The organism is Psychrobacter sp. JCM 18903, from assembly GCF_000586475.1.
Taxonomy (GTDB): domain Bacteria; phylum Pseudomonadota; class Gammaproteobacteria; order Pseudomonadales; family Moraxellaceae; genus Psychrobacter.
Window position 1 is genome coordinate 1 of record NZ_BAWJ01000007.1, and the last position, 57,671, is coordinate 57,671.

Consider the following 57,671-nt stretch of genomic DNA (forward strand, 5'->3'; position numbering starts at 1 on the left):
CTCCATTTGTGCATTATTATAACGATATAAAATAAAAATGCAACAAAAAAAGCCGCAATCATTAATAATGATTGCGGCTTTCGAATTTGGAGGAGACGGAGAGATTCGAACTCTCGAAGGGCTACAAACCCTTGTCGGTTTTCAAGACCGGTGCATTCAACCACTCTGCCACGTCTCCATTTGTGCGTTATTATAGCGATATAACATGAGAATGCAAGCAATTAATTGCACGAATTTAAATTATTCTGATGCTATCGTTGATTCAGTTTAAAAAAGAGTCAAGGCAACTGAGTCCAAATGTATATGTAATGCTTCAAGCAAGGTTAACGCGGTCACTTTTTTATAGAGAATTGACGATAGGTTTTTTATGAGAAGCCAGATGTAGACACATATCTAGTAGTCTATTGGCATAACCCCATTCGTTGTCATACCATGCAAAAACCTTGTACTGGCTACCCACTTGCATGAGCTGCTGACCATCAATGATCAAAGACTCAGTCTGATGGATAAAATCGCTAGAGACCAGTGGCTCATCCGTATAAGCCATGATGTCAAGCAAATGTGCCTGACTGGCAGATTTGAGTGCCTCGCGGACTGCCTCGACAGACACATCGGGCGTATCAAAAACAAAGGTCACATCAATAGCCGCTACATCAATGGTAGGTACGCGTATCGAATGCCCATTTATCTTGCCTACCATAGCAGGTAGGACACGCTCTGTCGCCGCGATACTGCTAGAGGTGGTTGGAATAATGTTATAACCAGACGCGCGCGCGCGTCTTGGGTCACGGTGGGCTTGATCGAGCACTGTCTGATCAGCGGTAACCGCATGAATCTCTGTCATCATCGCTGACTTTACCCCAAATGCGGTATCAAGCGTCGCAATCAAGGGAACCAAGGCCTGCGTGGTACAAGAAACGCTCGATATAATCGGCAGCTCACGTGTTAGCTCATCAGTATTAACGCCCATAACGATACAAGCATCGACATCATCGAATGGTGCCGCACCGATAATCACCTGCTGCGCGCCAGCCACTATGTGCAGTTGTGCTTGCTCATAAGAGCGAAAATGTCCGGTACACTCTAGTACCACATCGACACCCAGCGCCTGCCAAGCAACTGCGCAGGGTTAGGTTCTGAAAATAAATTGATACAATAGGTATAATTGTTTTTTGTCAGACAAAGCTGTGTGGCGCTATTATTGTTACCGTCATCGCTCGCTTCATCGTTGCTACTTGCCACAATATCAGCACTGACCCCAAGGCGACTTAGGCGACCATGCGTGCTGTCAAACTTTAATAAATGCAGCAAAATATCCGCTGGGGCTAAATCATTAATCGCCACGACATGGATCGCACGGCCTAATACCTCAAAGCGCTCTAGCAATGCCCGCAAAACGTTGCGCCCTATACGTCCAAAACCATTGATAGCAATCCTCAGTGGCTGTGTATGCTCACTAGATGCATGAAACGTCGCTGCTGCTACTGGGTCAGACGTTAATTGATAAATGGCGCTCGAAAAATCAGGCATAAAAAGATATCGCTATAAAGGGATAAAAAATTGAGCACTACAAAGTCAGCGCTACAATGAAACAAAACCAACAAGTTGTTAATCGGCTCTAAGAATTGTTATATAAAAACTAAATGGCTTTGGTGAATGCTTGAACCTGAGTTGTCATACTCAGTATCAAAACGCCATTCAGTATTAGGGCGTTATAAAAATCAGTGCCAAACGAATGGCATTATAATCAATACTTTGCTTAAGATGATCGAATATTGGACGCAATTTAATACTGCCATCATCATTGAAATCATTTGGATTATTGGCGACTTTAATCGCGACGTAGGCATTACCAACGGCCGTCATCACCTCATCCTCTGGACGCAAATGATCACAAGCGAGGCTTGGATCTTGAGATTTTAGGTCAGCAATATGACGCATAATCGTTGATTGTGAAAGCTGACGGGCTTGTGAGATTTCTGCAATCGACAAGCTCTCCTCTAATAATAATCGCGTCGCAAGCAAGGTACTGTCTGACTTATCAGAAACTTGATTGCCCAGTTTCTGTTTTTTGTCTATTTGCGCTTGTTGTTGCTCGCGGCGCTTTTTTTGCAAAGTGGCATAAGCATCAATCACTGATTTACTCAGCGTACCGCCCGATTTTAAAATAAACTTCTCATGTGCCTGCGTCATGCTCTCTTCATCAAGCATCGAATAATTGGCATCAGCTTCATCAGACAATACTAAAAACCGTTTGTCCGCGCCGCGTGCTAGCGGATCAAGCTGCAAACTCATTTCATTCATACCGAGCAACTGTAGACCAGCCAGCGATTTTAACCGTGATAATGCCACATAGCCCTGCCCTAGCTCAAAGGTGCGCGATAAATCAATCTCAGCAGCATCGAGGGTCATGCCTTGTGATTTATGAATGGTAATCGCCCATGCTAGACAAAGCGGTACTTGCTCATAGCTTGCTAGCACGTCACCGGTCTCATCTTCGATGATCCATTCTTCAGGCTCAGCGATGACTTCACGCCCTGAATTGAGCCGAACCACGGGCATTTTTTGCGTCGTTGGCTTTTTGGCTTTGGGTTTCTCTTTTATGGCTTTTTTACTTTTGCCTTTTACATTCTTATCAGTCTCACTTTCAGCACTGTCGTCATCGTCTTCGATTAAATCATTACTGCTGTCTTTGCTATCATCGATTTTAACAGCGGCAAAGCCAATTAGTTCACCCATCGTACCGTTGGACACGCCAAGTTCAGTATTGTTTTTGATAAACATCACCTTGGCACCGACTTTTAATACCAAATCATCTTGGGTACGTACCGTTTTTTTGAGCGTCTCAACCAGCTTACTATCACCAGTAGAGGTGGCTTCAAAACGCATCATCTCACCATCTAGCGCAGCAAGTTCTTTATCATTGATGCTATTAACGTTGAGATTATGGGTATAAAGACGGGTACGTTTGATATCGACATTTTGGTCAAAAGTCGCCTCCAGCGCGGCAATCGATTCAAAAGTGACTTCCTGACGGCGAATTTGGTTGAGAATATCGTCCAAATCGAGCCCACCATTTGCCGCTTCACTAACCTGCCTATGTTGCTCAGACAGATAGCAGATATGAAACTTGGCATCAAGCCACGCTTCCGACATAAAGGCAAATTTTTCACGGTTGGTTTCACCCTTACTACCAATCGGTGGCAGCTGAAAAAAGTCTCCTGCGACGACTACCTGAATACCACCAAACGCCTTGTCATTTTTTCGGACATGCTTGAGTACTTGGCTAACCAAATTGAGCTGCTTAGCATGCAACATCGATATCTCATCAATGACCAATACCGCGGTGTCTTTTAGTCGGTCTGCCAAAAACTGCTTGCGTGATAACGTAGTCAAGTCGCGGTCGCTTAACTCATCTTTGATACCGATGCCGGACCAGCTATGAATCGTTGTGCCATTCATGTGTGTGGCAGCAATACCGGTACTCGCAGTGACGGCGACAGGCACACGGCGCGCGCGCAGGTAGTCGATATATTGATTGAGCGTATAAGTCTTACCTGAACCTGCTGAGCCAGTCAAAAAGACATTTTGACCCGTTTTTAAGATATCAAGAGCAGAAGATTGACGCATATATCTAAACCAATTAAGTTAATAGTAATAAGAAAAACAGCTTAAGAGCAAATAATAAGAGAAAAAGCTGCCAACAATTATAACAGCTACATCTGTTTCGCGGACGACTTTAACCCTGATAAGCCACATAACTTAAAGTTATACGATACGAAATATATCATTATAAAAAGTCATTATCGCTCATCGCTAAAGCTCAGTACGATAGGGTCATAGCTTGGTCAGGATGGCCAAATATTTATGCTTAAGTCGTTTGTTCTTAACTAGCCATAATACACAACAAGGAGTCGTTAATGTTATACGCCTATCCCAATACTGAAAATAGTCCTGTTCAATTCCGCAAAAAATATGACAACTTCATCAATGGTGAGTGGGTCGCGCCAATCGATAGTGAATACTTTGACAACTCAAGTCCAATCGATGGTAAAACCTTCTGTCAGATTGCGCGCTCTAAAGCTGCCGATGTCGAAGCGGCGCTAGATGCGGCTCATGCCGCAAAAGACGCATGGGGCAAAACCAGTGTCACTGATCGCTCTAATATGTTGCTCAAACTTGCTGACGGTATCGAAGCCAATTTAGAGGCAATCGCTATCGCTGAAAGCTATGAAAACGGTAAACCAGTTCGCGAAACTCTCGCCGCTGATATCCCAATCGCCATCGACCATTTGCGTTATTTTGCGGGCGTTATCCGCGCACAAGAAGGCGGCATTAGTCAAATTGATGAAGATACGGTTGCCTATCATTTCCATGAACCTCTAGGCGTAGTCGGTCAAATCATTCCTTGGAACTTCCCTATTCTAATGGCGATTTGGAAAATCGCCCCAGCCCTTGCTGCGGGTAACTGTATCGTCCTCAAGCCTGCCGAGCAAACTCCAGCTTCTGTTTTATACATGCTTGACGTCATAGGCGCGGCGGATATTTTACCTAAAGGCGTATTAAACGTCATTAATGGCTTTGGTGTAGAAGCTGGTAAGCCAATCGCTTCCAACCCGCGTATCGATAAAGTGTCCTTTACGGGTGAGACCACCACTGGTCGCTTAATTATGCAATACGCCAGTGAAAATATCATTCCGGTCACGCTAGAGCTGGGCGGCAAAAGCCCAAATATCTTCTTTGCTGATATCATGGATGAAGACGATGACTTCTTAGATAAAGCGGTTGAAGGTTTGGTCATGTTTGCGCTAAACCAAGGTGAAGTTTGTACTTGCCCATCACGCGCACTCGTACACGAAAGCATCTATGATGAGTTTATGAAACGCTGTATCGCTCGCGTAAAAGCTATCAAAATGGGCAACCCGCTCGATACTGATACTATGATTGGCGCGCAAGCCAGCTCAGATCAGTTAGAAAAAATCCTATCTTATCTTGATATTGGTAAAAAAGAAGGTGCAAAAGTCTTGGTCGGTGGTGAACTTGCCAAGCATGATGGCGATATGGCAAACGGTTATTATGTGCAGCCGACTATCTTTGAAGGCACGAATGATATGCGCGTGTTCCAAGAAGAAATCTTTGGTCCTGTGCTTGCTGTCACCACGTTTAAAGACGATGAAGAAGCGATGGCGCTTGCCAACGATACTTTATACGGTCTTGGTGCTGGTGTCTGGACGCGTAACGGTACTCGTGCTTATCGTTTCGGTCGTGGCATTAAAGCTGGCCGCGTTTGGACGAATTGCTATCACCTTTATCCTGCGCATTCTGCGTTTGGTGGGTATAAGCAATCTGGTATTGGCCGTGAGAACCATCTAATGATGCTCGATCATTATCAGCAGACCAAAAACATGCTGGTCTCTTATAGTCCTAAAGCGATGGGCTTCTTTTAATTCTGTTTTTCAAAGCACTTTATGGCAAAACTGTAAAGTGCGACCTCGATGCTCGCCGAGCATCTTAATGTAAAGAACGATGACAAGGAGTTACAACGTGAGTAATAAAATGAAAGCGGCCGTGCTGCATGAATTCGGACAACCCTTAGAAATTGAAGAAGTAGATATTCCAACCGCAGGTGCTGGTCAAATCGTCGTAAAAATGCAGGCATCAGGTGTCTGTCATACCGATTTGCATGCCATTGAGGGCGATTGGCCAGTCAAACCTAGCCCGCCGTTTATCCCAGGCCACGAAGGCGTTGGTCTTATCACTGCCGTTGGTGAAAATGTCCATCATGTCAAGGAAGGCGACCGAGTCGGTATTCCTTGGCTCTACTCTGCTTGTGGCCACTGTACCCATTGCTTAGGTGGTTGGGAAACCTTATGCGAAAGCCAACAAAACTCTGGTTATTCCGTAAACGGCAGCTTTGCAGAATATGTACTAGCAGATGCCAACTATGTCGGTATCATCCCAGAAAGCGTTGACTCTATTGAAATTGCACCAGTGTTATGTGCAGGTGTCACGGTCTACAAAGGTCTTAAAATGACCGACACCAAGCCAGGCGATTGGGTTGTCATTTCAGGTATCGGTGGACTGGGACATATGGCTGTTCAGTATGCCATTGCGATGGGATTGAACGTTGCTGCTGTGGATATTGATGACGAAAAACTGGCATTCGCTAAAAAATTGGGCGCCAAAGTCACTGTCAATGCGAAAAATACTGACCCTGCTGAATATCTACAAAAAGAAATCGGCGGTGCTCACGGTGCGCTCGTGACAGCAGTATCTTCAAAAGCTTTTGATCAAGCGTTGGGCATGTTACGACGCGGTGGTACTTTGGTCTGTAATGGTCTACCAACGGGCGAATTCCCAGTATCCATTTTTGATACTGTTTTAAACGGTATTACCATTCGTGGCTCAATCGTTGGTACGCGTCTCGACTTGCAAGAGTCGCTAGACATGGCAGCAGCAGGCAAAGTAAAAGCCACCGTTGCCGCTGAGCCACTAGAAAATATCAATGATATCTTCGATCGTATGCGTGATGGCAAAATCGAAGGTCGCATTGTCATTGACTATAGTCTGTAACAACCATTGTCTAGCCACATGTTTTATGACATTTTGAGACTCGTAACACCGTCTCAATGACTGGCTAGAGTAATCATTAGTAATGGGTCGTATCGTTTTCAACCACATATGATAAATGATGTGAGTGAATATGATGCGACCCTTTATATTTTATTTTACTCAGTATGATTATGAAAGATATCTGTTCGGGTCTAACGATAGGGAAATCATTATGAACGTCACAGCGACAGAGTCCTGCAAAGCATTAATCGACTTACTAAAATCTAAGCACGGCGAGCTGATGTTTCATCAATCAGGCGGCTGCTGCGATGGCAGTTCACCCATGTGTTATCCATTGGGCGAATTTAAAGTAGGCGGACAAGACATACTTATCGGTGAGCTGATTGGCTGTCCATTTTATATGGGTAAAGCTCAGTATAAGCTCTGGCAACATACCGATCTAACGATAGATGTGGTCGATGGACGCGGAGCCAGTTTTTCGCTTGAAATACCAGAAGGTAAGCGCTTTATCGTACGTTCAGAGATATGTGCTATATAAGTTTAAATAGCATACACCAGCGGTTTAATGTCCTAGTATTGTTTTGCCATGCCATATGTTGATCGACAAACACCCCTTAGTCATTTTTATTTTATTATTCCAGCAAAATAATAGATACTGTAATGCGTACCCTATTTCAATAAACGCGTTTTAACGAGCACGTTTTACTAAGCATGGATGCTAGAAGGAATGTAAAATGGAATTTGATAAAAAATTTGATTACGTCATCGTTGGTGGTGGTTCAGCTGGCTGCGTACTTGCTAGCCGATTAACAGAAAACCCAGACATTAGTGTCTGTTTATTAGAATATGGTGGTGAAGGCAAAGACCTTGCTGTCCGTGTCCCTGCCGGACTGATTTTGATGGTGCCAGGCAAGCCGCTGAAACTGAATAATTGGTGCTTTCACACCACGCCGCAGACGCACCTGAATGACCGCCGTGGCTTCCAACCACGTGGTCAATGCTTAGGCGGTTCATCCGCTATCAATGCCATGATTTATACGCGTGGTAGTGCGCTCGATTATGAACGTTGGGTAGAACAAGGCTGTACTGGCTGGGGATTTGATGATGTACTGCCCTATTTTATTAAAGCAGAAAATAATATTCATGGGGGTGATAAGCTGCATGGTGATAGCGGACCGCTGCATGTAAGTGACTTACTGAGTCCGCGTGATATCTCCAAAGCATTCGTAGAAGCCGCCATCACCAATGGTTTAGATCATAATCAAGATTTTAATGGCGAAAAGCAAGACGGTACAGGGCTATATCAAGTCACCCATTTCATGGCGAAAAACAAGGTCAACGCTGCTCTGCGGCGGCCGCTTATCTACATCCAGTACAAAACCGATCAAATCTGACCGTCATCACCCACGCCCAAGCCAACCGCGTCATTTTTGAAGACAAACAAGCCGTTGGTGTCGCTTATGAAAAAGATGGCGTCGAGCATGCGGTTATGGCGCGTCATGAAGTGATATTATCTGGGGGCACTTTTGGCTCACCCAAAGTCCTGCTGTTGTCAGGTATTGGACCTGCTGAGCATCTACAATCGCATGGCATCGACGTCGTGGTAGATGCGCCCGATGTTGGTGGTAATCTACAAGATCATTTGGACGTCGTTTTTGATTACGAGGTCAATACCACTGACGTCATCGGTATTGGTATGGCGACGATTTCGACATTGACCAAAAGTATTCGGCAGTGGAGAAAGGATGGTACAGGCCTCTTGTCTACCAACTATGCTGAAGCGGGCGCGTTCTTTAGTGTCGGTGATGATCCAAAAGAGTGGCCAAATACCCAACTGCACTTTGTCATATCCCGCGTGATTGAGCATGGTCGTGATCTCAGACGTGGCTTTGCGGTCTCTTGTCACAGTTGCTACCTACGCCCTGAAAGCCGCGGTACAGTCAGACTGGACTCCGCCGACCCCTCAGACGCGGTATTGATTGATCCAAACTACCTCTCGCACCCAAAAGATGTGGAATATATGATTGCAGGCGCGGAGCGTACGCGCGCCATCATGCAAGAATCACCCATCGCCAAATATATTACTGAAGACTACCCTGCCCCCTATATCGAAAAAGACGGTATGCTCGGCTATATTCGCAACAAGTCAGATACCATTTATCATCCTGTCGGCACTTGCCGTATGGGTTCAGACAGCAATTCAGTCGTCGATTTGCAATTAAAAGTACGCGGCGTAAATGGCTTAAGGGTCATCGATGCCTCAATCATGCCAACTTTAATCAGCGGTAATACCAATGCACCAACGATTATGATTGCTGAAAAACTCGCAGATCTTATCAAAGCAAATCACAGTCATATTGAACGAATCACGCCATAAAATATGGGAAGATATGCGTCTTATAATTAGTATTTTTATTTAAGAAACTTATCTACTAAAACTTTATATTCAATAAAATGAAAATAAGCGAATTATATAAAAGTTTAACCTTTGTTTTTTCGTGGTTATTTTATCAGCATTTCTAAGATAAGGAGAGACTCTAACAAATTCGGCAATAAAGATAGTAAAACAGAACGTTTTCTATCAAATTAGCTTACGGATGTCTTGCATTACCACTGTTGAACAGAGTATATTTAAACCACTTATTTATATCGGTATTTTTTGCAAATCTGAATAATGGTTAATACAACCTGAAATATTTTTTATTTTGCATATCAAAAACACGATATAAACAATTGCTTTAAAGGGAATTAAAAGCACGCTCATTATATTTATAGGTCAAAAACGATCTTATAAATATATTGGTGACTATTTATCATTACATAGGATGTAATAATGCAAAAATCACTCTTCAAACTGACGATGTTGGCGACAGTTATTCTAGGCATCAGTGCCTGTAGCGGCGACAACAAAACCACCGATGAATCTGCTGCCAGCTCAGATGCTAAAGCAGCCAAAACCTTACTTTATTGCTCAGAAGGTAGTCCGGCTGGATTCGATCCAGCACAGTACACTGCAGGTACGGATTTTGATGCGAGCGCCTTTCCCATCTACAACGGCTTAGTAGAGTTCAAAAGAGATGGTACTGAGATTCAGCCAGCCTTAGCCGAAAGTTGGGATATTAGTGAAGACGGCAAGACTTATACCTTTAACCTACGTAAAGGGGTTAAATATGGTAAGACCGATTACTTTACCCCAACCCGTGATTTCAACGCAGATGACATTGTCTTTACTCTAGAGCGTATCACCAATCCAGAGTTTGAATTTAATAAAGCCTATCCTGCTGAGTTCCCTTATTCGGTCGGTATGGGGCTACCTGATATTATCTCCAATATCGAAAAAGTTGATGACAATACCGTCAAAATTACACTCAGCGAGACCAATGCACCATTTTTACAGAACCTAGCGATGCCCTTCGCTTATATCGATTCTGCTGAGTATGCAGAAAAGTTAATGGCTTCTGGTAATGCTGCTGATATCAACACTAAACCCGTTGGTACAGGACCTTTCGTCTTTACTTCTTATCAAAAAGACGCGCAAATTCGTTATACCAAAAATCCAGACTACTGGAACAAAGATGATATTCATATCGATAATCTAGTCTTTGTCATCACCAAAGATTCAGCAGTGCGTGCGCAAAAAGTGCAAGCAGGTGAATGTCATGTGTCCGCTTATCCAAAACCGGCCGAAATTGACTCTGTCAAAAAATCTGGTAAGGCCACCGTTCTCGATCAACCCGGCTTTAACGTCGGTTATGTCGGCTATAACGTTGAAAAACCGAAGCTTAGCGACCTTAAAGTTCGCCAAGCATTAGACATGGCAATTAATAAAGACGCTATTATCAATGCGGTTTATCAAAGCGAAGGATTAAAAGCCACCAATCCTATGCCGCCCACACAATGGGGTTACGACAAATCTATCAAAGATGCGCCTTACGATGTGGAAAAAGCCAAGTCCCTTATAAAAGAAGCAGGCGCGGACAAACTTGCCATTAATCTATGGTATATGCCCGTGCAACGTCCATACAATCCTAATGCCAAACTCATGGCTGAAATGCTACAAGCAGATTGGGCAAAAATTGGTGTCGATACCAAGCTTGTGACGTATGAATGGGGCGAGTATCTAAACCGCGCTGCTAAAGGTGAGCCTGATGTCATTCTAGCGGGCTGGACTGGTGACAATGGGGATCCTGATAACTGGCTTGGTACGCTACTATCTTGTGATGCGGTCGGTGGCAATAACTACTCACGCTGGTGTAATAAAGACTTTGACACTTTGGTGACTAACGCCCGTCAGATTACCAATCAAGATGAGCGCGTCAACGACTATGTACAAGCTCAGCAGATATTCAAAGAGCAATTGCCTTGGACGACAATGGCGCATTCGGTGGTCACGGTATTCACCGCACCAAACGTCGTCGATTATAAAATTAGTCCGCTTGGCTCAATACGCTTCGATGGTGTAAAGGTTGAATAACCTGATCTGATGACATCCGGTAAGACATGCATGATTGTTTAATTTATATTCGGCTGGGTCAGACACTCTGCTCCAGCCGTATTTATATGAGTTAAGCGCCTTATTAAGCATTTTTTAAGCATTTTGTCACCGACTCTCTCATCTCTGCCAACATTCTACTCATCGATCTCAAACGATTGAACCACAACTATTGAATTGAGCAGCCCATGCTACTTTACATTTTGCGTCGCATTGCCATTCTAATTCCTGTCTATCTTGGCTTAACGCTATCGACATTCACCTTAATTCGGCTCGTCCCTGGAGATGCTGTCGAGATTATGATGGGTGAGCGTATGGTAGATCCAGAGCTACATGCTCGCGCGTTAGAAAGACTTGGCTTAGACAAACCCCTCATTGTCCAATATTGGGATTACTTAACCGGAATATTGACCGGTGATTTTGGTCAATCCTTTCGTACTCGTACTCCGGTATTACAAGACTTCTTTGCGCATTTTGTACCAACCTTAGAGCTGGCTTTGTGTGCCATTGTCATTGCCAGTGTTGTCGGTGTGAGCTTAGGTATCTTTGCCGCGCTACGACGTGGTACATGGATTGACTACACTCTAATGTCAGGGGCGCTGGCTGGCTACTCTATGCCCATCTATTTATTGGGACCTATCCTCACGGGTATATTCGCCCATTATCTCGGCCTGTTGCCCGTTGCTGGTGTCATATCTGTCGCGCAGTTTTTAGACGTCAAACCTTTATATGGATCATGGTTATTGGGCTCGTTAACATCAGGAGAACCTGGCGCGTTTTGGGACGTGGTGAAACACTTTATCCTACCGTCTATTGCCTTATCGACCATACCACTCGCAATGATTGCACGCATGACACGCTCGGCGATGCTAGAGGTGTTAGATGAGGACTACGTGCGTACAGCGCGCGCCAAAGGCCTATCGCCGCGCCGCGTGATATTGGTACACGTCATGCGTAATGCCTTAATCACTGTGGTGACTGTGATTGGTTTACAGATGGCGACCTTGCTCGCGGGGGCTATTATCACTGAGACTATCTTTAGTTGGCCAGGTGTTGGTAATTGGCTGCTCGATGGGTTTTTCACTCGTGATTATCCTATCGTGCAAAACGGTATTTTATTGGTCGCCACCGCCCTGATTTTGGTTAGTTTATTTATTGATATTTTGTATGGTCTGATCAATCCGCGTATTCGACATACTTCTTAATTTAACATTGATAAATACTCATATTATAAATAGTGGTTACTGGTGTTTGTATGGTCTTGAGTGAGTTTTAGCACATTTTAAATGATTGCTAGAAATGGAACTCTACATACTTGTAACGCGCTAGCCACTATAGGAACTGCTCATGAAGCCTTCTGTTCTTCCTCTGATGTCAATCTTATGGCCGCCACACCGCCGTCATCTTGGCAGCTATTTTTATCGACGTTTTGCCGAAATAAAGGCGCGGTGCTTGGTTTTATTGTACTGGCATTGATGGTCATTATTGCCATCCTTGCGCCTGCCATTGCGCCCCATGACCCTTACGAGTTATTTACTGGTCAAGAGCAGTTGCCTCCTGCCTTTCTGGATGGTGGCAATACCATGTTTTGGCTAGGCACGGATGATGCTGGCGAGATACATTATCTCGAGTGATGTATGGCGCGCGTTATTCTCTATTTATCGGTCTGAGCGCGACGACTCTTGCCATGTTAGTCGGTGTTTCATTGGGACTTAGTGCTGCATTTTGGCCCAAGGTTTGGGGCAAAGCGGTCATGCTGGTCAATGATATTTTGATGTCTTATCCGAGCTTACTGTTGGCGATCATCATTGCCGCTATCTTAGGTCCTTCTATGACCAACACGATTATTACCATCGCCTTGGTCTGTACGCCACCTTTTATTCGTTTGACTCGTGCTACCGCGATGGTAGAGCTACAACGTGAATACTTTATTGCTTCGCAAGTGATGGGTGCTGGCGTGCTGCGCTTATTGTTTATCACTATTTTGCCCAACTGTATGGCACCGCTCATCGTGCAGGCGACGATGATTTTCTCGTCTGCTATTTTAGAAGCAGGTGCAATTGGTTTCTTAGGCTTTGGTGTACAGCCACCCGATGCAGAATGGGGCGCGATGCTCGGTACAGCACGTCAGTATATTCAGAGTAATGTTTGGCTAGCGATTTGGCCCGGTGTCGCTATTTTCTTAGCCGCATTGTCGATTAACTTGACTGGTGATGGCCTACGCGATGCGCTAGATCCCAAATTAAAGCAGGTGACCTAAGATGACTGAACAATTAATTAAAACGCCTACCACTCACACTTCTATGAATGACGCATCAAAAAAAGAATCACCATTGTTGTTAGATATTGAAAATCTTTCGGTTACTTTCGGGCAAGGTGTGCGCGCTTTTCGTGCAGTCGATGATGTTTCGTTAAAGATTACACAAGGCGAAGTCATCGCAGTCGTGGGTGAATCTGGCTCGGGTAAGTCAGTTACTATGATGGCACTGATGGGGCTACTGCCACCCTCTGCGACTGTCCGTTCCAAGCGTGTTATGTTCGATGATAAAGACATGCTCAGTATGTCAGCCAAAGAAAAACGCGGCATCATTGGCAAAGATATCTCTATGATCTTTCAAAATGCCATGTCTTGCTTAAATCCAAGCTTTACGGTTGAGATGCAACTGGGTGAAGTATTACGTAAGCATCTAGGCTTGCGTGGTTCAGCAGTACAGACACGTATCTTAGAGCTGTTAGAGCTGGTCGAAATGCCCGATGCCAAAAATCGACTCAAGGTTTATCCACATCAGTTATCAGGCGGTATGAGTCAGCGGGTCATGATTGCGATGGCAATTGCTTGTGAGCCAAAACTGCTGATCGCAGATGAGCCAACCACTGCACTCGATGTCACGGTACAAGCGCAAATCATGGACTTGCTAAACCGATTGCAACGCGAAAAACAAATGGCGATGATACTGATTACCCACGACTTGGGTTTGGTCGCGCAAAACTCGCGTGATGTCGCGGTCATGTATGCCGGACAAGTGGTCGAAACCAGTACCGTGCCGGAGATTTTTCAAAAGCCTGCTCACCCTTATACTGAGGCCTTGCTGCAAGCCATCCCAGAGCTGGCTATCGGTCAAGACAGGCTCAACAGCTTACCCGGAGTCGTACCCAGTCAATATGATCGTCCAAGTGGTTGCTTATTGTCTCCTCGCTGCCCGTACAAAGAGCCTGCCTGTGAAGTACCGCCGCCCATATTGGATACTCCTAATGGCAAAGTGCGCTGTATTCATTCTGATCCTTCTTCTCGCAACTCTACCTCTCACACTGCTACCTTGGAGTCACAAGTATGAGTAATAAAGTGGTCCTGAAAGCAGACAATCTACATAAACACTACCCAGTATCGCAAGGGTTGGGTAAAGCAAAAGCTTACGTTAAAGCATTAAATGGTGTGTCGTTTGAGCTTGAGGCTGGCAAGACGCTGGCCGTCGTGGGTGAGTCAGGCTGCGGTAAGTCTACCCTTGCCCGCCAGTTGACACTGATTGAAGAGCCTACTGATGGCGAGCTATTTATCAATGATGAAGCCACCACTGGCTATAGTAGAAAAGCGCTCAAAGAGCTGCGTACCGAGATTCAAATGGTTTTTCAAAACCCTTATGGCAGCTTAAATCCACGCCATACTATCGGTTATCAATTGACTGAACCGTTAGATATCCATACCAAACTGTCCAAAGACGACAAGCGTGACAAAATAAATGAGATGATGAAAAATGTTGGTCTGCGTCCCGAGCATGCTGGCCGTTACCCGCATATGTTTTCTGGAGGTCAGCGCCAACGTATTGCCCTCGCCCGCGCCATGATGCTCAATCCTAAAATTGTCGTCGCTGATGAGCCTACTTCTGCACTCGATGTATCGATTCAAGCGCAAGTCTTGAATCTGTTTATGGACTTACAGGATGAGTATCGTACTGCTTATGTCTTTATCTCACATAACTTATCAGTTGTGCGTCATGTGGCAGATGATGTGATGGTGATGTATTTAGGTCAAGCGGTCGAGCATGGCCCGAAAGAAGCAATCTATAACGCGCCAAAACATCCGTATACTATCGCTCTGTTGGCTGCCGCGCCAACGGTAAATGGTCATAAGAATGATTTGACCCTACAAGGTGAGTTACCAAGCCCGCTTAATCCACCGACTGGCTGCGCCCTGCACAAACGCTGCCCATATGCTAAACAACAATGCAGCGAGATAGAGCCGCAACTGCGCGAATGGGACGGTCGATTGGTGGCTTGTTTACGATTGGAAGAAATATATGGATAAGCGCCATCTGATGTTTAGCGGTACATTAGCTTACACTGTGCTGCTAGCAATGACTGCTGCCCAAGCAAACGACTCTACTGGCTACATAGGTACAGGCGGTGTTGAATATCTTAAAAATAAAAATATCAGCATGCACAGTGAAGACTTATATATCTCCAAAGATAAAATCCGCGTCAATTATGAGTTTAAAAACTTAAGCAATAAGGATATTACCGAAACCGTTTTATTTCCTATGCCAGCTGTCCCCAGCTCTACAGACTCAGATTTTGCTGATATTAATGCCACTTATGACAACTTTGAAGTTTGGATAAATGGTAAGCCTATCATTCCTAATCAGCATGTCCGTACTTTTATGCGGCCAATTGTCGTCAAAGATGGCGATAGAACCTATGCAGACACCTCTATTGATACGACTGAAATATTTAAATCCTGTGGTCTTAACGAGGCTGATATGATGGGACCTTGGACGTATCAAGTTGACACTGAATATGTCAATCAACAGCTTTTAGATTGTAATAATAAGGCACTAGATAGATTCATCTATGATAGAGAAAGTCTTTATATACCTTGGGATTCGCAGGTTATCTATAGTTGGGAGCAAAAATTCAAAGCCAATGCGACGACCAAAATCAAGCATTCATATACACCGCTTGTGGGTGGCTCAGTTCATCTAGGTCAAGAAGGATTCCCAAATTTTTGCGTAGATGCTTCAACTCAAAGAGGATTTCACAAGAATGGTAGTCGCCTTATCATGCCTTAAGCTATATCTTGACCACAGGTGCTAATTGGGCAAAACCTATCGCTAATTTCAAACTTACCGTAGAACGCGATCCTAATGAATTAGTGTCGTTTTGCTGGAAAGGAAAGGGTAAAGTCAAAAAGGTAAGCGCGACGACGTTTGAGATTAAAGAGACTAACTTTATGCCAACGCACGATTTTGATGTCGCTTTTATTATGAAGTAGCCGTTAGTTTGTAAGATACTCCTAGCTCACTGATAAAACTTGTTTCAACAGCAGTCGTGGCAATAAATTTAAGCGTCCTGAGTAATAGTGTTCTAATGAATTATGAGTCTAGCAGACTTTTAGTCAATTTCTGCACCGGATTGGCTATTATCATGACGCAAACAAAGGCGACAGGCGCAGCCAGCATCCAAGCCTTAAACCAGTAATAAACAAACCTATCCACCATACCAAGGTTGATAAAGGTGATATAAATTGTCATCATCCCTGATAATAAGACTGCCATAATTGCAGTATTAACAATGCGGAACTTATAACTCTTTCGCTTCATCTGATTCATCATAGCCTCAAGCAGTTTCAACCTTTCATTTACCTTTTATCTTGAGATTTGCATAGCAGCTTCTAAAGCCGCCGTGTCCTCATGCATGCGGTATAGTTCAATCTCGCCAGCATCATTAAAACAGACAATCATTGACCACAGGCTATTAAATACTTTCCCCGTGTGTTTGACTGTGTGAGCAAGCTTGCCAAATCTGATCACATAATTATCAGCGACGATAGACTCCTCCATTATAAAATCGCCAAACTCGAACATTTTCGCAAGATTTTTAAAAAAATCAACACCTTCATCTTTGCCACTGTGCGTCCCATAAATAGGCACCTGACTGTCTGTATTCTCTCGAAAAACCACGAATTTAACGTTTTCATCACATCGCTGCATGGCTTGCTCATATTCACCCATAAAGATGTGTGCTATAAATTGATCGAGTGTTTGGGTGTTTGATGATGATTGCATACGTCTCTCAATATTTTATAAAGTAGATAACGAGTCTAATATAGTGGCGTAAAGATAAACAGATGATAGATAGGCAATCACTGTGCAAAAATACTCAATGAAGTTTGCTAAACTGAACACTCATACTAAACGGTAGTTTTGAGATGCAGTGGGATGATTTGGCTTACTTTGTTTGCTTGGTGGAAAAACAGACTCTGACTGCTTGCGCTGAAGAGCTGGGGTTACAACACAGTACGGTTGCGAGGCGAATTGATCATCTTGAGCAAACATTATCGGTAAATCTGTTTGATCGGCTAGGCAAACGCTATGCACTGACGCCAGAAGGGTCGACGCTCTACAGCCAAGCCATTGAGGTGAAAAAAGAGATAGCCGTATTTGAGAGAATGGCAATTGATCAGAACGCGATGCAGGGCAAAGTTGTTATATCGGCACCACCTGTCTGGGCAAATGAAGTGCTGATAACGGCTCTGACTGAGTTTCGCCAGCAGTTCCAAGATATATTAGTCGCGTTGAGCGGTGAAGTTGGCTTGAGCAATTTACATCACAGAGAAGCAGACATCGCTATAAGAACGCGTTGTCCCACACAGGAAGATCTGGTTGCTCGTATTATTGGGTCCACAAGATACGGTTTCTTTGCTAATAATGAATACCTCAAAAACACCCATTCTGATCGATGGCAATTAATAGAGTTTCAAGCTAATGCTAGAGTACTGATTTGGTCACAGGCTTTAGTGAAACAGCATGCCTATACGGTTGCATTTAACACTAATGATTTATATATGGCCTGTCATGCTGCTCGTAAAAAAATAGGTATCGCGTTACTGCCAGAGTTTTTGGCTCACCAATACTCAGAGCTAACGGCAGTTGATCCAATTAATCGAGTAGCGCTGACAGCTCGAACGCCACACATATTAGCGAAAAACCACGCTTCATCATTCACATCAGACAATCAGGATTCAATCTCAAATACCAGCATTCCACTCACTCAAGACTACCCTCTCTATCTTGTGATGCATCCAGATGTCAGACGCTCTGCACGAGTGAGAGCAGTTGCTGATTGGTTAATTGCCAGTTGTGCTTAGCTCAAGTAGTTGTATGTAATACGGCTTATATAGAGTATGGATTATATAGAATACCGCTAATCAACATTCACTACGCCCCAACATTTAGGAAATTGACTACAACCAAAAAAGTCTTTCCCTTGGTGCTGGCCTTTTTTTGCAACACGTTTGACCATTGCTGCCTGACATCTTGGACAGGCAGGTACTTGCTCTGTAATAGCTGTATGATTGGTTTGCTCAACAGCTTTAAGATTAATGCTATTAGACGTGACAATCTCACATTCAGCCGTTTTAAAATCATTGTCCGATAACTCAGGCTCCATAACTTCAAACGGTGTAAGGAACACTTTATTAGCAATATCATGCGATATACTGACATATGGTGTGTTTGTCTGCTGAGTATTCAGATTATCAATTAGTAACTCGCTAGATTCAATCTCAGTCTGACCCGACCATCGCAGCACTTCTCGGCTTTTCAGCGTGGCTCGTTTAGCGGTTTCTTTTATTACCGGATCGAGTGTAGGCTTACTGGCAGTTTTAGCAATTGTTTTATCAGTGGAGTTACTGCTAGGCTGTTTGTTTGAGAGGCTATGCTTGTCTTTTAGATAGGCTTTATGCTCTCTATTGGTGCGCCAAGATTTGCTAAATCTGTTGCTATTAATCTGCTCAACGATAGACTTGACCTCGTCTTCAGTCAGTATCTCATCTTGTTTCTTCTTCACATAAGAGACCATCCCACCTGTCAATACGTGTTCGGGCAACTCATCACGGGTTTTCAGCTCACATTCACCGATGAAAGCAATCATCGAATGAAAGTAGCTCAGCTCCAATCCTAATAAATCTGCGAGCGTCTTAATGTGCAGATAATTTTGGCGTAATGGGTTTTGGAATTTATACTTACTTCCATTTGGGAAAGCTTGCGTCCACTGCTTTTGCTTCTCGCTACCATATATCCAGCCTTTATAATTCTTGGTTTCGATGACAAAGATGCCGTATACAGAGACGATAATATGATCGATTTGGGTACTGCACCATTGGCTCTTGGCAAGGTAATACCGTTTAATCGGTGATAGACATCTTTTTCAAGTTTTAGCCACATGGCGACATTGATAACGGTCTCGCCTAGAAAGCCTTTGAAAGTGGATTTGAGGGACATGGTTTTTTTCTTGAAAGTGGTTATGAAAAAATAAATAACGTTCAATATCAATATACTAATTACTTTTGGTTAAAATTACCGATCTACAATTGCTGTTCTGACGATAGTTAAACCAATGACGCCAAGCAACGCCCCTGTAACTTTATCGATGTAATAAGCAACTTGGGTAAATTTAGCGCGTACTTTGCGAGTCGACAATAGAAATATGACGGCAGTGTCCCATGCGAATACCACAACAGTCATCCAAACACCTAAGCCCAATTTGAACACAAAACTTATTTCTGGTGTTAACACTACAGTGAATAAACTGAGATAAAAGAGTAGATTTTTAGGATTAAATATTCCAGACAAAAACCCTGCAGTAAATTCCTTTAAAAAAGTTGTCTTAGGTATATTTGAATGGGCTGATTGGGCTACCTGAAATTGGTCATACGCATCTTTTCGTGCGCGTAACGCCTGTATCCCAAGGTACATTAAAAACAACCCACCAATGATTTTTAGCGTAATCATAATAGGTGCAGAGGCGGCTAAAATTGAGCCAACGCCAATTAGACATAGACCAATGTACACTGCATTAGCAAAGGTGATACCGAGCGCAACCCCTATTGCGTCTTTACTGTCGTTCTTAATCGCACTCTTTACGATCAATACAAAATCCGGTCCAGGACTCAATAGTGCAAGAAAATGCGCCAAGCCGACCGTGATAAAAATACTCAACAAATCCCAGTTCATAATTAGTCCGTACTCTGTTTTTTTTAATTATGGACTAAATACCACTATGAATACACTGATTATTTAGCCAATAAAAAAGCCACCAGATTTCTCTAGCAGCTTTTTTATTTATAACTTTTTTAACGGATTACACCAAACTATTCACCGCTTCAACCACAGCATCAGTCGTAATACCAAACTCTTTGTATAACTGGTCTGCAGGAGCAGATTCGCCATAAGTGGTCATACCGATGACTTTGCCATCTAGACCAACGAACTTATACCAGTAATCTACATGCGCGGCTTCGACTGCTACACGAGCACGGATATTGGCAGGCAATACCGCTTCACGGTAGCTAGTATCTTGCTCAACGAAAATCTCTGCACATGGCATAGAGACCACACGGACGCCAATACCATTTGCGCTTAACGCTTCATATGCTTCCATCGCTAGGCCAACTTCTGAACCAGTCGCGATGATGATGGCTTGTAACTCGCCTTGCTCTTTCGCCAATACATAACCACCTTTGGTGATGTTCGCTACTTGCTCGCTATCACGCGCTTGATGTGGCAAGCTTTGACGACTAAAAATCAATGCTGATGGATTATGTTCAGACTTAATGGCCTCAACCAAGCACTGGCAGATTCGGTCGCATCACAAGGACGCCATGTGCGTAGATTTGGCGTAGTACGTAAGCTAGTCAATTGCTCAACTGGCTGATGCGTTGGGCCATCTTCACCCAGACCGATAGAGTCATGCGTATAGACATGGATGACGCGCTGCTTCATCAATGCACCCATGCGTACCGCGTTACGTGCGTATTCCATAAACATGAGGAAAGTTGCGACGTAAGGGATAAAGCCGCCATGCAATGCGATACCATTGGCAATCGCGGTCATACCGAACTCGCGCACGCCGTAATAGATATAGTTGCCGTCAGCGTCTTTTTCGATGCCTTTAGCGCCTTTGAATAGCGTGAGGTTCGAGCCAGCTAGATCCGCTGAACCGCCTAGCAATTCTGGTAATAATGGCTGTAAGGTATTGATGGCGTTTTGACTGGCTTTACGGCTGGCAACATCGCCGCCCGCTTCTTGCGTTTGCTGAATATAGGCTTGTGCTTGATTATCAAAGTCAGCAGGTAAGTCACCATTTAAACGGCGCAACAACTCAGACGCCAGTTCAGGATGTGCTTTTTTATAAGCGTCAAAGTCCGCATCCCAATTTTTCTGCTGTATGTCGCCTTTGGCTTTGGCATCCCACGCTTCATAGATTTCGTCATCTAATTCAAACGGTGCATGTTTCCAAGATAACGCATCACGAGTCAAGGCGATTTCGTCATCACCTAACGGGGCACCATGACTGGCTGCTAGACCTTGCTTGTTCGGGCTACCCGCACCGATCGTGGTTTTGCAAATCAGAAGACTTGGTTTGGTAGTTTCTTTAAGCGCTTGTTCAGTTGCTTGAGTGATCGCATCCGCATCATGACCATCGACTTTAATAACTTGCCAGCCGTAAGACTCAAAACGCGCTTGCGTATCATCAGTGAACCAGCCTTCGACATTACCATCGATAGAGATGCCATTGTCATCATAGAAGAAGACCAGCTTGCCAAGACCTAACGTGCCAGCCAGTGAGCACACTTCATGACTAATACCTTCCATCAAGCAACCATCGCCTAAGAACGCATAGGTGTTATGGTCAACGATGTTATGGCCTTCACGGTTGAACTGCGCGGCTAAGGTTTTTTCAGCGATAGCAAAACCAACCGCATTAGCAATACCTTGACCTAGTGGACCAGTAGTCGTCTCGACACCTGGTGTGTAGCCAAGCTCAGGATGACCTGGGGTTTTTGAATGCAACTGACGGAAACCTTTCAGATCATCAACGCTGACATCATAACCAGATAAATGCAGCAATGAGTAAATAAGCATTGAGCCATGACCATTCGATAAGACAAAGCGATCACGGTTGTGCCACTGCGGGTCAGCAGGATTATGCTTCAAAAACTTGCGCCACAAAACTTCGGCAATATCGGCCATACCCATTGGCGCGCCTGGATGTCCAGAGTTGGCTTTTTGAACCGCATCAAACGACAGTACACGGATGGCATTGGCTAATTTACGTTCGCTAATTGGAGCTGGCATAGAGTGTCCTAGTATTGGGCTAAGAGGAGAGTTTACTCAAAGGAGTATAAGCATAAGGACGCCAAATGCGCCCCTAAGTTATAGACTATAAAATCAAAGTATAATATTAACATATTTGCTATGAGGCTAGCTAAGAAATGGTATGACAGAATCGTTTGTGTTTAATAATTATTCATATCAGTTTTATCAAACTACCCTATATTAAAAAGCTGTGAGTCATCTTAGTAACTCACAGCTAGTATAAGCAATATAGCTATTAAACTGAAATAGTCTCAGCACCGCCCATAAACGGACGCAATACTTCTGGAATGGTGATGCTACTATCAGCGTTTTGATGATTTTCCATCACTGCCAATAGTGTACGACCCACTGCCAAGCCTGAACCATTTAGCGTGTGTGCTAAGCTGGTTTGTTTGCCGTCTTTGACACGTGTGCCCATACGGCGCGCTTGGAAGTCACCGCAGTTAGAGCAGCTAGAGATTTCGCGATAGGTATCTTGGCTCGGTAACCATACTTCGATGTCATAGGTCTTTTGTGCTGCGAAACCCATATCACCAGTACATAGCTGAACAGTGCGGTATGGTAGGTTCAACTGCTGCAAGATATATTCAGCTTGTCCAGTCATTGCTTCTAGTAACTCATCAGACTGCTCAGCCGTGGCAATATTGACCATCTCGACTTTTTCAAACTGATGCTGACGGATCAGACCACGAGTATCACGCCCATGAGAGCCCGCCTCACTACGGAAACAAGGCGTATGCGCGGTAAACTTAAGCGGTAATTCACTGATGTCCAAACGCTCGCCACGTACCAAATTGGTCATTGGCACTTCAGCAGTAGGAATGAGATAAAAGTCCATATCTTCGTTGTTTGTATGATTTTTGAGCTTAAACAAATCATCTTCAAACTTAGGCAGCTGTCCTGTACCTTTTAGGCTATCTGAATTCACAATATAAGGCACATAGGTCTCAAGATAGCCGTACTTCATAGTATGGGTATTGAGCATAAATTGAATCAGGCGCGATGCATTTGCGCCAACTGTCCTTTTAGTACATTAAAGCGGCTGCCAGTCAGCTTAGTCGCGGCTTCAAAGTCGAGCATACCAAGTGTCTCGCCAATATAAGTGTGATCTTGAATTTCAAAATCAAACGTACGAGGCGTGCCCCACTTGCGCACTTCTACGTTATCATCTTCTGACGTACCCACTGGCACATCGGCTGCTGGAATATTTGGAATTTGCATAGCAGCTTTGTTGATACGCTCTTGTAGAGTGCGCAGCTCGTCTTCGGCTGTTTTAATCTCACCACTGACATTATGCATCTCAGCCAATAGCTCACTGGCATCTTCGCCTGACTTTTTCAAAGCACCCACTTGCTTAGCACCCGCATTACGGCTCGACTGCAACTCTTCGGTTTTGATCTGCAAAGATTTACGTTCTGACTCAACCGTTTGCCAAAAATCTATGTCAAGTGCATAACCACGAGTGGCCAGTTGCTGTTGTAAATCGCTTAAATCGCCGCGTAAGAGTTTTGGATCAATCATAATAGTTGCCTGTAACGCTAGAAGTGAGGAAGAGGTTCGAAAGTGTTATTTTTAAAAATACTGTTTTTATCAAAATAAGTGATAGCCGCTATAATACCAAGACACAGCAGATTTGACCATGTTTTGACCGCTGCTGATTGAATTTTCATTTATTACTTTCATTATCCGTAGCCAGTTATATTCGCTTTAAATGCATCTCTCAAAGTTCAGCTTGCCTCAATAAGCCTCGCCCATCTTTATTAAAACCATTAATATCACTTCTATCAACGAACAGAGCGGCTTATATGTTTCATTTAGGGGTACTTTTCGGTAAGATAAGCGCATACCTTTTATTCGACTTCTAGCCTAGTACGACGTAGCTGCTGCATTTTGTCGATTTAAACCCAACACTTTCAATACAAGTATTTGAGAAACCTTTATGGCCTTGTACCCCTATACGCTACAACCTGTCGCCTTAAACCTAACTGAGGCAGAATTTCACCAAGCACAATACGAGCTATTTGCCAGTGCCAGCCCTTCTTTCGGTCTAAAAAGTATCAAAACGAAAGAATGGATCATTATGGCGGTAACCGTGGTACTAGCGATCGCAGGGTTGGTTTTTGTGACAGGCTACTCAACCATTATCTTTTGGCTGATGCTAGTTTCAGTCGTCATTTATTTACTGGTTCGTACCCTTGGCTTTAAATGGTATGTGAAAAGAGAGTTTGACAAGCAAGTGGCGGATCAAGAAATGCCAGACGAGATGCGTCAGATGAAATTGGGCGTACAAAAGCATGGCCTCGTCATGGCGATGCCAGTGAATCAGCCTGACACATTTAATAACAACCAAATGCGCGGCATGCAAATGCGAGCAGGCACGACCCAGCAAGCCGTCATTCCATGGTCAGCTGTCAAAAGCTGGGATGAGACGGACGACTATATCTTTATGATGTTTGAGATGAAAGGTCAACAAGGCAGCCAAATTGTGCCAAAACGCTTAGAAGCACAGAAGTTCCCGATCGATACGGTACGTCAGCATTTGCAAGAAGTTATCCCCGTTAAAGGCTTAAATCCTGAAAACTTACAGCCGCCAGCATAAAACAGTAGAAGACTTCTTTATCGCTTATTATATGAGCGATAAAGAAATGAGCAATAAAAAACACTTTTTACAAAACCAATCATAATTATAAATTTATTGAAATTAACTTATCGATGGTGCTCTGCTATTATAATAGCTATCAGAAGAAAGGTGATAATTGCTCTAAATTATATGAATGTATAGTTATGATTTTAGCTTAAGCTGACGCCATTCTATATGGTAGTTTTATCATACTATTTTCTAAGATTGTTACTTTTTAAGGCTGAAAAGCGTTAATATATTAAAGAGCATAGTAATGCAGCACACGAGTTGCTACACTTCTCATCTTCTTCATTTAATGTTTTATATCAACACTCAAACTATAAGGATAATATTATGAGTAACGCTACTAATCAAATCGGTCTAGAAAAAGCTGACATGAGCGAAGTCATTGCACAACTAAACAATTTATTGTCAACTTATCACGTATTTTATTTAAACGTCCGTGGCTATCACTGGAATGTAAAAGGTGAGCATTTTTTCACCTTGCATCCAAAATTTGAAGAATTGTATACTGCGCTACAATTACAAATTGATGAAATTGCTGAGCGTATCTTAACTTTGGGCGGCACACCGCTGCATGCTTATAGCGATTTTACTCAGCATACTAGCATTCAAGAAGATAAAAACGTCAAAGATGGCAATGCTTGTGTGAAAGGCGTGGTAACTGGTTTACAAGCTTTGATTACAGAGCAGCGTAAAGTATCTGCTCTAGCAGCAGACAGCGAAGATCAAGGGACAGCTGATCTCGTAGATGCCTATGTACAAGAGCAAGAAAAGCTCATCTGGATGTATAACGCCTTTTTGGGTTAATCATTACTAATGAAACAGTACATCACTAGGGCGTGTCCTCATTTTAAAAATGGTGATAAAAATGAGATAAATTGCAGTTAACCAAGGAAAATAGCGCTGTTAATATCGAGATATTGATAAGCTATTTGACGATGTTTAACAAAATTTAGCCATTTTTAGCCCATTTAGAGAGTAATTGATTGAATTGAGGACACGCCCTAAAATCTAGATCATAAAAAAGCACCTAATTTAGGTGCTTTTTTTGTGCTTGCTGTTGCTAATGAAACCTTATTTTTGCATCCATTGACGCATTTTTTCGCGCTCAGCAGGCGTGGCTTGTAACCAAATTTGCATAAATTGATCTAAGGTATTATCAGATGAATTAACGCTAGTGGTTTGCTTAGTAGTCGCTACCGTACCCGTATTCACATTTGGTTGATCTAATGCGGCAATCGCACGCTGATTCTGTAGCTCTGCATCATCTGCCCCACCAAATACACCGCCGAACGCCTTGCCTAAACCTGACAACAAGCCACCTTGATTACCAGCGATACCTTGCTGACTTGCAACCACAGTATTGTTTTTCTCTACTGCCAGTATCGGACGCTTGGCATATTCTTTAGCTGCTGCATACTCTTCTGGCTGATTCGGCATGGTCAGATGATAGGTTTGATTATCCGCCAATTCTGCCGTCACGCTCACATTACCCGAACGTAAATAATCATGCTCATCACGGCGCAAATCGTATAAGCGATCGTATTTTGCAGTAATCGCATGTTGACCCGGCTGAAGCGTGAACTTTTTAGTCAATGGTTGAAAAGCGCTCTGCTGCACTTCTTGCCCATTAATAGCCGTGACTTTGATATGGTCATCAACCAGTAGCGTTACTTCAGCATGCGACAGCATAGAGACAGAGCCTGCACCAATAAGCAACGTGCTGATGGTCAGTTTTTTTAGCAAAGAAGCATTGGATTTCATAAGTGATTCCATTAATAGTGAAAACGTTTTGGCAATAGTAAAAGCGTTTTGGATAAAAGACTTTAGTTGTTAATGCTAAAAATCGAGTGGCATCGTATGTTGATCTTGTTCCGCTGAATCGTTATCTACTTGTGTCTCTTGCGCAATATCAGCAAGCTCTGCTGCTAGTGTCTGCTCATCAATGGTACGCAATGCGTCAGTGATGACTGCTTTGGATATATTGCTACGCCCAAGGTTCGAAAACATCGGCTGAATATAATTGAGTACTTCCATCATCGCACCGATGCGATGTGGTCCTTCAGTAAGCAAATAATCAATAATTCGATCATCAAACTGCCAACCACGCCGACGCAAGATGGATTGTAATAACGCCTGACGGTCGGCTAAGTCATGACCATTGGGTACTTTAAACGTAGGTGCTTGTGCCAAACGAGTCAGCAAATCCCTCAATTGAAAGGGCAAATCACCAGCAGGCTTATTGGCTGCAAACAACAATTGACGCTGACCTTCACGACTGCGGTTAATCAAATGAAATAAGGCTTCTTGCCATTGACTGCTTTGCTCCAGCACCTCTAAATCATCGATCGCGATTAGATCGAAGTTTTCTAGAGAGGAGAGGACGTGCACATCGGTATGAATCAACTCATTGAGTGACAAACAAATCGCGGACTTGTCCATCTCAATAAATGACTCACAGATAGCAGATAATAAGTGCGACTTGCCCGTAGCAGGACTGCCAAATAGGTACAGCTGACCAATCAGGCCGACATGTAGTTGCCGCACTGCATCAATAATTGACATCCAACCAGGACCGGCGAAGTCACTTAGACTTGCATCATGCTTAATGTCCAGATTGAGACTTAGCTGTGCTTCTGCATGAATCATCAACTCGTTTTGCGTAATGCAATAAATAAAAGGATAAATTATTAATAACTGTCTTTGAGGTACTCTTATACTACCTGATATAACTTGCTGCGTTAGCATCTCGTCATTTTAATCAGGAATATATCTGAAAATTATCTAATCAAAAGTCATCTTGTTAACGACCAACTGGATAACGGCGGATACTGTCAATACTGCGCCTATATATAACATATTTGCAAAATGACTGACAAGTCTTTTACCTATTAAGCCTTATCCATCACTGTTTATTCCTCACACCATTTACTATTAATTCCCCATGGCTCTATCAATTTAACGATAAAATATTTATCTCTTCTCAAACAATGCCAATTGCTTACGACCTTTATAAAAATCTGTCGAACGATAGTAGATATATAAATGGCGAAACAGTACATTAAGCACGGCAGACACTGGCAAAGCAATTAGCATACCAACGAAACCCAATAAGCTTGCGCCTGCCAATACGGCAAAAATCACCCAAAGCGGCGATAGACCTATCTTATCACCCAATAGTAACGGCTGTAGAATATAACCTTCTGCGGCTTGCCCAACTAAAAACGCTCCGACGATCAGCGACAAATACGTCCAATTTAGCCCAAACTGGAACAGGCAGGCGATAATGGCAGCGATAAAACCAATGCCAAAACCCAAATAAGGAACAAAGCTGGCAATACCGGCAACCATACCAATAATCAGCCCAAGCTCAAGCCCAATAAGCTGTAATTGCACCGCATAAATAGCACCCAATAATACCATCACCAATAGCTGACCTTTGATAAATGCCATCAACGCAAGGTCACACTCTCGAGCAATTTGAATGACTTTTTTGCTATACGCAGCGGGAATCGCCAGCTTCCATGTTTGCAGACGCTGATCCCAATTAAATAAGAAATAAAAGGTAAGAATCGGCACCAGCACAATGAGTCCTGCATTATTGATGAAGTTCATGCTCGACACCAATATTTGGTTCATCATGGTACTGGCATCTTCAAACTTATAATTGGTTTGCATGTATTCAACCAATGTCTCAGAAAACCCTTTAGACTCCAACTCTGGCAGATTGATACGACTGTTGTTAACGAACCATTCACGTACGACTTCATTATACCAAGTTAAGACCTTAGGCAGGTACTCCCACGCCGCTTGCAACTGATGCCACAAGGTCGGTATCAACCACCAAAGCAGTAGCACCATTCCTAAAGTGATGGTGGAATAGACAATGATAATCGCCACCCAGCGTTTGATATACTTCGATAAGCGTTTGACCAGCGGATTGAACAAGTAAGCCAGTACGAAAGCAAAGACAAACGGTATAATGACTGGCATCATCAAATACAGTAATAATATACCCACCACCATCGCAACGACAATAAATAAGCGCCGAAAAAAAGGATCTATTGGTTGGTTCATCATGACAAGGAATCCTATGATAGGCTGATTTAAGATGGGAGCATAATTGAAAGAAATGATACGTCTTATCGTACAACAACGGTGTAATAGCGAACTGTTATCGACAATAAATTTAGCGTTCTATTATCGCAGAGTACAGCAAAAAATCCGTCATTTTTTGTTTCTTAACTTTTTATTTACCACTTAAAGTCAGTCTTCGTGAAATATCCGCCAAATATCCGCAAGTTGCTTTGCGAGTAAGGGTCATTTTTGGGTATAATGTGCGCACTATATTCAGAATTAACACGACCAACTCGATTTTCTACTGACAGACCTTCATTCCCTATAAAATTTGTGAGATGACCATGAGTAACAAGCCTTCTTTAAGCTACAAAGATGCTGGTGTTGATATTGATGCTGGCGATGCGTTGGTACAACGTATTAAATCAGTGGCAAAAGCCACCTCTCGTCCTGAGGTTGTGGGCGGACTTGGCGGCTTTGGAGCGCTTTGTCGTATACCAACTGGTTACACCTCTCCTCTACTCGTGTCGGGCACTGACGCGTCGGTACTAAGCTCAAGCTGGCATTACAGCTGAATCGTCATGACACTATCGGCATTGATTTAGTCGCCATGTGCGTCAACGATTTATTGGTTTGCGGTGCAGAGCCATTATTTTTCTTAGACTATTATGCAACTGGCAAGCTTGATATTGATGTTGCAGCGACTGTGGTCACTGGTATTGGTGAAGGCTGTAAGTTATCAAACTGCGCTCTAATCGGCGGCGAAACGGCTGAGATGCCAGGCATGTATCAAGACGATGATTATGACTTGGCAGGCTTTTGTGTCGGTGTGGTCGAAGAAGCGGAAGTCATCACTGGCGAAAACGTCGCGGAAGGCGATGTATTGATCGCTCTTGCCTCAAGTGGCGCACACTCAAACGGTTATTCATTGGTACGTAAAGTCATCGAAGTCAGCGGCATTGATGTGACTACTAGCGATGAGCAATTAGACGGTCAGCTATCCAAGACGCGTTAATGGCCCCTACTCGCATCTATGTTAAAGCGATTAAAGCGTTGCAAGATACTCTTGGTAGCTCAGCGCTGCATGCAATGTCACATATCACTGGTGGCGGCTTAACCGATAATTTACCACGTGTATTACCAGAGAATTTAGCTGCTAGTATTGATACGGCTAGCTGGCAGTTCTCAGAGCTATTCACTTGGTTACAAACCCAAGGAAATATTGAACAAAGCGAGATGTACCGCACTTTTAACTGCGGCGTTGGTTTTGTCATTGTCGTGCCTAAAGATAAAGCAGATGCGGCTATTCAAACTTTGAATGATGCTGGTGAAAAAGCTTGGCAATTAGGCGAAATGGTGAAGCGCGAAGCGGATGCTGTGGTGTACCGTTAATGTCAGAAATATCGTTAATATCAACCAATACACGCCAAGACAGCAAGCCTTTGCGCATTGCTGTCTTGGTATCTGGTAGTGGTAGCAACTTGCAAGTACTGATAGATGCGATGCAAGCTGGCGCACTGCCAATTGAGATTGTTGGCGTCATAAGCAACCGTGAAGATGCTTATGCCATCACCCGTGCAAAAGACGCTGACATTCCTGTGGCAGTATTGTCACATGTTGCTAGCGGCAAACGCATGGGCATCATGACCTTTGAGAGTCATGCCAGCAGCCAACTAGCATCATGGCAACCAGATGTCATTGTGTTAGCTGGTTTTATGCGTGTCTTGAGTGCAGATTTTATCGATAATGCACCAGCGCCGATGATTAATCTGCACCCCTCTTTACTACCTGTCTATAAAGGCCTTGATACCCATCAGCGTGCGATACAAGCAGGTGAGCGACATCATGGCTGTAGTATTCATGTCGTCACTGCCGAGCTTGACGCGGGGGCTGTTTTGACCCAAGCGCTGTTAGAGATACATCAAAGAGACACTGCCGATAGCTTGCAAGCACGCGTGCAAAAGCTTGAGCATCAATTGCTCCCTTGGACGATTTTATTATTGGCCAAAGGCGCACTTTCGCTAGACCATGCTCAAGCATCCAATCAACAAAGTATGTCTTTACCAACGCTACCGTTAAAACTATATTTGAACGACTGAGTAAATAGCGACAGTCACAAATTATCAGGCACCAACTATCAAACTTAAACTCTTCGCATAAAAAAGCCCAGTCACTCAATGAATGACTGGGCTTTCTAATAGCTACCTTTAAAATCTTCTAAAGCATATTCATCCCGAAGACGTCAGCTATTATTGACTTTTATGGACATGTAACCCTTTAATATTTACAAATTCTTTGATACCAAAACCGCCATGCTCGCGACCATGACCTGAGTTTTTCACTCCACCAAATGGCAACGCTGGATTTGCAAGACCGTAACCATTGATGTAAACCATGCCCGTATCAAACTCTTCACGCGCTAGGCGAATGGCTTTGTCTTCGTCTTTAGAGAAGATAGCACCGCCCAAACCGTAGCGACTGTCATTGGCAATGCGTAATGCATCATCTTGGTCTTTGGCTCGTATTAATGAGGCGACAGGACCAAATAATTCGTCATCATAGGCAGGTTGTCCTTTTTCGACATTCTCCAAGATAGTTGCTGGATAAAAACTGCCTTTACCTTCTGGCAATTGACCACCAACAGCAATCGTTGCGCCTTTTGCCACACTGTCTTCTACTTGCTCATGCAATTTTTCTTGTAAATCTTTGCGGGCTAATGGACCAAGATCAGAGGCATCATCCATCGGATCGCCAGATTTAGCGTCTGCAACTTTTTGACAATGCGTTCACGGAAATCATCGTATAAGCTATCAACAACGATAAAGCGCTTAGCGGCGACACAAGTTTCACCATTATTAATGAGACGCGCTTGGGTACAAGTTTCTACCGCTAACTCTACATCAGCATCTTCTAAGACAATAAAGGCATCGTTTGAGCCTAATTCTAGCACCACCTTTTTAATGGCTTTTGCTGCTTGCTGACCCACAATGCTACCAGCGCCGTCGCTACCTGTCAGTGTGACACCGCGCACTTTGTCATGACCGATTAATGCTTCTGATTGGTCGTGATCGATTAAAATCGTACGGAACAAATCGTTTGGTAACTCTGATTCATGGAAGATTTTTTCGATTAACAAGCCTGAACCAGTCACGTTTGATGCGTGCTTGAGTAAAATACTATTACCTGCCATCAGATTTGCGATGGTATAACGGAATACTTGGTAAGCAGGAAAGTTCCATGGCTGCATGCCATAAATGACACCGATAGCTGATAAGTCACAATACCTTTCTTCAAGCCTTCAATATCACGTTCATCGTCAGCAAGTGCAGCCACTCCTTTTTCTGCGGTATAGTCGCAAATCGCCTTACACAAATCTATTTCTTGCAAACTCTGACTATAGAGCTTACCACGCTCCTCAGTCATGAGTTCAGACAACTCTTCTTTGTACTTGAGCAATGTCTCACCGATAGAATTGATAACTTTTGCACGCGCCTCATGGCTGGTTTTACGCCACTCAGTAAATGCTTGGTGCGAGGATTCAACAATATTGTTCACCTCGTCATTACTCATATAATCGTATTCTTTGATCGCTTCACCCGTTGCTGTTTATAGTAGTAATATCTGCCATGATTATTATCCTTATTTATTAAACTATTTTATTGGTTTGAAAATTGATCGCTTCAACATCTGAAATCTTAGAAACACATAAACCTTAGAAATACATAAAGCAAGAGTGGTCATTTTTATAAACGTATCTGGTTAAATTGGACAACTTCATCAACGCTCTTATGAAATCCGATACTGTCGTATAACTTAACAATAGGCTATGTATTTGTGTTTTTTCTTAAAGGAAATTCATCATAGCAAAATGTACAACGAGTAGTTTTACAAGTTATAAAGAAGTGTTCGTAAGATGTTAAGAATGTGACTGACCGATTTATTAGGTCAAAATCTTGGACGAGATTTTTCAGTAAAATTACGCCAATAAAAAACAGCGCTTGGGCTGGTTTAATAAATAAGCAATTGATAACCAAAAATAAATGGCTTAAAACAAATGATTCATCACAGGAATTTCTTGGGGTGGATTCTTTTCTTCGTCAACAATTTGACGAGCCACATGCATGATAAGCTGACGCAACCATCGATGGGCGGGATGATGCTGCAGCAAAGGCGACCACGCCATCGTTAGCTCAAATTCAGGGATAAAAAATGGTGGCTCGACCATCATGATACTGTCGTTATTAGCTTGCATTTTTGCTACACGCGTAGGCAAAGTTGCAACCAAATCTTTATTGGCTGCGAGCATGGCTGGCATTTGATAGTGGCGGGTAAAAACACTGATTTGACGTTTTTGACCTAAACGTTGCAGTGCTTGATCAATTGAACCTAGGCCACCAGATTTTTCTGGATTGACACCAAATCCCACACCCATACCCGTTTTAGAGACCCAAACGTGCTGCGCCTTAAGATAATTTTTTAGATTAAAGCGATGCGCATAGGGACTGTCAGAGGACAATAGGCAGCTAAAGGTATCACGCCAGACCAAAACTTGGTGGAAACTTTGCGGAATTTCATTAAAGCGGTTGATCGCCAAATCCACTCGCCCCTGCTCCATATCACGATATGAGACGTCCGATGGCGTTAAGAAATCTAAGATGACATTTGGTGCCTCTGAGCGCAATGCTTTGACCAATTTTGGTACCAATGTCGCTTCAGCATAGTCTGAGGTCATGATACGAAAAACGCGCGAGGTACTATAAGGACGAAATTCTGTGCGTGGCTCTAATACTTGTGTCAAATCCGCCAGTATTTCACGGATACGAGGTTGCAACTCCAAAGCGCGTTCAGTCGGCGTCATGCCTTCGGATGAGCGTACCAGCAATGGATCATTAAATAGCTTACGTAGCCGGCGCAAAATATTACTCATCGCAGGTTGGGTAATGCCAAGCTGCTCAGCTGCACGAGTGACGTTTTTTTCTCGTAACAACACATCTAGATGTACCAATAAATTTAAATCTACCCGCTGCAAATTCATATATGTCTCTTTACCTTAAAATAAATACCACTACAAACGCGGCGTTTTTTGCCCTGTTATTTAGTATAAATCATCTATAACAGCATGAAATAAGGACAATTTTATATTAATTATTTTGATATACGCTTATTATAACTGAAATCATTCATCATAAGTCATTGTTTTATATGTACTATCATAAAATTAAATACCCAAGATAATAATCATAAACTAGATAAATCAAGGCAACCTAGCTATAGTGGCTAGCAAGCGCTTAATCAGTCCTTGTTTAATGTTAGGCAGTCGCCGTGCGTTTTGATGGATTGACTACCACAGGTATTTTATCGCATTTTCATGCGGAAATACGGACATAACCTTTATTACGCAAACTTAATTTTTTGCTCTCATTTGTTTTTAAGCTTGAATTAGTAGTTGGCACTTTTTAGGGCAATAAGCACTTTAACAGTCAAAAAAGGCTTATAAAAAAGCGCATTCAACCTAAAACGAAAGACCCAATAATAAAAGCTGACCAATTCGACAGGTTTTATTTGCTTTTATCATAATTTTCTTATAGTTTAGTAGAGATTGCTAACGCACAAGGTTTATATTTTAGATTTTTACTTCTGCCAGCATCTTTCTACATATATCAAAATTACCTCAATACTTGTAATTTTCTAAGTTACTAATTTTCACCACCCCAAGGAGACATAGATGTCAACTGCATATAAATCAGCGATCGACTTAGTACGTGAATTAAAGCAAAAGCACGGTAACTGGCAGAATATCAGCGAAACCGATGCGGCACGTATGATGTCACAAAACCGTTTTAAAACGGGCTTAGATATCGCCAAATATACTGCAAAAATCATGCGTCAAGACATGGAAGACTATGACAATGATACGTCTCAGTACACGCAGTCTTTAGGTGCATGGCATGGTTTTGTGGCACAACAAACTATGTACGCTAAGAAAAAATATTTTGGTACTACGTCTAAAACTTACATCTACCTATCAGGTTGGATGGTTGCAGCCCTTCGCTCTGAGTTTGGTCCTCTTCCTGACCAATCTATGCATGAAAAAACCTCTGTACCTAGCTAATCGAAGAAATCTACACCTTCTTACGTCAAGCTGATGCTAAAGTATTGAACGACTACTTCCGTGAGCTAAACGCTGCAGAAGAAGCGGGTCAAGATACCTCAGCCATCCTAGAAAAAATCGAAAACTTTGATTCACATGTTGTGCCAATCATTGCTGACATCGATGCAGGTTTCGGTAACGAAGAAGCCACTTACTTGCTAACTAAGCAAATGATTGAAGCTGGTGCTTGTGCTATTCAGGTTGAAAACCAAGTATCTGACGCGAAGCAATGTGGTCACCAAGCGGGTAAAGTCACTGTACCGCATGAAGACTATATCGCAAAAATCAACGCTATTCGTTATGCATTCTTAGAGCTTGGTGTTGAAGACGGCGTTATCGTTGCTCGTACTGACTCTGAAGGCGCGTCACTAACGCAAAAAATTCCAGTATCAAATGAGCCAGGCGACCTTGCTTCTCAGTACATCGATTTTATCGAGATGGAAGAAGTCACGCTAGAAAACGCCAAAGAGAATGACAGCTTGCTCAAGCATAACGGCAAATTAGTACGTCCAGTTCGTCTTCAAAATGGTCTATATCAGTTCCGTGAAGAAACGAACATCGACCGTGTCGTACTTGACTGTGTAACGGCTCTAGAAAATGGCGCTGATCTACTATGGATCGAGACACCGACTCCAGACGTCGCACACATCAAAATGATGGTTGATCGTATTAAAGAGCAACAGCCAAAAGCCAAGCTTGTATACAACAACAGCCCATCATTCAACTGGACACTGAACTTCCGTAAGCAAATCATCGCTCAGTGGGAAGAAGAAGGCAAAGACCTATCTGCCTACAATAAAGATGACTTGATGAGTGCTGATTACGATGGTACTGAACTTGATACCGCAGCTGACGAAGCGGCTAGAAACTTCCAACGTGATGCATCACGTGAAGCAGGTGTATTCCATCACTTAATCACGCTACCTACTTATCACACCACTGCGCTTAGCGTGCATGAGCTTGCTAAAGGCTACTTCGGTGAAGATGGTATGCTTGCTTATGCTGCTGGCGTACAACGTAAAGAAATCCGTGAAGGCATCGCTTGTGTTAAGCATCAAGCAATGGCTGGTTCTGACCTTGGCGATGATCACAAAGAGATCTTCTCAGGTGAAAACGCCCTTAAAGCTGGCGGCGGCAAGAACACAATGAACCAGTTCTAATCACCGACCACTTATAAGTATATCTCGTAAGTACCAGTTATAGAGAAAGCCGTCCTATCTTGTAGGGCGGCTTTTTTATGTCTGCTTATTTGCACTCTATTATTGTAAGATTTTGAGCATTGTGAGCTTGTTAATTCTTAATTTGAGTGATTATTATCCTTACTATCAGTCTCTTTCATATTATTGCTATTATCCTCTTCCTGACTGCTCTGTATACCGACTGAATCGTGACTTTTTAGATTTTCACTCATCAGCTCACGCTTCATATTTTTTATACGGGGATCATGTTTAAAAAATCTACGATAGATTGCTTTTATCATTCTGTAAATTAGATAAAAAATACCGCCAAGTACAAGCAGCCACCACAGTTGTATCAATCCAAGCGCTACTGATCTAAGTATCTCCCAGCCATCTTTAAGTGCTTGACTCACTTGACTACTAAAACTTGGCTGCTCAGCATCTAATAGCACATCCAGATTTTGCGTGGTTTCTTTATAACTGATATCTGGCTGCATAAAGGTCAGGTTAATGGTGCTATATTGAACTTTATCAGCGATAGCCAGTTGCTCAAGCTTGGCGAGCTCTTGCTGACGACGTGCCGCATAAGTTGCGGTAATAGCATCAACATTGCTGCCTTGGTCTTTGTCATTTTTACTACTCAGGCGTTCTTGGCTAAGCTCGCTTGCCATATCACTATTTAGCTGGCTCGCTAGCTGTTCACGATAAATATCTAATGTCACATCTTGAGCACTAAACTGCTGCCCATTTAAAAATGCGACTTGCTGTTGTAATTGCGCTAGGAACTTACTGACATTGGCGCGAGGGATACGAACCGTCATGTCAGCTTGACGAGTGTAGGTTGTAATCGTGATATTTTTATTGCCTTGTACAAAGGTTCGACTATCACGTGGATGATTACTAATATTGCTAAGTGCCACATAACCAGCCTGTTGCCGTGTCAAACTCTCAATAGCATCACTAGTTTTGACGACATCTTCAACTTTAAAATCAGCACTGGCAGTTATCAATAGCGCTTTGCCAGCAATTTTAATGTCTGCTGCCTGACTACCAAGGGTCTGTTCACTAGTGCTCGATAGGTTTGCAACCTCTAAATCATCAGCGTTAGAGGCATTATCAGCTGCCACATCGGACATGATGCCAACCATCTCCCCTTCTGTAGCGTCTGCAACTTCTTCGGTTGCCACCTCTGTCAGATCTGCGCTGCTTTCTGCATATTCAGAAGAGCTATCGCAGCCGCCTATCAATAAAACAGACCCAAGCATTATTGGTAGACATAAAACTGATGGAAACAAGGCTTTAGACAGTAATATTGCATGAGACTGCTGCGTGTCATACTTCTTTTGATTGCATCGCGTCATTATTTTATAATCCGGCATTTTATGAGATATGATAAATATATTGGATAAAAATATTTTAGCTTCTATTATAAAGCCAACCACCTTTATCCTACTTTTGTTTAATAATTAACGTTAATTATAATGATTACTTACTAAAAGTATATCTCTAATATTGGCTCAGATTATTTATAGAAAAAATTTTGCTTGTTATTCGCTGATAGCTTTCATACGATGGTAGTCATTCAAATTTATTAAAATAATCGGGAGCCATCATGCAAGAGATAGAGCTAAAGTTTTTGGTACCAGAGTCGCGACTGAAAGGTTTGATGCGCCAAGCACGAGTCAAGTCTTCTGAGGTGACACAACTGGCTGCCCATTATTATGATACCCCAGACCAACAGCTTGCAGAGGCAGGCATTGGCTTGCGTATTCGTAAAGAAGGCGATGCTTGGGTACAGACCATCAAAGCGGGCGGCGATGGCATTGCAGCACGCCTAGAGCATAATGCGGTACTGGATAATGAACAAGTACAAGCGATGCTCGATAATAATACGCTCATGCCTGATTTAACCATTTATAAAAACACCTCTGTCGCCCCTGCCCTAGCTGAATTTAAGCTAAAAAAACTGGCTAAAAATCTCACACGGTTATATGTGACCGATGTAGAGCGCACCACACGATTGCTAGTGGATGATAGTGGTAGTGATGGTGATGCAAATAACCATGTCGAGATGGCGTACGATTATGGAGAAATTATTCACGGTAATGATGATACTCAGCGTGATGCTATTCAAGAGATTGAGTTTGAGCTGATATCAGGAGATATCGATTTTTTATTTGCAACCGCCAAAACTTGGTGTAAGCGCTACAAGCTTTGTTTGTCTACGGTGACAAAAGCTGAGCGCGGTGGTTTACTCATCACAGAACAGCAGCATAGTCCAGCTGTCCACGCTGACCTTGATCAGCTAAATATCGATAAGAAAATCAGTATGCCTGCCTTTGTGCGTGCAGCGGTACATAACTGTCTATTGCAAATACTGCCCAATAGCAGCGCTATCGTCGCTGGCAGCGAAGAGGACGTCCATGCATTACAACTATACATTGGTATTACCCGCTTACAAGCTGCCCTACAAGCATTTGCCAGCTATTCTGACGAAATCAATCCAGACTGCTGCCGATACTAAAACGAACAGCCACGTTATTGAATGAATATCGAGAGCTTGCCCATCTTGCCTCACATATAGAGCCTAATTTACAACAGCATGGTGCACCTACTGTCGACTGGGCAACAGATATGGATGCGCTGAAGATTACTCCGAAAGAGGCTGTCAGTGCCAACGATTTTCAGCTGACCTTACTTGAGCTGATCGCCTTTACCATGAGCGACCCAAGCCTTGAACCACAGGCTGATCAACTCGCCATCGATAAACTGGCAAAAACCTTATCCAAACAGCAGGCAAAGCTTGGCAAGGCAGTACAAGAGCTACAGAGTAAAAAAGACCTTGGCTCAAATAACATTAATATAGAAAGCAATGATTTAAAAGATGATGATTTACAAAGTGTTGACTTAGACGATAGTGACTTAGAAAACGTAGATTCAAAAAGTGACGATATAGAAAATATTGATCTAGACGGTAATAATGCAGAGCACGAGCTGCATGAGCAGTTAACCACCTTACTTTATATCAGTGAGTTTGCTACGCCATTATTAGATAAGAAAAAGTCAAAAAAGAAAAAAGCCAAGAAGGAAAGCAAACGCTGGCTAAAATACTTAGCAAAAGCGCAAAAGACTTTGAATAAATATCATAATCATAAAATGTACCAACAGCGCTATCAATTAAAATCGAAGACAGATAGCAGTGCGTTATATGGCGCTGGGTGGTTTGCAGCCATGCTAGTGAGAGACCTTAAGCGCACAGAAAAACGCTTGGCGAAAGTGACACACAGCTCTGTATTGCGGTAAAAATACTTATAACAGCATCAATAAAACTTAGAATAAACAATGCTTTAAACAAAATAAGCTCAGAGTAAAAAAAGACAGCGCATTTTATATGGGCTGTCTTTTTTTGAATTGCGTTTTTTAAAGGGCTTTTTCCGATTGGATAAGTGAACTAAACTATATTAAAAAATTAACGCTTTAACTCAGCCAATTAAATATCGAAGATTGATATTGGTTTTCTACGTCTAGCTCTTTTGTCAGTTCAGCGCTTTTATAAACCTAGCACTTTCATACGCTCACTAACTGGCTGATACGTTTTCTCGCCAGCAGGCTCAACAATGTTGCCAAATGGCATTTGTGCCACTAATTCCCAACTATCTGGGATAGCAAAAGCCTTAGCGGCATCTTCATCCACAAGCGGATTGTAGTGCTGTAGGTTGGCACCAACATTTAAAGTACGTAGCTCAGTCCACATCGCATACTGATGCATGGCTGAGGTTTGCTGAGCCCAAACTGGAAATCTATCTGCATATAACGCAAACTGCTCTTGCAGTGACTGAGTCACGTTTTTATCTTCATAAAACAGCACCGTACCCGCCGCCGCACGGAAGCCATCTAGTTTTTGCTTAGTCCCAGAAAAGTCGCCATCGCCGACGGCTGCACGCAGTTTTTCTTCAGCGATATCCCACAATTTCTGGTGCTCGGCACCAAACAGTACGACCAATCGCGAAGATTGTGAATTAAAAGCAGAAGGCGTATGTAATAAAACACGCTCTGCCATATTGACAATTGCTTGTGGCTCTACTGGCAGCTCATTGCCCAAAGCATATATTGACCGGCGTTCATCAAAGGCTTGTTGTAAAGTGACTAGGCTTTCTTTAGACATCGATATTATCCTTATAGTTATCATAAAATATAGGTCAAACGAGCCATGTTTAGCATGACAAGTCGATCATTCATAAGCAAGCTATTATAGCAATATGCTAAATAATATCTAGACTCTATAAAGTTTTATTTATCAATTACTCTATGAAGTTATTCTGTTTTACTTAGGACGTGTCCTGAGCCTGAACGAAAGCACCTAAATGGGCTAAGAATGGTTAATTAGCAACAATCGTCACCGATATGCCCTCTGCAATTTGGTCGAACAATTCAATAATATCCTCATTACGCATACGTATACAGCCATGCGAGAGTGGCACACCCATCGGTTCACTGTCTGGCGTACCATGAGTATAAATATAACGCTGATAAGTATCACAGCCACCTTGACTATTACTGCCTTTATTAAAGCCCTCTTCCACACCACTTAGCCAAAGAATACGGCTTAATATCCAATCGCGTTCAGGATGTCGTTCACCAAGCTCAGCACTATATATCTCGCCTGTAGGGAGGCGTCCAATGAATACGGCATTTATGGGTTCATTTGCGCCAATTTTTTTGGCGATAAAGTGTTTGCCAAGAGGTGTGCAGCCGCTATCTTGCTGACTGCCAATGCCATTTTTAGCAGTAGACACCGTATATTGAGCCAATTCTCTATTATGCTGGTAGAGCGTTAATGTTTGCTTAGCAATATTAACCACCAACTGCACATCAGAACTTTCGTTATTTTTCTCGTTATTTTTCTCGTTATTTTTCTCGTTATTTTTCTCGTTATAGCTTTCGTTATTTTTCATAGAATGTTTCCAACGGTCATTTACCCAATAGATATCATTATTGACCGCGTGATAAGTAAGTGGATTGATTTTTTCTATTATTAAGGGATTGTATCAAGGCTTTTGGCACCGTAATATAGGGGCACACTTTTTGATGCTAGCAGATTATGACGACTATTTCACCGACACGTGTGTCGATGTATGATTTTCTCTATCAAGATACCAAGCCAATGGTATCTTTATTGGCAGATGCCGCCAAGCTTTCATTACCACAAGCTCGATTGGCAATGGATGCCAGTTTGCAGGCCATTATCAGTGCCTTGCTTGCTTACCAGCAGCATAACGACGGACAAGCTGTAAGCAAAAAGCTATTTAGTCGCGGCGCTGTTAAAGAGCTACGCCAATATAATTCGATGAATTTTTCGACTATCAATGCGACGTTATATCATCGCCATGAAGCGGCAGATGCGATATTTTATGATAATGCTCGCGTGATTAAAGCGAGTGACTACATTGCTCAGCAGATTGACGCAACAACGCAGCAAGTACAGATACTCCTCACATCTCTATGCGTGATTGTCTTACGTGAGCTGGCTATTTTAGCGACTATAGCCAACTTGATAGCAATGAGATGGATAAGTGGTTCGCTTTACAGCCACAGTTTTTATCAGCTGCTCGCTTTGCCATCAATGAGCCAGCGTCTGTCTCTGTTAAATTGAATGTGGTAAATGAAGATAACAGTCTAGTCGCAGCATCAGAGGTCAATTCAGACTCGGCAGTAAAAACAAAAGCAGCAGCCGAATCCGACAACAATCCTCATACAGAACGTGCCTTATTAAGTGCAGAGCAGCTCGCTGACACCCCACCAGCGTTCAATCCTTACTGGCATGAGTTGACGACATTCAAGCCTGAACGTCATGAGCCTGTGCAAGACATGCAACTGGCAACTGGCAATTATTTAAAAGCCATTGGACGCTCCCCTGATAACTTGCAGCAAGGTCGTCATAACGACATGCTAGTCTTTACAGAAATGCAAGCCATTGCCCTGCCACACCAACGCTGGCTATTACAGCTCGCCAAAATCTCAGATATCTATCTCAGTCGTAATCGCCTACGTATTACCTCTGAACCTGCCAGCGCACCCAAACCACCTTTGGTAAGCTTGGGTTTAATTGGTGGTAATAACGACAATACACCGACCACCACCAGCGAAAAGCCCATTGAATACGAGGCATCAATACCCCTCTGGAAAAATCCGGTTATCCTGATTATTATTGCTGTGATCGGGGTGCTTGGCGGGCTTGCAACGCTCAAGTATCAAAGCCAAAAATCTGACGGTGTGTTACTGGCGACAGAAGAAGTCATAGAACAAGATATTATCGAAGAACGTCAACAGCAGGATGTGGCTATCGTCATGGTTGACGATGAGGAGCCTGATGACAAAGAAACAAAAGCGGCTCAATGATAAATAAAAGCTCTGAATACAGAACCTCTTAATTAGCAAAAAATCATCGAACAAACCTTCAAAAAATCCACAAAAAAAAGGCGCTATTCATATAGCGCCTTTTTTATTCATGTATCTTATTCATGCTTTATCTAGCAAAGCATACTTACTTTGATAAATCACGACCACGGCTGGCTTCAATCGCCAGACGTAAACCGTTCAGACGGATAAAACCTTCTGCGTCTTTCTGATCATAAGCACCAGCATCATCTTCAAAAGTCGCGATTTTTCGTCAAATAACGAATCATCTGACTTACGACCAACAACGCTGACGCTGCCTTTGTACAGTTTTAGACGTACAGTACCATTGACATATTCTTGTGATTTGTCAATCAACGCTTGTAGCATCATACGCTCAGGCTGAACCAATAACCGTTATAAATGATTTTTGCGTAGCGTGGCATTAGCTCATCTTTTAGATGTGCCGCTTCACGGTCAAGCGTTAACGACTCAATGCCGCGATGCGCTTTTAGCATAATCGTACCCGCTGGCGTCTCGTAGCAGCCACGTGATTTCATGCCAACATAACGGTTTTCTACGATATCTAGGCGTCCGATACCATGCTGACCGCCAATCTCATTTAACTTAATCATGACTTCATACGGCTTAAGTGCTTCACCATCGATGGCAACGATGTCGCCTTTTTTGTATTCTAGTTCTAGATATTGTGCTTGGTCAGGCGCTTCTTCCGGGCTGACTGACCAGCGCCACATATCGTCTTCTGCTTCGGCGTAAGGGTCTTCTAAAATACCGCTTCATAAGAGATGTGTAGTAAGTTGGCGTCCATTGAGTACGGAGATTTTTTCTTATTACCTGCATAATCAATCGCAATGTTATGCTCTTTGGCATATTCCATCAAGCTCTCACGGCTAGACAAGTCCCACTCACGCCATGGTGCAATGGTAACCACGTCAGGCGATAAAGCAACGGCGCCAAGCTCAAAACGGACTTGGTCATTCCCTTTACCAGTCGCGCCATGACTGATCGCATCGGCGTTGTGTTCTTTAGCAATCTCAACTAAGCGCTTGGCAATTAACGGACGCGCGATAGAAGTCCCTAGCAGATACTCGCCTTCATAGATAGCGTTAGCGCGGAACATCGGGAATACATAATCACGGGCGAACTCTTCACGTAAGTCTTCAATATGGATATGTTTGATGCCCATGGCTTCGGCTTTGGCGCGTGCTGGCTCAACTTCTTCGCCTTGACCGATATCAGCCGTAAAGGTAATCACTTCTGCATCATAGGTTTCTTGCAGCCATTTAGCGATGATGGAGGTATCAAGACCACCTGAATAGGCCAAGACGATTTTATTAATATTTTTTGGATCAAGTTGAGCATGAAGAACTCCTATTGTGAGCATTTAGTGTTAGGAAAAGCGCTAATATTCAATCAAAAGATAAATTACTTGCTCAGTGTACATCATATTTACTATAGGCAAAAGTGCAACTGCCCCATGGCATAAGCTTTTGATTTAAATTTTGGGTCAATAAATTTCAATTATTCACATGTAGGTGACAGCTGATTGCCGCAAATTAAAAAACAACCCATGTATTATGTACAGATATTTAGCCGCATATTTAGTCAAGTAGGCAAATCTGTTATGATAGCGGTACAGTATCCCTTCCTTTTATTTCCGTATATGACGATATAGAGCGCGACGACATTATGACTGATTCGATTAGAGAATTGACCATCCTTCAGCCAGACGATTGGCATATCCATTTGCGTGATGGCAAAGCATTGAGCACTACTGTATCGCACGCAGCAAACAGCTTTAACCGTGTCATATGTATGCCAAACTTAGTGCCTCCTGTTAAGAACACTGACGATGCGCGTGCCTATCGCGACCGTATCATGGCGCACTTAGTAGCCAGTGAGCTGAGTACTGAGCGCAAAACTGCATTCGATCCACGTATGACTTTATATCTCACTGACAAAACCACTGCCCAAGATATCGAGATGGCAGCACAATCAGGTATCGTCCAAGCGGTCAAGCTTTATCCTGCTGGCGCGACTACCAATTCGGCTGATGGCGTCACCAATATTAACGCCTGTGTCGATGTTTTTGAAGCATTAGAAAAGCACAACCTACCACTATTGATACATGGCGAAGTGACGCAAGATCATGTGGATATCTTTGACCGTGAAAAGCGCTTTTTAGACGAGGTGTTGGCGCAAATCATTGTCAAATTCCCTACATTAAAGATTGTCGTCGAGCATATTACTACCAGTGATGCCGCTGATTTTGTCTTAGCACAAGGCAATCACATTGCCGCCACTATCACTCCGCAGCATTTAATGTTTAACCGCAATCATCTGTTGGTTGGCGGTATCAAGCCACACTTTTATTGCTTGCCTATTTTGAAGCGTGAAAGCCATCAAAGAGTATTATTAGATGTGGCAACCAGTGGCAATCCCAAGTTTTTCTTAGGCACGGATTCAGCCCGCATGCGACGGATAAAAAAGAAGCCGCTTGTGGCTGTGCTGGCTGCTATAGTGCCGCAACTGCCTTGCCATTGTATGCCACGCTTTCGATAGCGTGGGAAAAATAGACAAGTTAGAAGCTTTGCCAGTCGTTTTGGGGCTCAGTTCTATGGACTGCCAGTCAATGAAAGCACGATTACGCTTGTCAATACGCCTATGCAAGTGCCAGCAGCCTATCCTTACTTTGATGGCTCATCATTGACCCCGCTTATGGCAGGCGAGACGCTGCCTTGGTCTATCAAAGCATAAAACGCACTAAGCAAAACCATCTGTATTCTATTTTAACTTGAGAAGTTCAACCCTATGATAAGAATGACATCTGCTACCCAGCAGTGTGATTTGTATCATAGGTTATTTACTTTTCACTTAATGTCTTAATTCAATATAATAGTACGACTGATAAAAGCGATTTAACCAGATATGACCACTCCAAACGATGCCGCGTTACCTGACGAAAACCCATCAAACCCTGTAGAAAATAGCATTAAGAGCCCAGCAAATACTCACACAGAAGATGCCGCAGCAGACGAGCTAGCACCCATGCGTCTAAAAGACCGATTTCGTAAGTTTCTGCCTGTCGTCGTTGATGTGGAAACTGCCGGCTTTAATGCGCAAACCGATGCTTTACTAGAGATTGCCTGCATTCCTGTACTACTGAATGAGCAAGGTGTGTTTTATCCTGGGGAAGCATTCAATGCTCATATCGAACCCTTTGAAGGCGCGAATCTTGAGCCAAGTGCCCTTGCCTTCACTGGCATTGATCCCAATAATCCGATGCGTAAAGCCATTGCCGAAGACGAAAAAACAGCACTACGCCGTATTTTTAAGGGGTTAAAAGAAGTACGCCGTACTGAGGACTGCCGCCAGTGCGTCTTAATTGGGCACAACGCCCATTTTGACTTAGCGTTTTTGAATGCGGCAGTACTGCGTACCAACAACAAAAGTCACAACCCGTTTCATAACTTTTCAGTTTTTGACACAGTGACCTTATCTGCGCTGGCATTTGGTCAGACAGTACTAGCACGGGCTTGCAAGGCAGCAGGGCTTGATTTTGATGGCAATGATGCGCATTCTGCCTATACGATACAGAAAAGACCGCTGAGCTGTTTTGTCATATCCTAAACCATTATCCTATGCTGGCTAATGCGATGCATACTGAAGAAAATAAAGAGGATTCGACTGAGAGTAGTCACAAATAATCCATTTATCACATATCCTATATTGCCAACTACCCATAATAGTGCTATTTGTAATACTTGATGACTTTAACATCTTGGTTTTACAATCAATAGGGATATGATTGATATCACAATAAATCAGCAACTTGTCTAACTGTTGAATATCATATTGTGTAAAACAATTCAAAAGCCAGACAAGTTGCTGTAATTACTAACATTAGAACGTCTCGTTATATCCTATAGATGGTTTAAGTTGCCCACATTGTCTCGATAGCCCGTACGATTCATGCTATCGAGGCGTAATAGGAGGGACTCTATTATGGATCCACAGCTTAAGTTATGGGGAACCATTTTCGGTTATATGCTGCTCGCATTGACTATTAGTGCTTGTACTTCTCTATGGATTCGCTATCATTTGAAGCGTAATGACTTACATCCTCGCCGTGCGATCAAAAAAAGATACTTAATTTTAAAAAGAAGAAGAAAAAGGCTTGACAGCAAGCGCAGACGCTATTAGAATACGCACCACTTCAGCATAAAGGTGAAAGCAGCTGAGGTGTTGTGTTACTAGTCCCCATCGTCTAGAGGCCTAGGACACCGCCCTTTCACGGCGGTAACGGGGGTTCGAATCCCCCTGGGGACGCCACTATTTGGCGTCACTTATTAGCAAGTTTGCTGCAAAGCATCTGATAAGACTAATAAGCGTACCACCAAAAAAGCCCAATCACATACTATTGTGATTGGGCTTTTTTATGCCTGTTTTTTATATCATGAGGTTCTTGATATCTTAGCACTCAGTTCGTCATCGCCGATTTACTTGATAAATGAAGCATAATTAATTTTATACATAAGATTCGGTATTAAGTTCGCTCAAGATATTACGGTATATTTACTAAGCGTCGCTATCCATGGTTTCTATGCCTAACTTGATATTCTGATTATTTATTGAATTTTTTATCATAAATTTAAGCAAAAAAATCCAGCATTGAATACTGGACTTTTAAATCAAACAGTCTATTTTTACAAAGACTACCAAATCTTATCTGATAGCATTAGCCACAACAATGTCATCACAATCATGATACCGAGTACTGTTTGAATCAAGAAGAATGCTTGATGCTGACCAACAACCTTACTTAACGTCAGCCCTAACGTGCTGTACTTGATAGGTGGCGTGTCAATATTGCCAGTTCTTGCTTGTTCCTCATAATACCCTTGTAAGATATCTAAAAATTCGCACCATGCGTTAGAGCCCCAATCATAGGGTTTAAATGGCATGAGTTTTTTCAGCTCAGGCTCTTTGGTCATCCAACGTTCAAGTGTAATGGAGCGTAGAGACCAGTTCGAAAAACGGCGTTCGGTAATTTCTGAAAAATCTAAGATTTTTAATTCTTTATGTCGATCATCTAATAATAAGCGATTCTTTAGATTGGTTAAATCTTGTTCTGACCCTTCTACACATTGAAAAAAATAGCCATTGCCATAGCAAAGAATACCCGTAACATTATCGGCTTGGTTACGCTCAGTCGCGACCTCTGAGATGTCGTTAAGCGTGCTGGGGCTTGAAAGACCAGTCGAAGTAATTTGGCTTATATATATAAGCTGGCAGAGATCTGTCGTCACTGGATTTGTCGAATCGTTGATTGTTGACAATCAGCTTCTCCCTATTTTCAGGTAAATGTAGCTAAGACAACCATACTAAATTTAGAAAAAACATAGAAACAAGATCTTTGAAAGTATCAAATAGGCTTGGTATATTATTGATTTTATAAATGTTTATATTAATTGTATTAAGTTGGTTACATCATAGGCTAGTTTAGTCATCAAAGCAATATATGTTTATCTTATATCATTAATTGAAAAAACCAAACAATAATTCGCAATTATTTATATCGAGAACTTGCATTGTGGTTTATGGGCAGCGATAGGATAAATAGGTAATATGGGAGAGGAAAGTTATGATAAAAATCGTCACCAATGAGCGATAAGACCACTGGCTCATTAATGAGATTGATACAGACTGATGTCTATTACGAATGTTTAATTATTTTTTGTCTACTCAGAACTGGGCATTAATAATCGCTGTGAGTAAAATAGCATCATCAGGATAAGTGAGCTTGATATTCTGGCGACTGCCAGTCACGAGGCGAATGGGTAGGTCTAAACATTCAAATGCACTGGCTTCATCAGTAATAGTGAGCTCGTGTTCAGCGACATAAGTCAATACTTTTTGCAGCTGACCTAAGCGAAACACTTGCGGCGTTTGTGCTTGCCACATATGACGGCGATCGATAGTACGTTTAGCGTAAGAATGTGGGCTGCTACTCACTGTCAAGTTAGCTACAGACGTCTCACCTACAAGCTCAGATTGAGCGGTAGACTGCGGATAGGATTCCTTTAAAGTATCAGCACCGGTGTCGCTAAGATAGCGCCATAGGCTCTAGCATCGCCGCTTCGATGACCTCTTCAATATCATGACTGGGAACCGCAGGACGCGCAGCATCATGAATAACAACCAAATCTGAGTCGTCGGCTCCCGCCCCAATAATCGCCTTTACCCCTGCCTGTACGGACTGCCAACGCTCATCGCCGCCAATCACATAATTGATGGGGAGCGCAAAATTAAGCGTCTGTGCTGTACTGTCATCTGCTGCGACGACTAATAAACATGTATCAATATAAGCACTACTAGCAAGCCGTGCCACACTATGCTGTAGCAAGGTCTGCCCTTGCAACATCGTATATTGCTTGGCAATAGAGGCACCAAAACGACTACCGCGACCCGCAGCAACGATCATGGCATGTACATTAGGTGTGATATTCATAAGGCAATATTCATAAAGTAGTATTCATGGTTAGAGCCCATGATAGTATTGCTAGGGATAGACGAGGAATAAGAGAAGTAACGAATTTCAGGTGAATAAGATTTCTATTATAGACAATAGAAGATCATAATTTTAGACAGTTAAGAGCAATTAATAACGGCTATGCGTCGTGGGCGCCGTAGATACTTGTACAAAGGTCTCGTTCGGCTTAATCAAACCCAAGTCTAAACGAGCGTGCTCTTCCACTGCCTCAAGACCAGTTTTTAAGTCATGCACATCAGTACGCAATAAGTTATTTGCTGCCACTTGGTTTTCGTTTAGGCGTTTTTGTTCTTCGATTTGAGTCAGCAATTTATTATGCTCAAAGCGACCATTTTCGCCCAGCCAATACTGATATTGCAATCCCAAAAGGACGGCAACGGCTAGAGCAAGTAGCATAAATTGGCTAAAGTATTTCATAAGATAATAACGCCGAACAACATAGAGACAATAATAAAAATAAAAAACCAGCTAAGCTTGCTAAGCGATATATCACCAGATTAATGATGACATATCGCCTAGCTGTAGCAAGAAATCTGGCTTGTTAACCACGTAGACCGATGAATTCTTCACGACCACGATAGCTTGCACGTACTTGTTGCTCGATACGTAGCAGCTGATTGTATTTTGCCACACGGTCTGAGCGGCATAGAGAGCCAGTTTTAATCTGACCAGCAGCCGTACCAACGGCTAAATCTGCAATGGTGCTGTCTTCAGTTTCACCTGAACGATGTGAGATAATGGTTGCATAGCCATTTTTCTTCGCTAGATAGATCGCATCTAGCGTTTCTGACAAGGTGCCAATTTGGTTAAACTTAATCAAAATTGCATTGGCAATATGCTTATCAATACCCTCTTGCAAGATAGCAGGATTGGTCACAAATAAATCATCACCAACCAACTGAACTTTATCACCAATCTGCTCAGTCAAATATTTCCAACCATCCCAATCAGACTCGTCAAGCCCGTCTTCGATAGAGATAATAGGATATTGACGCGCCAAGCCGACTAGATAATCTGAGAATCCTTGGCTATCAAATGCTTTGTTGCCCTCGCCTGCCAAGATATATTGACCATCTTTGTAAAATTCGCTAGCCGCACAGTCTAGCGCCAAATGAATGTCTTCGCCCGCTTTATAGCCGACTTGCTCAATCGCTTGCATGATAACGGTGATGGCTTCTTCATTGCTACGCAGGTTTGGCGCAAAACCGCCTTCATCACCAACCGCAGTATTTAAACCTTGTGATTTCAACACAGATTTCAAGCTGTGGAAAATTTCTGTACCAGCACGCAATGCTTCTGAGAAGCTGGTGAAACCAACAGGCTCAATCATGAACTCTTGGATATCAACGGTGTTATCCGCATGCTCACCGCCGTTCAAGATGTTCATCATCGGTACAGGCATCGTCAGCGACGTCTGATTGCGCAAGTTTGCAATATATTGATGTAATGGCAAACTTTGTGACTTGGCAGCAGCTTTTGCAGTGGCAAGAGACACCGCTAGCATGGCATTAGCACCAAGGCTATCTTTGTTTTCTGTGCCATCTAGCGCAATCATTGCATCGTCAATGCCTTGCTGTTCGGTGACGTCTTTATCCATCAACGCGCTGCGAATTTGGCTATTGACGTTAGCAACGGCTTTCTTAACGCCTTTACCCATATAGCGACTTTGGTCACCATCACGTAGCTCAAGCGCTTCGCGTGAACCAGTTGATGCACCACTTGGCGCAGCAGCACGACCGATAGTGCCATCAGCTAAGATTACATCAGCTTCGATGGTTGGGTTACCACGCGAGTCTAAAATCTCACGGGCGCGAATGTCTTTAATTGCGGTGACGTTGGTGGTTTCTTCAGCGTACATAATGTCTGTTAATTCCTTTGGTCATGCCAAGTTTGTGGGATAAATAACGGCAACTAGAATACAAAAAAGATAAAGCAAAATATCGTATAGTGCTATGCTCAAACCAGCTTTGCTTATCTATATAGTCAGCAAGTTTTGAGCAGGATTAAAGGTGGTTTTAATACTTTAATCATCAGCTATAGTGCTTGGCATCATAGCATAAATTTTGCCAAACTTCCCTTATCTTGCACCGACTGGCGCTGATAAAATCACACTTAGATAAACAAATTACCAATTATGGATTTGTCTCAGCACCTATAATATTAAAAGCCATATGACTCTTATACTTTTGTTAGACGTTCTGTTTTAACGTGGGAGCCAGATACTGTGTTATCCAGCTCAACCTTTGTTTTAAATTGGGTCAAACGTAACGCATTCATTAATACAGAAATCGAGCTAAGCGCCATCGCAGCGGCGGCAATCATAGGGTTTAAAAAACCAAAAGCAGCCAGCGGAATACCCAGGCAATTATAAATAAAAGCAAAAAACAGATTTTGCTTGATGTTGCGCACTGTTGCATTGGCGATTTTTTGCGCGGCATCAATATGCATCAGTGACTCACCCATCAAGCGTGCAGACGCACTATGCTGGGCGACATCTGTGCCTTTAAACATGGCAAAGCTTGCATCGGCAGTTGCCATCGCTGGCGCATCGTTGACACCATCACCTGCCATTGCAACTTTATGACCAGCCGTTTGCAACAAGGCAATTTGACTGGCCTTATCGCGTGGCTCATTTTACCATAAGCTTGCTCAATGCCCAGCTGCCCTGCCACATGATCGACCACAGACTGCTTATCACCACTCATCAAAATGACATTGATACCTGCGTCTTGCAGCGCAGTAATAGCCTTCGGAGTATCTACTTTTAAGTCGTCAGCTAGAGCAAAAGCACCCAAAGCTACATCATTAATAATAACGGCAACGGTACTGGCAATTTGCCATACCTTTGGCATCAGCTTAGGCAATGTTAAATTAGCAAACTCTGCGGTACCGACTTTTACCACACCCAAACCTTCAATATTGCTTGTATACCAGCGCCTTTAATGACACTAATATCAGTCACATTCATCAACGGCAAATTTCGCTCAGTAGCCGCGTTAACCAATGCTGTTGCTAGCGGATGACTGGCATGCGCCTCAACGCTTGCGGCAATTTGTAACACATCATCGACTGCGATCGATTTATCCACCATCACATGGTCCACGATAGTCGGCTTACCAATGGTCAAAGTACCTGTTTTATCAAGCACTACTGTATCGATGTTGCCTGCAGCTTCTAGGCTTTGTGCGTCTTTGAACCAGACGCCATGACGAGCAGCAACGCCCATACCAGCCATGATAGCGGCTGGCGTTGCCAAACCTAGGGCACAAGGACAAGCAATGACCAACACTGAGACGGCATGCATCAAGGCAGTATCAATCATCCCAGTCAGCCACCATGTCACTCCAAAGGTGATAAGCGCAATGACAACGACAACTGGGACGAATACTGCCGTCACTCTATCCGCAAGACGGGCTAAATTGCTTTTGAGCCTTGAGCATCGCTGAGCGCCTGTACCATATCACCAAGCTTTGTATCACTACCTTTAGCACTGACGCGGTATAACAAGCTGCCATTTTCAACCAACGCTCCTGCCAATAATTTATCTCCAACTTCTTTTTTAAGCGGTACCGACTCACCCGTTAAATGACTCTCGACACACCAGCCAGCACCATCGATAACCACCCCATCGGTTGCGACGCGGCTGCCTTGCTTGGCACGCAAAATATCACCAACTTGCACGTCTTTAAGAGCAACATTATGAAAATCACCATTAGGCTGCTGCTGTTCGACTTCATCGGGCGTTAAGGACAATAATAAATCGATACTATTGAGGCTGTGTTTTTTGGTGCGCTCTTCTAGATACTTACCCGTACGTACAAAAGCAATGACCATGACGCCTGCTTCAAAATACACTGCAGGACTGCCATCCACACCGTGACCACCAGCATGACCACTTTGCAGCAAACTGTTTAAAGTGCCATCGCCATGAGTCAGCCATAGATACGTTGAATACGCCCAAATAGTCACGGTACCGATGACGACTAGCACATCCATATTGGCAAGACCACCTTTAATCGACGCCAAGCGCTTTTGTAAAATGGCAAGGCAAATCCAAACTGTACAATGGTCGCCAATATAAATTGAATCCAAATCGGCGGCATCCACGCCATACCCTGCCCAACGAGCATACCTGCCATACCAATTAAAAACGGCACCAAACAAATCCATAACCCAATCAAGCGCCATGGGTACTGAGTCGCGGTATCTTCGTCTGTTTTTGCAAACAAACTATCGGCCGCCTGCAAATTGGCAACGAAGCCTGTTTTATTTACCCATTCTGTCACTTGTTCAGGCGTTGTCTGGGTCGGATCATAATCAACATTCGCAGTTTCGCCAGCGAAATTTACACTCACCTCGTATACCGACGGCTTTTTGTTGAGCACCTTCTCAATTCGTGAGGCGCAGGCTTGACACGTCATCCCCTCAATTGCTAGCTGCAAATGTGCACGCTGCGGCGCGAGCGGCGTATTGGATTGAATATCAGTTTTTACATCGTAGGCGTCATAATTGTCGGTTTGGGTAGTATCATTCATAAATAAAACTCGGTATGGCGTTTATGCGTTATGGCGTTATAAAGTCGTCTGAGCTAGGACAGCAACTCAGTGGATGGAATATCTAAGTCAAACAAATAGCACACTTTAAAATTTAATATTGGTATGGTCCTACTGAATAATGAGTACGCTACTATCAATAATTTTTAACCATTAAAAACCAGCCTTGATAGCCGGTTTTTTAATACAAATGAAGCAGGTTAAGCATTAGCAACAGTGGCATCAAAGCCTGCATCGTCGATAGCAGCAGCAATTGTCTCTACACTAGTTTTGCTATCATCAAAAGTAACCGTCGCTTGATTATCTGCCAGCTCAATACTGATATCGTCTAAGCCATCGATATCGGCAGTGGCGTTATGCACACTGGCCACACAGCCACCGCAAGTCATGCCATCAATTTTAATAATACGTGTTTGGTTTGCCATGAGAGGCTCCTTATTTTTGTAACTGAGTTTTTATAGGTAAATACTTTTATTAAAGAATTGCTTTTATAATTGTCTTTTTAAGACGGCTATCTTTTAAGACCTTATAAAAATAGCGCTTAACCAGCTTAAGCCTATCACGGTTAACAACAAGGCTCTTTGATTATCACTTTATTAATAGAACCGTAAATAATAGAACCGTGAATTTATGCCTAAGTGGCAGACAATAGCGCTTATTTTAGAATAACGTCTAATCATCATGACGTGGGTTTTGCGGTGCATCAAGAGGAAATGGCTGAGTCACATAATCGACCGTACTGATTGCCGCCGTAAACGCATGGATACTGGTGTCTGTATCTTCATAACGTATGGTGGCAACATTATTATCAGGATCAAGCTCAATAGCTGTTACCCCTGTAATATTTTTCAGCGCTGTCATCACACTCTTTAATCCTTCATCATCATCGATATTTTCGATACTTACCTGTGCTGTTTGCATCGCCATAATCTCAGCCTCTTATTGTCTGTGAATACATTAATGGGTATCTAACACCTCAAAGCCTTTGACCAAGTCATCAATTTGCTTCAACTGACGCAAAAACGGCTCTAACTGGCTCATACGTAGCGCACACGGACCATCGCATTTTGCAGTCTCTGGATTTGGATGCGCTTCTAGAAACAACCCTGCCAATCCTGTCGCCATCCCTGCTCGTGCCAAGGTTGTAATTTGTTCACGGCGTCCACCCGCACTATCGCTACGGCCGCCTGGCTGCTGTAAGCTATGCGTCACATCAAAGAATACAGGGATATCCATCTGCTTCATGGTATCAAAACCAAGCATATCAACGACCAAATTATTGTAACCAAAGGCACTGCCGCGCTCACAAAGGATTAACTTATCGTTGCCGCCCTCAAGGCATTTATTAACGATATGACGCATCTCATGCGGCGCTAAAAACTGTGCTTTTTTGATGTTGATAATCGCATCCGTTTTCGCCATCGCGTGTACCAAATCTGTCTGACGTGATAAGAATGCAGGTAATTGGATGATATCTGCCACTTCAGCAACGGGTGCCGCTTGATAAGGTTCGTGGACATCCGTGATAATGGGCACTTGGAATTTTTCTTTGATTTGCCCCAGCCAATCAATACCCTGCTCTAATCCAGGACCTCGATATGAGTGCAGGCTTGAGCGGTTGGCTTTATCAAAACTGGCTTTGAAGACATAGCCAATGCCCAAACGCTGACATATTTCGATATATTGCTCTGCAATCTCGAAGGCCAATTCCTTTGATTCCAAAACATTCATACCACCAAATAACACAAATGGTTGGTCGTTACCAATATTAAGAGTGTTGCCATTTGGCGTAGTAAGTTTGATATGTGATTGCGCCGTTGATAAATGTTCCATGAAGTCGTTACCCTCTTTATTGTTATTAATATTTCTATCCCATATTGTAACCGATAGACTCAGTAAAAAAAGGGGTTAAGCGTAATTGCTGACCAACCATTAAAAAAATTGTCATGTTTATTGCTTAAAAACAATCTTATTCATAGCCACAGTCATAAAATTAAACGCAAAAAAAGACCAATCCGAAGATCAGTCTTGTTTATACATGTAAATTTTTATGCATTAACGCTTATTTGCTTTCGTTATAGTTCTTAGCTGCTTTTACAAAGCTGTTGAACAGTGGATGACCACCGCGTGGCGAGCTGGTAAATTCAGGATGGAATTGTACGGCGACAAACCAAGGATGATCAGCAATCTCGACCGATTCTACTAGATGCTGCTTGGCAGAATAACCAGATATGGTCATGCCTGCTTGCTCTAATGGCTCGATATAGCGATTGTTCATCTCATAACGATGACGATGACGCTCAGTGATATTTTTGGCGCCATAGATTTGGCTAAGCTTGCTACCAGCAACCAATTCGGCTTGCTGCGCGCCTAGACGCATGGTGCCGCCAAGGTCAGAGTCATCGCTACGAATCTGTAATTCGCCGCGCTCATCTAACCACTCAGTGATGAGACCAATGATAGCTCTGCCGTTTTGCGATCAAACTCAGAAGAGTTGGCATCGATTTTGAGTACATTACGCGCGTACTCAATCACTGCTAGCTGCATACCAAGGCAAATACCTAAATATGGCACGTTATTTTCACGAGCATAAGTGATGGCTTTTATCTTACCATTGGTACCACGCTCACCAAAACCACCCGGTACTAGGATGGCATCAGCATTGTGTAGCTGCGCCAATAAACTGTCATCGTCTTCTAGACGCTCAGCATCGACATAGTCAATTTTGACATCGGCTTTATGAGTGATACCAGCATGCAGCAGTGCTTCGTTGATCGACTTATAAGCATCAGGTAACTCGACGTATTTACCAACCATCGCTACCGTAAGGCTCATTTCAGGATTAAGCTGCGCTTCAACCACTCTGTCCCAATCACTCAAATCTGCTTCTGGTACATCTAAACCAAAACGCTCACAGATCAAATCATCAAGATCCTGTTCATGAAGCGTGCGTGGAATCTGATAAATACTTTGCGCATCTTCACACATAATAACCGCACGCTCTTCCACATTGGTAAACAGCGCTATTTTGCGACGGTTGTCTTGCGAAATATGGTGATCAGAGCGGCAAATCAATATGTCAGGCTGCAAACCGATAGAACGCAGCTCTTTTACTGAATGCTGCGTTGGCTTGGTTTTGGTTTCGCCTGCACTAGCAATGTAAGGAACTAGCGTCAAATGCATCAGCATGGCTCTATTACGACCAAGCTCTACTTGCATTTGGCGGACGGCTTCCATAAATGGTAACGATTCGATGTCACCAACGGTACCGCCAATCTCAATAATAGCGATATCATAACCTTCACCACTGGCTAAAATTTTACTCTTAATTTCATCAGTGATATGTGGAATAACTTGTACTGTACCACCAAGATATTCACCACGGCGCTCTTTATTTAGCACGTTTTGATAGATACGACCACTAGTAAAGTTATTGCTCTTACTCATTTTTGAATGGCGTAAGAAGCGCTCATAGTAACCCAAATCTAAATCAGTCTCTGCACCATCTTCGGTGACGAATACTTCGCCATGCTGGAATGGCTCATCGTACCTGGATCGACGTTGATGTACGGATCCATCTTGGTCATCGTGACGGTTACGCCACGGGCTTCTAAGACCGCTGCAAGAGAGGCTGCGGTGATACCTTTTCCTAGTGAGGACACTACCCCACCGGTCACAAATATAAACTTGGTCATAGTACTCTGTCGGTAATTGGTAAAGAAGGATTTTACTAAAAATACGTCAAAAAATATAGGGCAAAAGCATAAACTCTTTGAAACATTCAAGTTTTAGTACTTAGCTATTATAACGCACTACCCACTCAAATAGGACATAACAAAAAAAACTCACCCCGAAGGATGAGTTTTTATAATCAGATTCT

38 protein-coding genes, 2 tRNA genes and 14 pseudogenes are annotated in these 57,671 nt (G+C 43.0%); 25 read left to right on the forward strand and 29 right to left on the reverse strand.

Annotated features, from left to right (window positions below):
* Positions 1–87 precede the first annotated feature (87 nt).
* The 3 genes and pseudogenes from TT12_RS06185 to TT12_RS06195 all read right to left on the reverse strand — a co-directional run bounded on the left by TT12_RS06185 (position 88) and on the right by TT12_RS06195 (position 3,630).
* Positions 88–178 (reverse strand) — tRNA-Ser (locus TT12_RS06185).
* Positions 179–340: 162 nt separating this feature from the next.
* A pseudogene (locus TT12_RS06190) lies at positions 341–1,530 on the reverse strand (type I glyceraldehyde-3-phosphate dehydrogenase).
* Positions 1,531–1,704: 174 nt separating this feature from the next.
* On the reverse strand, positions 1,705–3,630 hold the full coding sequence (locus TT12_RS06195) for a DEAD/DEAH box helicase (protein WP_045453093.1): 1,926 nt from the start codon (positions 3,628–3,630) through the stop codon (positions 1,705–1,707).
* Positions 3,631–3,920: 290 nt separating this feature from the next.
* On the opposite strand from TT12_RS06195, the gene exaC reads away from it, so the two are divergent.
* The 11 genes and pseudogenes from exaC to TT12_RS06245 all read left to right on the forward strand — a co-directional run bounded on the left by exaC (position 3,921) and on the right by TT12_RS06245 (position 16,331).
* On the forward strand, positions 3,921–5,447 hold the full coding sequence (exaC, locus tag TT12_RS06200; RefSeq protein WP_045453097.1) for an acetaldehyde dehydrogenase ExaC: 1,527 nt from the start codon (positions 3,921–3,923) through the stop codon (positions 5,445–5,447).
* Between the two features lie 97 nt (positions 5,448–5,544).
* On the forward strand, positions 5,545–6,573 hold the full coding sequence (gene adhP, locus TT12_RS06205; protein ID WP_173936718.1) for an alcohol dehydrogenase AdhP: 1,029 nt from the start codon (positions 5,545–5,547) through the stop codon (positions 6,571–6,573).
* A 211-nt stretch (positions 6,574–6,784) separates the two neighbouring features.
* The gene (locus tag TT12_RS06210; protein WP_045453101.1) at positions 6,785–7,111 is read left to right on the forward strand and encodes a DUF779 domain-containing protein; all 327 of its coding nucleotides are present in this window, start codon (positions 6,785–6,787) and stop codon (positions 7,109–7,111) included.
* A gap of 196 nt (positions 7,112–7,307) precedes the next feature.
* Positions 7,308–8,950: pseudogene (locus TT12_RS18280) on the forward strand (GMC family oxidoreductase).
* A 456-nt stretch (positions 8,951–9,406) separates the two neighbouring features.
* On the forward strand, positions 9,407–11,047 hold the full coding sequence (locus TT12_RS06220; protein WP_045453104.1) for an ABC transporter substrate-binding protein: 1,641 nt from the start codon (positions 9,407–9,409) through the stop codon (positions 11,045–11,047).
* 206 nt (positions 11,048–11,253) lie between these two features.
* The gene (locus TT12_RS06225; protein ID WP_045453107.1) at positions 11,254–12,270 is read left to right on the forward strand and encodes an ABC transporter permease; all 1,017 of its coding nucleotides are present in this window, start codon (positions 11,254–11,256) and stop codon (positions 12,268–12,270) included.
* Between the two features lie 81 nt (positions 12,271–12,351).
* Entirely contained in the window at positions 12,352–12,699 is a 348-nt protein-coding gene (locus TT12_RS16825) for an ABC transporter permease family protein (protein ID WP_243443434.1), read from the forward strand.
* 53 nt (positions 12,700–12,752) lie between these two features.
* Positions 12,753–13,325, forward strand: a complete 573-nt coding sequence (locus tag TT12_RS06230; protein WP_243443435.1) for an ABC transporter permease subunit — start codon at positions 12,753–12,755, stop codon at positions 13,323–13,325.
* A 1-nt stretch (position 13,326) separates the two neighbouring features.
* Positions 13,327–14,400 (forward strand): ABC transporter ATP-binding protein, encoded by a 1,074-nt coding sequence (locus TT12_RS06235; protein WP_243443436.1) that lies wholly within the window; start codon positions 13,327–13,329, stop codon positions 14,398–14,400.
* Positions 14,397–15,368, forward strand: coding sequence for a peptide ABC transporter ATP-binding protein (locus TT12_RS06240; protein WP_045453110.1), 972 nt, complete (start codon positions 14,397–14,399; stop codon positions 15,366–15,368). Before TT12_RS06235 ends, TT12_RS06240 begins: the two co-directional genes overlap by 4 nt.
* A gap of 10 nt (positions 15,369–15,378) precedes the next feature.
* Positions 15,379–16,331 (forward strand): annotated as a pseudogene (locus TT12_RS06245) (DUF4424 family protein).
* A gap of 100 nt (positions 16,332–16,431) precedes the next feature.
* Here the strand turns inward: TT12_RS06245 and TT12_RS06250 are convergent.
* Positions 16,432–16,659 carry a DUF2798 domain-containing protein gene (locus TT12_RS06250; RefSeq protein ID WP_045453341.1) on the reverse strand — a complete coding sequence of 76 codons (228 nt, stop codon included), beginning with the start codon at positions 16,657–16,659 and terminating at the stop codon, positions 16,432–16,434.
* A gap of 45 nt (positions 16,660–16,704) precedes the next feature.
* Positions 16,705–17,124: a nuclear transport factor 2 family protein gene (locus TT12_RS06255; RefSeq protein WP_201600062.1), complete on the reverse strand. Its 420-nt coding sequence runs from the start codon at positions 17,122–17,124 to the stop codon at positions 16,705–16,707.
* Positions 17,125–17,267: 143 nt separating this feature from the next.
* Here TT12_RS06255 and TT12_RS06260 point away from each other — a divergent pair, with 143 nt between their 5' ends.
* Positions 17,268–18,206 carry a LysR family transcriptional regulator gene (locus TT12_RS06260; protein ID WP_045453117.1) on the forward strand — a complete coding sequence of 313 codons (939 nt, stop codon included), beginning with the start codon at positions 17,268–17,270 and terminating at the stop codon, positions 18,204–18,206.
* 56 nt (positions 18,207–18,262) lie between these two features.
* Here the strand turns inward: TT12_RS06260 and TT12_RS06265 are convergent, their stop codons facing one another.
* From TT12_RS06265 to serS, 5 genes and pseudogenes are all read right to left on the reverse strand, one after another.
* A complete protein-coding gene (locus tag TT12_RS06265; protein WP_243443437.1) occupies positions 18,263–18,991 on the reverse strand; it encodes a topoisomerase DNA-binding C4 zinc finger domain-containing protein in 729 nt (242 codons plus the stop codon).
* A 48-nt stretch (positions 18,992–19,039) separates the two neighbouring features.
* A pseudogene (locus TT12_RS18845) lies at positions 19,040–19,249 on the reverse strand (nuclease-related domain-containing protein); the annotation flags it as partial.
* A 167-nt stretch (positions 19,250–19,416) separates the two neighbouring features.
* Positions 19,417–20,073: a LysE family translocator gene (locus TT12_RS06270; RefSeq protein WP_045453120.1), complete on the reverse strand. Its 657-nt coding sequence runs from the start codon at positions 20,071–20,073 to the stop codon at positions 19,417–19,419.
* A 127-nt stretch (positions 20,074–20,200) separates the two neighbouring features.
* Positions 20,201–22,197 (reverse strand): annotated as a pseudogene (gene tkt / locus TT12_RS06275) (transketolase).
* Positions 22,198–22,453: 256 nt separating this feature from the next.
* Positions 22,454–23,739, reverse strand: a pseudogene (serS, locus tag TT12_RS06280) (serine--tRNA ligase).
* Positions 23,740–24,157: 418 nt separating this feature from the next.
* On the opposite strand from serS, the gene TT12_RS06285 reads away from it, so the two are divergent.
* Both TT12_RS06285 and TT12_RS06290 read left to right on the forward strand, forming a co-directional pair.
* The gene (locus TT12_RS06285; protein WP_045453124.1) at positions 24,158–24,817 is read left to right on the forward strand and encodes a YcxB family protein; all 660 of its coding nucleotides are present in this window, start codon (positions 24,158–24,160) and stop codon (positions 24,815–24,817) included.
* A gap of 375 nt (positions 24,818–25,192) precedes the next feature.
* Positions 25,193–25,669 carry a Dps family protein gene (locus TT12_RS06290; RefSeq protein WP_045453127.1) on the forward strand — a complete coding sequence of 159 codons (477 nt, stop codon included), beginning with the start codon at positions 25,193–25,195 and terminating at the stop codon, positions 25,667–25,669.
* Positions 25,670–25,936: 267 nt separating this feature from the next.
* Here TT12_RS06290 and TT12_RS06295 read toward each other — a convergent pair whose 3' ends face one another.
* From TT12_RS06295 to TT12_RS06305, 3 genes are all read right to left on the reverse strand, one after another.
* Entirely contained in the window at positions 25,937–26,626 is a 690-nt protein-coding gene (locus TT12_RS06295) for a DUF2057 family protein (RefSeq protein ID WP_045453131.1), read from the reverse strand.
* A gap of 75 nt (positions 26,627–26,701) precedes the next feature.
* Complete coding sequence (gene hda, locus TT12_RS06300) at positions 26,702–27,511, reverse strand: DnaA regulatory inactivator Hda (RefSeq protein ID WP_045444542.1); 810 nt, start codon at positions 27,509–27,511, stop codon at positions 26,702–26,704.
* A gap of 324 nt (positions 27,512–27,835) precedes the next feature.
* Positions 27,836–28,942 carry an AI-2E family transporter gene (locus TT12_RS06305; RefSeq protein ID WP_045444540.1) on the reverse strand — a complete coding sequence of 369 codons (1,107 nt, stop codon included), beginning with the start codon at positions 28,940–28,942 and terminating at the stop codon, positions 27,836–27,838.
* 341 nt (positions 28,943–29,283) lie between these two features.
* Here TT12_RS06305 and purM point away from each other — a divergent pair.
* Positions 29,284–30,331: pseudogene (gene purM, locus TT12_RS06310) on the forward strand (phosphoribosylformylglycinamidine cyclo-ligase).
* Positions 30,331–31,038, forward strand: a complete 708-nt coding sequence (purN, locus tag TT12_RS06315) for a phosphoribosylglycinamide formyltransferase (protein WP_045453134.1) — start codon at positions 30,331–30,333, stop codon at positions 31,036–31,038. Before purM ends, purN begins: the two are co-directional and overlap by 1 nt.
* A gap of 150 nt (positions 31,039–31,188) precedes the next feature.
* On the opposite strand, the pseudogene TT12_RS19080 reads toward purN, so the two are convergent.
* From TT12_RS19080 to TT12_RS06325, 3 genes and pseudogenes are all read right to left on the reverse strand, one after another.
* Positions 31,189–32,186: pseudogene (locus TT12_RS19080) on the reverse strand (aldehyde dehydrogenase family protein).
* Entirely contained in the window at positions 32,129–32,509 is a 381-nt protein-coding gene (locus TT12_RS18290) for an aldehyde dehydrogenase family protein (RefSeq protein WP_279378818.1), read from the reverse strand. Before TT12_RS18290 ends, TT12_RS19080 begins: the two are co-directional and overlap by 58 nt.
* Positions 32,510–32,984: 475 nt before the next feature.
* Entirely contained in the window at positions 32,985–33,974 is a 990-nt protein-coding gene (locus TT12_RS06325; RefSeq protein WP_045453137.1) for a LysR family transcriptional regulator, read from the reverse strand.
* Positions 33,975–34,664: 690 nt separating this feature from the next.
* Here TT12_RS06325 and TT12_RS06330 point away from each other — a divergent pair.
* Positions 34,665–36,250: pseudogene (locus tag TT12_RS06330) on the forward strand (isocitrate lyase).
* Positions 36,251–36,387: 137 nt separating this feature from the next.
* On the opposite strand, the gene TT12_RS06335 reads toward TT12_RS06330, so the two are convergent.
* Positions 36,388–37,533 (reverse strand): DUF4349 domain-containing protein, encoded by a 1,146-nt coding sequence (locus TT12_RS06335; RefSeq protein WP_045453140.1) that lies wholly within the window; start codon positions 37,531–37,533, stop codon positions 36,388–36,390.
* A gap of 347 nt (positions 37,534–37,880) precedes the next feature.
* Here TT12_RS06335 and TT12_RS16845 point away from each other — a divergent pair, with 347 nt between their 5' ends.
* Both TT12_RS16845 and TT12_RS16850 read left to right on the forward strand, forming a co-directional pair.
* Entirely contained in the window at positions 37,881–38,792 is a 912-nt protein-coding gene (locus tag TT12_RS16845; RefSeq protein WP_243443439.1) for a CYTH domain-containing protein, read from the forward strand.
* A 17-nt stretch (positions 38,793–38,809) separates the two neighbouring features.
* Positions 38,810–39,571, forward strand: a complete 762-nt coding sequence (locus TT12_RS16850; protein ID WP_243443440.1) for a CHAD domain-containing protein — start codon at positions 38,810–38,812, stop codon at positions 39,569–39,571.
* Between the two features lie 247 nt (positions 39,572–39,818).
* Here the strand turns inward: TT12_RS16850 and TT12_RS06345 are convergent, their stop codons facing one another.
* The gene (locus TT12_RS06345; RefSeq protein WP_045453143.1) at positions 39,819–40,433 is read right to left on the reverse strand and encodes a nitroreductase family protein; all 615 of its coding nucleotides are present in this window, start codon (positions 40,431–40,433) and stop codon (positions 39,819–39,821) included.
* A gap of 214 nt (positions 40,434–40,647) precedes the next feature.
* Positions 40,648–41,223: a L,D-transpeptidase gene (locus tag TT12_RS06350; protein ID WP_201605063.1), complete on the reverse strand. Its 576-nt coding sequence runs from the start codon at positions 41,221–41,223 to the stop codon at positions 40,648–40,650.
* A 146-nt stretch (positions 41,224–41,369) separates the two neighbouring features.
* On the opposite strand from TT12_RS06350, the gene TT12_RS16855 reads away from it, so the two are divergent.
* Positions 41,370–41,921: a hypothetical protein gene (locus TT12_RS16855; RefSeq protein WP_243443441.1), complete on the forward strand. Its 552-nt coding sequence runs from the start codon at positions 41,370–41,372 to the stop codon at positions 41,919–41,921.
* A complete protein-coding gene (locus TT12_RS16860; RefSeq protein WP_243443442.1) occupies positions 41,834–42,667 on the forward strand; it encodes a hypothetical protein in 834 nt (277 codons plus the stop codon). The genes TT12_RS16855 and TT12_RS16860 overlap by 88 nt, the downstream gene beginning before the upstream one ends.
* 145 nt (positions 42,668–42,812) lie before the next feature.
* Here the strand turns inward: TT12_RS16860 and TT12_RS06360 are convergent.
* Positions 42,813–44,069: pseudogene (locus TT12_RS06360) on the reverse strand (argininosuccinate synthase).
* A 305-nt stretch (positions 44,070–44,374) separates the two neighbouring features.
* Between TT12_RS06360 and pyrC the strand changes: the two are divergent.
* The 4 genes and pseudogenes from pyrC (at position 44,375) to TT12_RS06375 (ending at position 47,017) form a co-directional block, all read left to right on the forward strand.
* The gene (gene pyrC / locus TT12_RS06365; protein WP_279378819.1) at positions 44,375–45,247 is read left to right on the forward strand and encodes a dihydroorotase; all 873 of its coding nucleotides are present in this window, start codon (positions 44,375–44,377) and stop codon (positions 45,245–45,247) included.
* 486 nt (positions 45,248–45,733) lie between these two features.
* Positions 45,734–46,392 (forward strand): annotated as a pseudogene (gene rnt, locus TT12_RS06370) (ribonuclease T).
* A 298-nt stretch (positions 46,393–46,690) separates the two neighbouring features.
* Positions 46,691–46,888, forward strand: coding sequence for a hypothetical protein (locus TT12_RS15400; RefSeq protein WP_201605067.1), 198 nt, complete (start codon positions 46,691–46,693; stop codon positions 46,886–46,888).
* Positions 46,889–46,941: 53 nt separating this feature from the next.
* Positions 46,942–47,017 (forward strand) — tRNA-Glu (locus tag TT12_RS06375).
* 383 nt (positions 47,018–47,400) lie between these two features.
* Here TT12_RS06375 and TT12_RS06380 read toward each other — a convergent pair.
* The 9 genes and pseudogenes from TT12_RS06380 to pyrG all read right to left on the reverse strand — a co-directional run bounded on the left by TT12_RS06380 (position 47,401) and on the right by pyrG (position 57,486).
* Positions 47,401–48,024, reverse strand: coding sequence for a BLUF domain-containing protein (locus tag TT12_RS06380; protein WP_045453146.1), 624 nt, complete (start codon positions 48,022–48,024; stop codon positions 47,401–47,403).
* Between the two features lie 406 nt (positions 48,025–48,430).
* Positions 48,431–49,196 (reverse strand): annotated as a pseudogene (locus TT12_RS19345) (IspD/TarI family cytidylyltransferase).
* A gap of 150 nt (positions 49,197–49,346) precedes the next feature.
* Complete coding sequence (locus tag TT12_RS06395) at positions 49,347–49,655, reverse strand: FtsB family cell division protein (protein WP_045453149.1); 309 nt, start codon at positions 49,653–49,655, stop codon at positions 49,347–49,349.
* Between the two features lie 124 nt (positions 49,656–49,779).
* A complete protein-coding gene (eno, locus tag TT12_RS06400; RefSeq protein WP_045444505.1) occupies positions 49,780–51,096 on the reverse strand; it encodes a phosphopyruvate hydratase in 1,317 nt (438 codons plus the stop codon).
* Positions 51,097–51,416: 320 nt separating this feature from the next.
* Positions 51,417–53,773 (reverse strand): annotated as a pseudogene (locus TT12_RS06405) (heavy metal translocating P-type ATPase).
* Between the two features lie 218 nt (positions 53,774–53,991).
* The gene (locus tag TT12_RS06410) at positions 53,992–54,216 is read right to left on the reverse strand and encodes a heavy-metal-associated domain-containing protein (protein ID WP_011280902.1); all 225 of its coding nucleotides are present in this window, start codon (positions 54,214–54,216) and stop codon (positions 53,992–53,994) included.
* Positions 54,217–54,463: 247 nt separating this feature from the next.
* Positions 54,464–54,718 carry a heavy-metal-associated domain-containing protein gene (locus tag TT12_RS06415; protein ID WP_045453153.1) on the reverse strand — a complete coding sequence of 85 codons (255 nt, stop codon included), beginning with the start codon at positions 54,716–54,718 and terminating at the stop codon, positions 54,464–54,466.
* Between the two features lie 30 nt (positions 54,719–54,748).
* A complete protein-coding gene (kdsA, locus tag TT12_RS06420) occupies positions 54,749–55,624 on the reverse strand; it encodes a 3-deoxy-8-phosphooctulonate synthase (protein ID WP_045453156.1) in 876 nt (291 codons plus the stop codon).
* A gap of 229 nt (positions 55,625–55,853) precedes the next feature.
* Positions 55,854–57,486, reverse strand: a pseudogene (gene pyrG / locus TT12_RS06425) (CTP synthase).
* Positions 57,487–57,671 lie beyond the last annotated feature (185 nt).

Excerpts from the sequence above, each read along its gene's own strand:
- TT12_RS06230 (WP_243443435.1), top strand. The coding sequence starts at position 12,753 with ATGTTAGTCGGTGTTTCATTGGGACTTAGTGCTGCATTTTGGCCCAAG.
- TT12_RS06345 (WP_045453143.1), bottom strand. The coding sequence starts at position 40,433 with ATGTCTAAAGAAAGCCTAGTCACTTTACAACAAGCCTTTGATGAACGC.
- TT12_RS06295 (WP_045453131.1), bottom strand. The coding sequence starts at position 26,626 with ATGAAATCCAATGCTTCTTTGCTAAAAAAACTGACCATCAGCACGTTG.
- TT12_RS06290 (WP_045453127.1), top strand. The coding sequence starts at position 25,193 with ATGAGTAACGCTACTAATCAAATCGGTCTAGAAAAAGCTGACATGAGC.
- TT12_RS16845 (WP_243443439.1), top strand. The coding sequence starts at position 37,881 with ATGCAAGAGATAGAGCTAAAGTTTTTGGTACCAGAGTCGCGACTGAAA.
- TT12_RS15400 (WP_201605067.1), top strand. The coding sequence starts at position 46,691 with ATGGATCCACAGCTTAAGTTATGGGGAACCATTTTCGGTTATATGCTG.
- TT12_RS16825 (WP_243443434.1), top strand. The coding sequence starts at position 12,352 with ATGATTGCTAGAAATGGAACTCTACATACTTGTAACGCGCTAGCCACT.
- TT12_RS06250 (WP_045453341.1), bottom strand. The coding sequence starts at position 16,659 with ATGAAGCGAAAGAGTTATAAGTTCCGCATTGTTAATACTGCAATTATG.
- exaC (WP_045453097.1), top strand. The coding sequence starts at position 3,921 with ATGTTATACGCCTATCCCAATACTGAAAATAGTCCTGTTCAATTCCGC.
- TT12_RS06325 (WP_045453137.1), bottom strand. The coding sequence starts at position 33,974 with ATGAATTTGCAGCGGGTAGATTTAAATTTATTGGTACATCTAGATGTG.
- TT12_RS06235 (WP_243443436.1), top strand. The coding sequence starts at position 13,327 with ATGACTGAACAATTAATTAAAACGCCTACCACTCACACTTCTATGAAT.
- purN (WP_045453134.1), top strand. The coding sequence starts at position 30,331 with ATGTCAGAAATATCGTTAATATCAACCAATACACGCCAAGACAGCAAG.
- TT12_RS06210 (WP_045453101.1), top strand. The coding sequence starts at position 6,785 with ATGAACGTCACAGCGACAGAGTCCTGCAAAGCATTAATCGACTTACTA.
- TT12_RS06265 (WP_243443437.1), bottom strand. The coding sequence starts at position 18,991 with ATGATTGCTTTCATCGGTGAATGTGAGCTGAAAACCCGTGATGAGTTG.
- pyrC (WP_279378819.1), top strand. The coding sequence starts at position 44,375 with ATGACTGATTCGATTAGAGAATTGACCATCCTTCAGCCAGACGATTGG.
- kdsA (WP_045453156.1), bottom strand. The coding sequence starts at position 55,624 with ATGGAACATTTATCAACGGCGCAATCACATATCAAACTTACTACGCCA.
- TT12_RS06410 (WP_011280902.1), bottom strand. The coding sequence starts at position 54,216 with ATGGCAAACCAAACACGTATTATTAAAATTGATGGCATGACTTGCGGT.
- TT12_RS16855 (WP_243443441.1), top strand. The coding sequence starts at position 41,370 with ATGACGACTATTTCACCGACACGTGTGTCGATGTATGATTTTCTCTAT.
- TT12_RS06285 (WP_045453124.1), top strand. The coding sequence starts at position 24,158 with ATGGCCTTGTACCCCTATACGCTACAACCTGTCGCCTTAAACCTAACT.
- TT12_RS06305 (WP_045444540.1), bottom strand. The coding sequence starts at position 28,942 with ATGATGAACCAACCAATAGATCCTTTTTTTCGGCGCTTATTTATTGTC.
- TT12_RS06395 (WP_045453149.1), bottom strand. The coding sequence starts at position 49,655 with ATGAAATACTTTAGCCAATTTATGCTACTTGCTCTAGCCGTTGCCGTC.
- TT12_RS06260 (WP_045453117.1), top strand. The coding sequence starts at position 17,268 with ATGCAGTGGGATGATTTGGCTTACTTTGTTTGCTTGGTGGAAAAACAG.
- TT12_RS06225 (WP_045453107.1), top strand. The coding sequence starts at position 11,254 with ATGCTACTTTACATTTTGCGTCGCATTGCCATTCTAATTCCTGTCTAT.
- eno (WP_045444505.1), bottom strand. The coding sequence starts at position 51,096 with ATGTACGCTGAAGAAACCACCAACGTCACCGCAATTAAAGACATTCGC.
- TT12_RS06195 (WP_045453093.1), bottom strand. The coding sequence starts at position 3,630 with ATGCGTCAATCTTCTGCTCTTGATATCTTAAAAACGGGTCAAAATGTC.
- hda (WP_045444542.1), bottom strand. The coding sequence starts at position 27,511 with ATGATTCATGCAGAAGCACAGCTAAGTCTCAATCTGGACATTAAGCAT.
- TT12_RS06220 (WP_045453104.1), top strand. The coding sequence starts at position 9,407 with ATGCAAAAATCACTCTTCAAACTGACGATGTTGGCGACAGTTATTCTA.
- TT12_RS06415 (WP_045453153.1), bottom strand. The coding sequence starts at position 54,718 with ATGGCGATGCAAACAGCACAGGTAAGTATCGAAAATATCGATGATGAT.
- TT12_RS18290 (WP_279378818.1), bottom strand. The coding sequence starts at position 32,509 with ATGAGTAATGACGAGGTGAACAATATTGTTGAATCCTCGCACCAAGCA.
- TT12_RS06255 (WP_201600062.1), bottom strand. The coding sequence starts at position 17,124 with ATGCAATCATCATCAAACACCCAAACACTCGATCAATTTATAGCACAC.
- TT12_RS06270 (WP_045453120.1), bottom strand. The coding sequence starts at position 20,073 with ATGAACTGGGATTTGTTGAGTATTTTTATCACGGTCGGCTTGGCGCAT.
- TT12_RS06350 (WP_201605063.1), bottom strand. The coding sequence starts at position 41,223 with ATGAAAAATAACGAAAGCTATAACGAGAAAAATAACGAGAAAAATAAC.
- TT12_RS06335 (WP_045453140.1), bottom strand. The coding sequence starts at position 37,533 with ATGCTTGGGTCTGTTTTATTGATAGGCGGCTGCGATAGCTCTTCTGAA.
- TT12_RS16860 (WP_243443442.1), top strand. The coding sequence starts at position 41,834 with ATGGATAAGTGGTTCGCTTTACAGCCACAGTTTTTATCAGCTGCTCGC.
- TT12_RS06240 (WP_045453110.1), top strand. The coding sequence starts at position 14,397 with ATGAGTAATAAAGTGGTCCTGAAAGCAGACAATCTACATAAACACTAC.